This window comes from Variovorax ureilyticus (assembly GCF_037889935.1).
Taxonomy (GTDB): Bacteria; Pseudomonadota; Gammaproteobacteria; order Burkholderiales; family Burkholderiaceae_C; genus Variovorax; species Variovorax ureilyticus.
In genome coordinates this window covers 1-43,593 of the sequence record NZ_JBBKZU010000029.1, presented here as the reverse complement: position 1 = coordinate 43,593, position 43,593 = coordinate 1, and the positions used below count along the sequence as shown (strand labels likewise).

The following is a 43,593-nucleotide window of genomic DNA, read 5'->3' as shown; positions in this document are numbered from 1 at the left end:
GCCGCCGCCTTTGCTTCGTATTGCGATCCATAGATGTCCAGCTACCGTTAGCTGGACATCATCGATCGATCGTTGCTCTGATAACAGGGTGGGATCGGCAGCCGCTTACGTTCAAGCGCCCAAAGGGCGTGTTGAATTCAAGACGGCACTAGCTCGCGACGCCGTCTTGAATCGCGACCTTGTGAAAGCCATCGGTGTGCAACTGGACTAATCTTTTATTCGGCCGATAGAGCGCCGATGTGTTCCGCAGAGAGAATCCACGGTCCTCCGTCCGAATGGCTGCTCAGGACCCTTCATCCGACCAACGCGCCTGAGGTCGGAAGTACCGCTTCTGGCCCGGTTGCTCCAGTTCAACAAGCGCAGGCAGATGTCTGCAACGGGGCACTGACCCGTAGTTCCGCCCTTCCATCCTGAAGGGCGCTTCACGCTGCGCAGCGGATATTCAGGTGGAGAGGGCTGCGCCACAGAATCTCGGAATAGCGGATGCACGCGGCGCGTACGACGATTTGATTCGGGAGTGCAGCGAGCACTGATGGGTTGGTCGCGGCAGCGAATATCACCCGCTCCGCGGTTTGGTCGCGTGGCTCGCCTTGATAATGGCGGCTGTGTGTCAGCAACCGATGGCCCGCGAACGAATTCACGATAGCGTTGTCGCCTGCAGTCGCAGGAGGTTCATTTGCGCGGCGGCGGCTGCTGCGGTCGTCGCACCAGCGCTGGGCCTTGCGCAGCTGCCGAAGAAGGTCTTCAGGATCGGCTACCTTAACCTGCGTTCTGGCCCGAACTCCTCCGACGAAGCCTTTATCCAGCGATTGCGCGAACTGGGCTACGAGGTCGACCGCAACATCATCATGGAATACCGCTGGGCGGATAACGACCTGGCTCGCCTGGAGCAACAGGCCGATGAACTCGTTCGCCTCAACGTCGATGTGATCGTGACGGCCGTGACGCCCGCTGTACAAGCGGCGAAGAAGGCCACCTCGACGATCCCAATCGTCATGGCTGCAGCCGCCGATCCAGTGAGCGCGGGTCTGATCACGAGCCTTGCCCATCCGGGCGGCAACCTCACCGGCTTTTCCTTCCTGACCAACGACCTGGCAGCAAAACGCCTTCAACTCCTGCGCGAAATCGTGCCTGGCGCCGCAAGGGTGGCAGTGCTCACATGGGGCGCTGTGCAGGGTTCAGGCTCACCCAGCGAGCAACTTGTCGCTCAAACAGTGGCAGCCGGTCAGCAACTGGGCTTCGAAATATCCCACGTGAGCATCGGAGATTCGGCTGACGTTTCGATCGCCCTTGAAGCAATGGCGCGCACCCGTCCGCAGGCACTGATCGTGCAGGTGAGTTCGCTGACCTACGAGCATCGCGGAGCAATCGTCGATGCCGCGAGGCGCATGCATCTGCCCGACATGTATGAGACACGGCTGATGGTAGAAGCGGGTGGGCTCGTATCCTATGGCCCGGACGTGGACGAGCTCTATCGCGGCGCCGCGACGTACGTGGGCAAGATCTTGCGCGGCGCGCGGCCCGACGACCTTCCGGTCGAGCAGCCAACCAAGTTTGAGCTCGTCTTGAACCTGGAGGCCGCCAAATCGCGCGGGATTGCAATCCCGCCGACATTGTTGCGGCGCGCTGATAAGGTCATTCGGTAAGGGCAAGGCCCCCCAAGAGCGAATTGCTCAGCAGGGGTCGTGTGGCAAAGTTCGGCCAGTTCCGGGCATTCTCGAAAGGCGGCTTTGTGGCCCCCCCCGTTGACCTGTCGCACCCTGCTTAGAGGGGGTCATCAAATCCAGAGGGCTGCGCGCCGGCCACCTCCGTCGACCTTCAAACCACGCGTGTAGATCATCGTGGTGGGGACGTTGGCGTGGCCCAGCAGATCTTGCACCGCGCGGATGTCGTATCCGGCCTGCAGAGGATGCGTCGCGAACGCGTGGCGCAAGCGGCCTAAAGGCGTCACAGTATGTGGCCTAGCTCGAGAACCCGGCCGCGCGGTTGACCTAGGCTTCGAATCAAGGAGGGGAACAATGAGCGTAGAGTTTAGTGATGCCTTTTCGGGAGATGCGCGATGGCACCCTCTTACAGCCAATTCCTTCTGGCTCGGGAAGCCAGGGAAGCTCATGACGAATTGAAGGACGCCTACCTGAAATGGGCCCGCGCGGAGATGTTGCTCAAAACGGTTGAGAAGGAGTTCGGTGCAGCCGCGAAATCGGATGTCCGGCCGTCCTCCGAGTTGGTCAAGGAGGTGGTCCAGCGGCGAGCGGACGCTCGACAACTCCTCTCAACCTTCCTGGTGCTTCAGGCGAACTGCGGATCGCGCGTTCGACGTCTGATACAGGAGGCCACGCAACTTGAGGGCGAACGTTAGCCCCTCCCCGGATTCCTGGCGCCTTGCCCGTCTGGACTGCGACAGGAACCCTCCAACCATTCACTTTATTGGCGAGTTCGCCACCTTCTGCCCCGCCCCCAGAAGCGAGTGCAGGATTGGTCGCGTCGTCGTCCTACCCAGGGCGCAACAGTAAGTTGCTCGAATGGGGTCCGAGAGGTTGGCATTGCTGAAGTGCGAATTCGAGCAAGCCTGCGTCGGCTACTTTCAGGCAGAGCGCCGGTTGCTGCGTCAATTCGATGCTGCGCTGCAGGGCTTGCGGCCGTGGTCGTCTCCAAGGAAGCCGCAGAAGTCCTGGGAAGGAAACCATCTTGCCGACGAGCGGCGCTGAGTCCTACCTGCTGCAGCAGACTGCCGAGGTACTGTTGATTTGATCCTGATACGGCGCGACTTCATGCTTCCGCGCCCGAGAGCCAATCCCTCCCCAGGCCGGAAAGATGCATTGGAGGGTGACCTGAAGGCTCTATCGGTGAAGAAATCTCATACACGGATGTCTCAGGCTAGCGCGTGCTACAAGCTGCTTGAAGCTCTCTCGCGCCTTCCTTTTCCGGCTGTCATTTCCGCTGCCGAAGACATCCACAAGGTCCTCGCCCTACGCAGCGCCGGGTTGATCGAGGCGGAAACCTCGATGCCCATATGCCGGAGCGGCGAGCGCAAGATTGAAAGTGCGCAGGTGACCGCCATCACGTCCGAAGGACGTGCCACCTTGCAGCGCGCGTGGGGGCGGTGCCTTGGTGGCGCTGAACATGCCGCGGGAGCGCGCCATGCTGCCTGACGATCTTCGACGTAAGTCCGACTTCGCCAGCAGCGAGTATGTTCGCGCGCAAGTCATCCTCCTAGGGAAGCTCGAAGCTGCATTCAATGGATCGACCGCCTGGCCATCCGCAGAAGACTATGCGGAGGTCAAAGCTTTGGGAGCAGCCGCCCACCAGGCACTTCGTCGCTATTTGGATTCCGTCGATGTGGCAAGATGGCCGGCAAGGTCGGCGGATGAACGAGTGCGCTAGAAAGAGTGTTGGCCGGCGCCCGGATTCTCAAGCTCGCAATGGACTATTTGGCACGCCTTACGGTGGTGCGCCTGAGTTGATCTCCGCCGTGATTTCCATGAGAGTCTGAAGCCCAACCGCAGGATTCAGGCATCGCTGGCCAACCAAAGCGTCAGCATCTCGGAGAAGGTAGTGCAGCGTTTGACGAAGCAGGAGTGCCTCGTGGCTACGATGTCCAAGCGCCGCTGGCTCCCGCAGCTCGTTCTCCAAATCGACGCACTTCTTCAGGATCGCCTTGCGGCTGGCGAGCAGCCCTCGCACGTGATGGCGCTGCATGCTCTTGATGTGCGCCCGGCTGTACCGAAGCTCCCGAAGGAGCTTCTTTGATGACGCTGCAAGGCGCTCAGTATCCGCCGCGGCCCCCGCCATTGCGGTCACCGCCGCCATATCCGCGACCGCCGCCACCATACCCACCGCTGCGACCACCGCCACCGCCATAGCCGCCGCCTCCGGAACGCGGCTCCATCGGGCGAGCCTCATTGACGGTCAGGCTGCGCCCCCCCAACGAACGGCCATTCAGACCTTCGATGGCCGCCAACGCTTCCGCGTCGGTGCCCATTTCGACAAAGCCGAAGCCTTTGGAGCGGTCCGTATCACGCTCGATCATGACCTTGGCACTGGCTACCGCCCCGTACTGGCCGAAAGCCTGTTCAAGGTCGTTGTCGCGCACAGAGTAGGCGAGGTTGCCCACATAAAGTTTCTTGCCCATTGGGGACTCCAAATTCAAACCACCGAACATGAAGCGGTGGAGTTAAGAGTCACAACAGCAAAGCGCTGTGGCGCGAAGACGATCACCGGATCACGAACCTGACAGTGGAACGGCCAGGAACGCCTGAGCATTGTCCTCCAGTGGGGAGGATTTGGGAAATCGGACTCGGCGAACCGCCGCTCCGGCAGCCCGTCCATGACGGAATCAGGAGCGCGGCAGGAAGTTCATGGGCACGCGGCCGGCGCTTCCGGCCTGCACCACGCGGTGGATGAAGTCGAGCTTCTCGATCACCGGCGGGACCACGATGAACGGATAGCTGTCATGCGCGCCGAGACTGCGGTCCATCGCGTTGATGAACTGCGAGACCGGCAGCCATTGCACGACGATGGGCTCGCGGATGGATTCGGCGTTCAGGTCGAGCGGGCGCACCTTCAGGGCGGGACCGGACGGCGACGCCAGCTCCAGGTGCGTGCCCCAGGAGGCGGCGGTTTCCAGACCGTCCACCATGTGCAGGTAGTGCGCCCAGGTCTCGGCCCAGTCCTCCCACGGATGCGAGCTCGCGTACGCGCTGATGAAGCGCTGGGGCCAATCCGAGATCGGCCACGCATAGTGCGTCTTCAAGGCCGAGTCGTAGTCCGCGCGCTCGTCGCCGAAGAGCGACCGGAACTCTTCGATCCATGGCGTGCCGCGCACCAGCCGGTCCCAGTAGTAGTGGCCGATCTCGTGGCGGAAGTGCCCCAGCAGCGTGCGGCTGGGCTCGTGCATCGACAGCCGGATGTACTCGCGGCGCGCATCGTCCGCCTCGGCGATGTTGAGCGTGATGACGCCTTCGTCGTGCCCGGTGAGCACATGCTCCTGCGGGCTCACCTGCTCGAGAAACTCGAACGACAGGCCGTTGACGGGGTCCTCGAGCTTGTTCGGCGTCGGCAGCACGAGTTCGATGAGCGTGTAGAAAAGACGGCGCTTGGCCTGTTCGAGCGCCGCCCAATAGCCGTGGTTCTCAGGTTTGGCCAGCTCGGGGATCGTGTGGGTTGTCCGGCACGACAGGCAAAGGTGGCGGTAGATCGACGAAGGCACCATCCAGTTGCACACATCCGCCTTGCGATTGGCGCACGGCCTGTATGCGGGGCCTTCCGGGCCCATGCGGCGCCATGAATCGTCGCCCGATTCTTCGAAGGCCAGCATGCGCTGCTCATCCGGCGCGTAGCCGAGGGTCGAACCGCAGACTTCGCAGCGCAGGTTCTCGAAGAAGACGCGATTGCCGCACTTCGAGCAGGTCATCTGCTTCATGGCGACCCTTCAGTCTTGATACGCCGGACGCGCTTCAACGACGCTTCCTGGCGCGCGTGGTGCGGGTCGGCTTGGGCGGTGTGGTCCACAGCTTGATCCATTCCGAGCTTGCCGAGGAGGCCGCCGAGCTGGCCGCGCGTCTTGCTTGCGCGGTCATTCGGCCCCGCGCAGAGCCGGCGGCGGAGTTGGCCGCACTGAGCCACATGCTCATGAAGAGGTTCTTCTTCAACCAGGGGGTGGACATGTCGATCTCCGATGTTTACAGCGCGCCATCCTGAGTGGCCTACCCCGACAAGAGCCGGAGGGATTGACCCGTGATGTTGTGGGATGGGACGCCGTGCGCATCTGGATCGCGAGCAACTCACATTTGTCCCCCTTACTCAATGACAATCGGGTTCAATAGCACTCGTGCCCGGATGGCCGATGCGCCAGATCGCTGAGACGCAAGCTCGCGCGTAGTTGAATTTCAGAGAACGGAGCCAACAATGGAACAGATCGAGAATCTTGTTCAGGTGGAAACCGGACCACGCCATGTCATTCAGGGCACCTATCAAGGCGTCCGCATCGAAGTCATCGCCGGCTACAGCATCGATTCCGACGAGTGGCTTTTTCATGTGTACCTTCATGATAACCAGGGACGCGCCGATCGCTTGACGGACCGCCCAACAAGTCATCGGGCGCATAGCTTGCAGGACGCCTTCGATCAGGGCCTGGAACTCGGTGTGTCGCACCTGAAAGCCACGTGAATCGAGAACGAGACGCGCGTATCGGCGCTGCCCCGCTTTTGAAGGCTACAGAGCTGTGGACGCTCAAGCGGGTGGGCGCTGTCATCCGAAAGCATGCACGGCGTGCGCTTTAGCCAGACGCAGGTCTGGCCGATTCTGGGTAGCCTGGGCTCCAGTGTTGGGAAAAGCCCGAGAAGCGCGCCGTGTTCGCGGCATACAAGTGCCAAGCCGGCACCCGGCGCTTCACCCTCGAGATAGCCATCAGCCGAAATTCCCAGCGAGTTGTTCACCCATGCAGAATTCGCAGCCGCAGCGCCCTCTCCTCGCCGTCAAAGGCGGTCGGATTTTTGCGCCGCAAAGTAGCTAGACGGGCCTCGCTCGGGTAGTCCCACATAGCATCTCTCGGTTCAAGTGGTTGATGACACTTCCACTTTGGCACACGTTGATGCCGGTACGGGTGGGGGCGTCCATCCCATTGCAAGACACCGCTGCCCGCAGCAGACCTGCTCAACGATCGGGTCGTGCCGTTCTTCGACCAGCATGGCATCCGGCTGCTGCGCGTGCTCACCGACCGCGGCACCGAGTACTGCGGCAACCCGCAGCACCACGAGTACGAGCTGTACCTCGCGCTGGAGGACATCGACCACACCCGCACGCGAGCGAAATCGCCTCAGACCAACGGTATCGTCGAGCGCTTGCACAAGACCATGCTCAACGAGTTCTATCGCATCGTGTTCCGCAAGAAGATCTACGACACCATCGATGCCCTGCAGACCGACTCCCTCAACCTTATCTCAGGCCGATGCGTGTTCAAACGACCAGAGCCGGCTCTTTGCTCGGGCGGGACGCGTCTGAACACCGCGCTGCCGGCGCCTAGCTTCTCCCCGACCGTGGCAAGATCTAAGCATCTTGCGCGATCTTGCCGCATGCAGCCGGGCGCACCGGCCTGGTGAGTACCGCGCAGCCGGGCTTGACCGAAAGCCCCCGCCTACCGGCGGCAACGTGGTCCCATCAGCTTTAGGGTTGACCACTGTCATACGAAAGCGCCCAATCAATCTTTGCCGGACTTGGGGGCGACATGAAGACATCCTCGGTCGCGGCAGTTGCCGCGGGTTGCACACTGGTCTTGAGCTGCTACATGGAGCCGGAAGTCCTATTCGTGACGGATGGAAATCCGTTTCACTCTCTGCAGTTGACCGATACCCAAGGCGTATGCGTCGCACCGTATCGTGTTTCCTACCTCACTTCGCTCGATGGCGCAGCTTCCAATGGGTGTTGGGTTCGGGAAGGGCCGAACATCCACACCCAATTTCCGAAATTGGCTGACAAGCTCATCCCGCTGGGTAAGTTCCGCCGTACGGCCTTGGGTGAGTACCGGAACAGCTCGTTGGACTAGACATCATGGTCGCCGTCCCCGGATAGACGGCCGGTCTCCGACATCGTAGGTTGCACGCCGAGGCGTGCAGAGCTACATGCTGTGACTTGCGTCGTCAGCAACAAGGAGATGCTATGGATGCCTCCCTCCCGAAGGGGAACCGAAGAACTGGAGCGGAGATGACGCCGAAGGCGGCAAGGAGGGTCGTTGGTCGCAGAGGTCAAGCCCGGCGCAAGCGGGGTGGACCCTCTGCTGGATACGGCATCAGAGTGCCCAAGGCGTGATAGACCAAGGTCTTCACAAACACCGCAGAGGGTCCAGTCATGAATCGTAGTGCAGGCATGAATGCAGGACAAATCATCGGCACCATGAATGGTCGGCAGGTCGTCGGGCTGGACATTGCCAAGCACGTCTTTCAGCTGCACACGGTGGACATGGGCACGGGCGAGGTCATCAACGTGCAGCTCAAGCGCGCCAAGGTCATGGAGCACTTTGCCCGTCGCCAACCCTGCCTGATCGCCATGGAAGCCTGTGGCGGTGCGCACCACTGGGCGCGCGAATTGACGGCTCTGGGCCACAGCGTGCGTTTGCTGCACGCCAAGATCGTTCGTCCCTTCGTATCGGGCAACAAGACCGATGCCACCGATGCGCGTGCGATCTGGCTGGCCGTGCAACAGCCTGGCGTGAAGTTCGTGGGCATCAAGACAGCGGCCCAGCAAGCCACGCTCACGCTGCATCGCCAGCGCGAGCTCCTGATGAAGATGCGCACCATGCAAACCAACGCCTTGCGTGGGCTGCTGTATGAATTCGGCGCCACCTTCGCCAGGGGCCGCAATGCCCTGTTTGAGGAAGTCGAGCAGGCTCTGGAAGAACTCTCGCCACAGTTGCCCCAGATGGTCAGGGACAGCCTGCACGAGCAAGTCGCACGCATCAAGGCGGCGATCCAAGACATCCAGACGATAGAAAAGCGCCTCGGCTTGCAACTCAAGGCCGATCCGCAAATGCGGCGTATTGCGCAAATTCCGGGCGTGGGCTTGCTCACGGCGACGGCGGCGATTGCGATCATGGGTGATGCCAGCGCCTTCAAGTCGGGACGAGAGTTCTGCGCCTGGCTGGGCTTGGTGCCTTCGCAAACCGGAACGGGCGGCAAGGTGCGCGCCTCGGCGGCATCTCCAAACGAGGTGACACGTACATGCGCACCTTGCTCATTCACGGGGCCAGAAGCGTGCTGTCGCACGCCAAGGAGCCTGGGACGTGGCTCAAAGGGCTCAAGAGCCGCCGGCCACGTGGTGATCGTGGCGCAGGCGGCCAAGATGGCCCGAACGATATGGGCCGTGACGGCCAAACAGCAGGATTACCAACGGGGCTTTCAAAGCCTCAGGCCGCAAGCAGCCTGAGGTCAAGACAGCCAAATGATCAACCAACGCTAGAAAGGATATGGATCAGTCTTCGCAAGGGCAGTAAGGCAGCAACGAGTGAAGTGATGTGAAACAGGTCAGACCGGGACGAGCTAAACCTGCATGGTCGGTCGGACATTAAAAGTCCGCAACAGGAGATGAGGCGCTTGTCAGCGGATATGCATGGGGGCCAGCGGGCGGGCCAGGGTAACCGGGCAGGCCACGCAATCAAGGCCGGATATAAGGACGCAGCCGACTTCTTCGCAGCACGCCACGAATTCTTCTTGCTATCCGGGAGGCATCCATATAAGACCGACCATGGAAGAGCGTACCAAGTTTCACGTGGGCCTGGATGTCCACAAGGACAGCATCAGTGTTGCAGCGGCCGAGTTGCGTCAGACCGCGCGCGCGTCCTGAATGTTGGCGAGCAACTCGGAAAGGCTCACGGGCTTCACCATGTGGGCCGCGAAGCCGCTCGCGGCGGAACGTTTGCGATCGCGCTCCTGGCCGTAGCCCGAGAGCGCGAGCATGACCGGGGCGCCTGACCCTAGTCGCTTGCGCAACTCGTCAGCGAGTTCGTAGCCATCCATGACCGGCAAGCCGATGTCCAGCACTGCGACCTCCGGCGCGAAGTCTATTGCCGAGACGAGCGCCTCGACCGGCCCGTAGGCAACCAGCACTTCGTGACCGACGCCCCTTAGCAACTCGCCGGTCGAGTCCGCGGCGTCCCTGTTGTCATCGACCAGCAGGATTCGGCGCCGGATGCGCCGCGCGCCCGCCTGCGCCGGCTCGTGCGTCTCCGAAGCTGCCGGCGCAATCTCCGGCGCGCCGGCGGGCAAAAGCGGCAACGTGACCCGAAACACGCTGCCGAGGCCTTCGCCGCCGCTCGACGCCGAAATAGTGCCGCTGTGCAGCTTGACGAGCGCACGAGAAACTCCCAGTCCCAAGCCCAGACCGCCGGGCGCCGCTTCTTTGCTACGACCACCCTGTACAAACAGCTCGAAGATGCGGCCAAGAAGTTCGGGGGCGATGCCGATGCCCTCATCCCGCACTTCGATAAGGGCGTGGTCGACGTCGCTGCGAAGCAGGAGGTCGACGTGTGCACCCTTGGGGCTGTAGGCCGATGCGTTGTTGAGGAGGTTGCAGGCAACCTGGGTCAAGCGCGCCTCGTCGCCATCGACCATCACAGCGAGCTCTGGCATCTCCATCGTCAAATCCTGGCCCTTGCCCGACATCCGAGGCCGAGCCATCTCCGCTGCCTTCGCAGCCACGTCGCGCAGGTCAACCGCCGAACGGCGCAAGTTGATCTTGCCGGAGGTAACGCGAGACACATCGAGCAAGTCGCTGACGAGTCGGTCAAGATGGCGCGCTTGCCGCTCGACGATCTCGACGCGCGCGAGCGTCGGGCCCAACGGATCGCGACGCACCAGTTCGACGGCAGCAAGGATCGGCGCCAAAGGGTTGCGCAGCTCGTGCCCCAGCATGGCCAGGAAGGTGTCCTTCGCGTCATTGGCAGCCCGCGCCTCATCGAACGCCGCCCGATCCCGGTCGGCAGCGAGCGCGCGGACCGAAGCCAAACGATCGGACTGCTCGATGCGCACGAGGGCCGCTCCCAGGCCCGAGCACACGTGATGCAGGAAGCGCAGATCGCGATTGGAATAGGCGCTCGAACCTTCGATGCACAGTGCGCCCAGTGGTTGCGCCACATTCCCCAGGGGATAGGCAAGCGCAAACATGGGCTGGCCGGATGCGGCAGGGGAACCCAACGCCATGACCCTTTCAGCGAGGGGCCGCAGTGATGCGGCGTGACCATCCGGCGTGACAGCCAGTGCCTCGTCGCCGGAACGCATGGAAAGCCACCGAACCGCGCCGCCAACCCGGAGGGCGAGCAGGCAGACGTCGAAGTCGAACAGCCAACGCATTCGCTCGCCCACGACGCGTGCAACAGCGTCGGCGTCGACGAACCCCGCGCATTCGGAGACCACCTCGAGCGCAAGATTCAGCCGGGTAATCTCGCGCAGCTTGTCCACGGGCCTACAGCCGGCCAAACATCTCGTCAGGCGGCACCGCGGTAGCGTCGGCGACGATATTCGCGTAGACGGCCAGGGCCGACATGGAGATGAGTTCCATGATCTCCGACTCCCGCAAGTCGTGGGAGCGAAGATGATCAAAGTCAAGCTTGGTCAGGGCCTGCGGGTCGCGCGCGCACTTGATGCCAAACTTGATGATGTCACGTGCTTTGACAGGATCGACGTCCTCGACGTTGGTTGATAGCTTCTCGAGCGTCTCATCGTCGACTCCGAGCATCCGGCAGCACGCAAGATGGGCGGCTTCGCAGTATTGGCACCTGCGATCCGCGGAGATGGCAGCGAAGACCATCTCCTTCAGCGTACGTGGAAGCGACCCGCCTACAAGCGTGTTCTGAACGAGCCCCCAGGTTCCGCTCGCAGCGGCCAGAGAGTGGCCCTGGACCATGATGAAGTTCGGCGCGGACGGAAAACCCATGCGACGTTGGAAGTCCATGTAGAGCGCGCAAACTTCCTCACTAGCCTCTTCGGGTTCGAGAATCTCGAGGTGGGACATGATCGAAGTGGTGCGAGTTGTTGGGAGGACCCTGCGCGCGGCGTATGGCACTCTTGCTATCATTCTTCCCGCCTTGACCGAAGCGCCTTGTCTCACGAGGCGACTTCATGCTGTAGGCCACGGCTCGCAGATCGATACCCCCTCCGACAGCAAGACCGCGTGTCCGGTCTGGTTCATTGTGACCGGACGCTACCCTACAGACACGGCATATGGCGCTCGCATGGTGGCAAGTCCTGCTATATACGCTCTTCAACACGCATCACGCAGACGTCGCGATCTACCTGCGCAGGACGCACACGCACCGGGCGCGACAAGATGGTGCCCATGCTCGAGGATTTGCGTGAGCTGTGGCTCAACACCTCTCATTCGCGCGAACAACTCCTCGTTGATCTTCGCGGCTGGTGCGTTCGTTGCGCGAGTTCTCTGCTCGTCTGCGCGCAGCTGACTTGCCCGACGGCCGTATGTTCAACAGTTCACGGAAAGCGCGCAGAAAGCGCATGATGTGAACTCATTGCTGGGACCTCGTAGTCGCGGGGGGCCACTTGTCTACGGAGCGCTTCCGCGAATCCGGCGCTGCTATGGAGGACCTATGCATCGATTCCTCTCCAACCATCGCGACGAACTCATCGAACGGTGCAAGGCCAAGGTTGCTCGGCGGCCCCGGCGGGCGGCCACGGCCGAGCAGCTGGCCAATGGCGTTCCGATTTTCCTGGACCAGTTGATGAGAACGCTGGAAGCGCAGGAGAACGGCGAGGTCGACGAGAGCTTCAGGATTTCAGGTGCCGCTGGCGGTGACGTTGCCGCATTGTCCGAAATGGGCCTGAGCGCAGCAGCGCACGGCAAGCAGCTGATGGAGCTCGGCTTTTCCGTCGACCAGGTCGTGCACGACTACGGCGACCTTTGCCAGGCCATCACAGACCTCGCGGTTGAACTCGATGCCCCGTTCTCCGTCGATGAGTTCCGCACCTTGAACCGTTGCCTCGACAACGCCATTGCCGATGCGGTCACGGAATTCAGCGTCTGGCGGGACGCCAGCGTCGCACTTCAGCAGACCGCCGAAGAGAACGAGCGTCTGGGTGTGCTGGTGCATGAGCTTCGGAACTACCTGCACACCGCAACGCTTGCTTTCACCGCGCTGGAGTCCGGAAGGGTTCCACTTGGGGGCGCCACCGGCGCCGTGCTGAAAAGGAGCCTGACGTCGTTGGCGGCCCTGCTGAGTCTGTCACTGTCTCAGGTCAGGGGCACAGCCGAAGGTCCCCAGGAGGCGCCCTTTTCGGTAGCGTCGTTGCTCGCGGAGGCCAGAGATGTCGCCTCGCTCGCCGCGAGCTCTAGGAACTGCACGCTCTTGGTCCCAGACGTCGATGCCACGCTCGGCATCTCGGGAAACCGCGAGCGGCTCCTGGCGGCCCTGGTGAACTTGCTGCAGAACGCCATCAAGTTCACTCACGCCCATACCGAAGTCACCCTGAGCGCCCATGCCGAAGGGGACTATGTCCTGATCGACGTCATGGACCACTGCGGTGGACTTCCTCCAGGAGCCACGGCGCGAATCTTCCAGCCCTTTGTCCAGGTCGGTGAGAACAAGAGCGGCTTGGGACTCGGCCTTTCCATCGCGCGACGAAGCGTGGAGACCGAAGGAGGCGTATTGACCGTTCGGGACCTCCCCGGCACGGGATGCGTCTTCACCATCAAGCTTCCGCGAAAGACGCTTGACTAGAGCCCGATCCCATCGAGCGCACGCCGCTGGACACGCCGCTACCTCGGCTGCGGACCATCCCCTGGCAGGCTTTCTGCCAGCACAGGCGCTTTCCGCCCCTTCGTGATACGCTGCGAAATGCCCCCCAATCCACCAGACCCTGCCTCCCCACCCGTCTCCTCGGAAGATGTCGTCGTGGAAATGCGAGATGTGATGTTCGGGTGGGTCGTGCTCGTTGGACTTTGCGTGACCGTGCTCGCGGTCCTTTGGATCATCGACGCCGGCTTCTGACCGAGGCGGGGGGCCCTGATCCTTCGCTCCTTGCCGCAGAACGGTTCAGACACTCGGACTGCAACAGCACCCCCTCTTTGCCTACACAGCTCCGAAATGCCCATCGCTTACGGCTCATTTGCCAAGTCCGGCTGCGAGAATGCCGCGTGCACCCCTCCAGAGAGGTGGCGGTTCTCCTCTGAATCCATCCCGAGCGCTTGGCACTACTGCAAACAGTGCCGCGAAGACTCCCATGTGAATCGAGCGGCAAAGCGCGCAAGATGTGAGATCGAGGTCGAGGTCCTTGACACCGAGTTCGTCCCGAACTCCTTCAAGATAGGTCCTGAACAGACTGAAATTCTCACGACTGAAAGTTTCCAGCTTCTCGAGCTTGCCCACGCGCGGAATCTGTTCAGCGAGGACGCGAGTCCTGGTGGCGTTCGATCGCGGCGGCGACGAGTGTCTCCTTGCTGGGGAAATCCTCGTATGGATTTCGCGTTCACTGACAGCGCATTGGGGCGTATGTCGCGCGAGGAGATGCTCATGCATGTTGTCACGCATGGAGCAGGGTGGACAAATCAGCGCAGTGATGTTGCTCAATTCAGTTACGCCGGCCAAGGATGGTTTCACGACGTACCTGCACGAAGCGGAAGCGTCGACGAGGAGGCGGGTTGCCTCTTGAACGCTGTTGAGCGGCGCAGAGCCTGGCGCCGGGTCTGAGGCACTCTTAGCCCGGACATTTCACCAGTAGTCAGACAGGACGCTGAGCGAGTCTGCGCGCGTGTGTAGAATTGTGTAGAGCGCGGTCTCGGGGCCGAAGTGAGGTACTGGATGGAGTCGTGGCTGTTTTTGGACACACGACCCCCAAACCCCCGTTGTTTGTCAACGTGCCGGGGACAGCACTGGATGGGCTCTCGAGCTCGCTGCCCTTGAGCACCATCTCCCGCAGTCGCTGCATCAGCGTGTAGGCCAGCGCTGCCAGCAGCAAGCGAAGCTGGTTGGCCGCGAAGCGGTGGCAACTCGCTCGGGTGCCGAACAGATCGAGCTGGGCCTCCTTAATGCGGTTCTCCGCCTCGCCACGGGCGCAGTAAAGACGCTCATACAGCTGTGCAGCATCGCCCTTCAGATCGGTCACCACGAAGCGCGGGTTGTTGCCCTTGTCCGCGCCGGTTGAATACTCCCCACTTGGCCGTTTTGAAATTTCCCGAGTTCGATCGACGTTGAAGCGCTGTCGGGCCGAGGCCCGACAGCGCTTCGCGCACCTGACCCCACCATGGCGCTTCCAACGCGTCGGGAGGTCCGGTGGTCAATCTGAAGGAACTGATGATGATTCCGGAATTGCACAGGCAAGGCCTGTCGGTCTCGGCGATCTCCGAGCGCACTGGCCACGACCGCAAGACCGTGCGCAAGTACATCCGCCAGGGGCTGACCGTGCCGAAGTACAAACCGCGCGAGCCGAGGCAGACGCGGGTCCAGCCGTTTGAGAGCTATCTGCGTGAGCGGCTGGCCGCGTGGCCTGAGCGCTCACCGGTTCGCGCCTGCTGCGCGAGATCCGGGAGATGGGCTATCGCGGCGGCAAGACCGTGTTGAACGACTTCCTGCGCGAGGTGCGGCCGCCGCCGGCGCCATCCTTCGAAGTGCGATTTGAGAGGCCCGCTACCCGCCTACAAGAGCCTGCGGGCTTGCCTGTGCGGTAGCGGACAATGTTGGTTATCCTCGAAACCAGCATCCGGAGGAAGCAATGGCCCTTCAACTCGAACCCAGAAGGAACCGCCTGCTCGCCGCGTTGCCCGATGCCGAATGGCAGCGCTGGCTACCTCAGCTCGAAGCGGTCGAGATGCCGCTGGGCCAGGTGCTGTATGAGTCGGGCAGCACGTTGAGCCACGTCTACTTTCCCACCACCGCCATCGTCTCATTGTTGTACGTCATGGAAAACGGCGCCTCGGCGGAGATCGCCGTGGTGGGCAACGAGGGTACCGTGGGAATCTCGCTGTTCATGGGGGGTGAGTCCACGCCCAGTCGTGCCGTGGTGCAAAGCGCAGGCCACGGCTTCAGGCTCAAAGCACAGGTAATCAAGGACGAGTTCAACCGGGCCCCTGTCCTTCACCTCCTGCTGCGCTACACCCAGGCGCTGATCACGCAGATGGCGCAAACGGCGGCCTGCAACAGGCACCACTCGCTGGATCAGCAACTGTGCCGCTGGCTCCTCCTGAGCTTGGACCGGCTGCAGGGCAATGAACTCGTGATGACGCAGGAACTGATCGCCAACATGCTCGGTGTGCGCCGCGAAGGCGTCACGGAAGGCGCGCTCAAGCTGCAAAGGGCCGGCCTCATCAGTTATGCGCGCGGTCACATCTCGGTGCTGGACCGGCAAGGGCTGGAGCGGCGGTCTTGCGAGTGCTATGCGGTGGTCAAGAAGGAATACGACAGACTCCTTCCGGACAAGGTCGCCATCTAGAAGGACAGAACGGCATGGTCGGGCGCGTCGGGCGCGGTGTGCGCTCCCGCACAGACGGCGCATCGGCGTCCGCCTTACAAAGGGGTATGAGAATTTCATGCAAACCTCAACCCTTGCCGCCTCGAGCCCGGCTGGGCTGATCTGAACAGCGCGGCACGAGATTCGCCATGACGTTCACCCTGGTGAGCTCCCCCTTCCATGCGTGGGGCAGCCCTCTATCCATCGACGCCTTCGCGGGTTTCGCCAGCATGTTGAGGATGTGGTTCCAGAGCGACCAGCCTGTGGCGGTTTGCAGACTCTGTCGTACCGTCAATCGTGACGAGGCCAGGTTCTGCGCTGGCTGTGGTGGCAAGCTCCCGGCGTTCCATGCGGCCGCCTCGCATTCGACGCATGACCAACCGATCCGGGCATCACAATGGACTGAATGCTCCGCGAATTCGAGGGCGTTCCCGAGTCCGGGCGACGCCAACCCCGAGGTCGGGCCGGATCGAGGCCTCCATGCGAACAGGGACAACGCTGCGGCACAGCTGGTTCGGCGAGCGGAGCAATGGATTCGCCACGCTGATGCCCACGAGTTGCTGCATGTCCTCCTGGCCGGCGGGCTGAGCGCCAATATCGTGGAAGACACCGGTCACTTCCGCAGCAGCGTCGACCTGAGCGAGCGTCGAGACGCGCTCTCGAGCCTGGGAATCATCTGGGCCGATCTTCCTGCAGACGAAACCCTGTCGATCTTCGCTCAGGTCTGGGGTGCCTCGGCGCCACCTTTGCCCGACGACGCGCGGGAGGCATGGTTTGCTGCCGACGCCAAGGCGCAGCAAGGCGCCAGGCAATGGCTGCGAGCGGAAGTCGCGGAGAACATTACCCTCTTCGATAGGTGTGTAACGGAATGGTGCCGACTTTCATGAGACGAACGAGTCCAACCCGGAAGGAAGCGGACCGATTTTCGGGACGCGTCAAATTCTATATGTCTGGACTACCGACACATGCTTGATCTCTATTCAACCGTGCTGGGCGCGGCCATCGATTGGCTCGGACACGGCCTATGGCATCTCGCGTGGTGGCAAATCTTGCTATACACGCTCGCCACGACGCACATCACCATTGCGGCCGTCACGATCTTCCTGCACAGGACGCAGACGCACCGGGCTATGGATCTTGGCCCGATCCCATCCCATCTCTTCCGGTTCTGGCTGTGGCTAGGCACCGGCATGGTGACGAAGGAGTGGGTGTCCATCCACCGCAAGCACCACGCCAAGTGCGAAACAGAAGAAGACCCACACAGTCCTCAGATCAAGGGCATCGACGAAGTGCTGTGGCGTGGCGCCGAACTGTATCGTGCCGAGTCGAAGAACAAGGAAACGCTAGAGCGCTTTGGTCACGGCACTCCGGACGACTGGCTTGAGCGCAATCTCTACTCTCGCTATGCCTGGCAGGGCGTCGGCTTGATGCTCGTGATCAACCTTGCGCTTTTCGGGGCCATCGGCATGGCTGTGTGGGCAGTCCAGATGCTCTGGATCCCGATCACGGCCGCTGGCATAGTCAATGGCATTGGTCACTACTGGGGTTACCGCAATTTCGAGGCGCCGGACGCCAGCCGCAATGTGTCGCCCTGGGGCATCATCATCGGTGGCGAAGAGTTGCACAACAACCACCACACGTATCCGACTTCGGCGAAGTTTTCTGTCAAGAAGTACGAATTTGACATCGGATGGATCTACATCTGCATGATGCAGAAGATCGGCTGGGCCAAGGTCAAGAAGGTACCGCCGAAGCTGCAGATCGGCGACATGCAGCCTGTGGCTGATGCACAGACGCTCCAGGCCTTGATTTCCAATCGCTATGAGGTAATGGCCGCCTACGCGCGCGAGATGCGTCACACGACGAAGGACGAACTAGCACGACTGAAAGCCAGGGGCGCCGACCTGTCGGTGCTCAACGCCGCGAAGCGGTGGCTGCATCGCGATGACGACAAGGTGCCTGCGGGCGCCCGTTCGGGTTTGATGCAAGCGCGCGCCGAGCATCCCATACTCGACAAGATGGTGACCATGCGCGAGGAATTGCGCGAACTGTGGCTCAACACCTCGAATTCGCGCGAACAGCTCGTCGTTGATCTTCGTGGCTGGTGCGTTCGAGCGGAAGCCAGTGGCATCGCAAGGCTGCGCGCGTTCTCTGCCCGCCTGCGCGCAGCGCGTGACTGACTGCCAATTGAGTCCTTGCGCATGATTCGACGCGCTCGACCCGCCGTTCCGAAGGGGCAAGCAGAAATCACTCTCGAACAATGGCGATTTCCGCCCTGACAGACAGGCTCCTCGACGCTCTACGTTGGACAATTCACAGAAAGCGCAAGATGTGGACTTGGACCTCGCCAACGCGCAGGGGTCTCAGAACTTCTGAGCGTTTCGACTTCGTCGAAACCCGGGCTGCTGATGGAGGGGACCCTATGTATCGATCCTCTATAGCCATCGCGACGAGCTCATCGAACGATGCAAAGCCAAAGTTGCTCAGCGGCCCAGGCGAGCGGCTACTGCTGCGCAGCTCGCCAACGGCGTTCCGATTTTTCTGGGCCAGTTGATGAGAACGCTGGAAGCGCAGGAGAACGGTGAGCTCGACGAGAGCTTCAGGATCTCAGGTGCCGCTGGCGGTGACGCAGCTGCCTTGTCCGAAATGGGCCTGAGCGCCGCTGCGCACGGCAAGGAGCTGTTGGAGCTTGGCTTTTCCGTCGACCAGGTGGTGCACGACTAAGGCGACCTCTGCCAGGCCATCACAGACCTCGCCGTTGAACTCGATGCCCCGTTCTCCGTCGATGAATTTCGCACGCTGAACCGTTGCCTCGACAATGCCATTGCCGACGCAGTCACCGAGTTCGGCATCTGGCGGGACGCCAGCGTCGCACTTCAGCAGACCGCCGACGAGAACGAGCGCCTGGGTGTGCTGGTGCACGAGCTACGGAACTATTTGCACACCGCAACCCTTGCATTCACGGCCCTGGAATCGGGAAGGGTTCCAATCGGCGGCGCAACCGGCGCTGTGTTGAAAAGGAGCCTGACTTCGTTGGCGGCCCTGCTCAACGTGTCGCTATCTCAGGTCAAGGGCACGCGCACGAAAGAGCGCCTGCACGGCCAGCCGGAGCGGGTGGCGCAGAGCATGCCAAAGCGTTCGCGGATCGAACACGAGCCCCGTCATCACTTCATGAGTTCTTCGAGGGAACGAATGAACTTGAGAAATGCCATGAGCGACGGGCCCCTTGTCGGCATTCCTCGCTGGCGCGTTAGTCAGCATGGCTTGATTGGGGCCACTCCCGAAACGCGAAGACTCCGGTCGCGCGGCAGCGTTCACCGCGACGGGGCTTTCCCATCCCTTCGTGGTACTGTCCGGAGATGACCCCCACTCCACCAGACCCTGTGACCCCGACCGTTACTCCAGAACAGGTCGCCGTGGACATGCGAGACGTGGCATTCGGATGGGTCGTGCTCGTTGGGCTTTTCGTGGCCGTGCTCACGGTCCTTTGGATGATTACCGCCGCCTTCTGATCGAGACGCGGGCTCTCCTACCGACCACGACAGCCGCCTCCGACCGGCTTTTCCTCATGTCAGTTCGGCCACGGGGAACGCCCTCATCGCGCCACGCTGCGACTTGGTGCGAGAACTTCGCGACGCAATTGCATGACCGAGTTTCCAAATGCACGCCGGATGGACAGCGGAAGTCCCAGTCGGCGTAAGGTCTCGGGCCCCGACTCGACTGATCGAGAAGAGCAAGAAGACCTCGGCGCCGCAACGGGCGACAAGCATCAGCTCGAACCTCCGGGCTTCATCATCTTCGAGGCCTCCGCCACCTGCCGAGTCATCTGGGTCTGTGCTTCGGCAGCCATTCCCATGAGGCTCTCGGCATGTTCTCGCGCAAAGGTCGAATAGTTGTCGGTGAGACTGCGGATCAGGTCGGCCTGGGCTTCGGATGCCGGCGCTCCTCCAAAGGTCTTCTGCGCCAGTTCGAGGTACTTCTGGGCACTGGTGTGGACCAGGTCGACCATTTCCTGCGACTGCGCAAAGCGGGTGACGAGTTCCGCATTCGCGGTGGAAAGCTTGACGAAGGGTTGGGTCAGATCTTGCATGGTGGCCTTTCTCGGTGAGTGTGCCGTTCAGTCACCACTTATAGGACGCCGTCGCCATCGAGTCTGTGCGCTGGCAGACAGTCGCACCGGGCAATTGCGCGCAGAGTGGCTCGCACCACAAACACGGAGCAACCCTTGGCCGCGATCGAGAACCACCTCATCGAACTGCTCCCCCGCAACGACCGCCGGCGCCTGCTGGAAGTCTGCGAGCCGATCCAGCTGATCCTGGCCGAAGTGATCCACGAACCTGGCGCAGCAACCCGGCATGTCTACTTTCCTGTCGACGGCTTCATTTCATTGGTGGCGCGGATCGACGAGCATCCCGGAATCGAAGTCGGCATGGTGGGGCGCGAAGGGATGCTGGGCTCGAACCTCGTTCTCGGCGTGGAGATCGCGCCCTTGCGCGCACTGGTGCAAGGCGCGGGCGCGGCTTGGCGCGTCACCGCGGTCGACTTCCGACGCGAACTGGCACGCAACGCGCCGCTGCAGCGAGTGCTGGACCGCTACATCCACGTCTCGATGTCGCAGCTGGCGGCGTCGGCCGCCTGCCTGCGCTTTCACCAGATCGGCCCGCGCCTCGCGCGTTGGCTCCTGATGAGCCAGGACCGCGCCCATGCCGACAGCTTCAGCGTCACGCACGAGTTTCTCGCCTACATGCTGGGCGTGCGCCGTGTCGGTATCACCGTGGCCGCCGGTTCGCTGCAGCGCAGCGGGTTGATCCAGTACCACCGCGGCACCCTCAGCGTGCTCGATCGTCCGGGACTCGAGGCGACAGCTTGCGGCTGCTATGCCGCGGACAGGAAAAGCTACGCGAGATTGCTTTGACCCCAAGCCAGCACCCTGCGGCCGATGCCTTGCGTCTGTGCGCTGCCGGACCGACAACCGCGGGTGCCCGGTGTAGAAGTGAAACATCGGGCTCCGCCCTTCTCGAGCAAGACATCATGGAATACGACCGAGACTCCAAGCGCATCTCCTACCACGGCTGCGAAATACAAAGCCACCTCACCAGCGTTTCCTTCGACGGCACCGTGGCGGCGGGGGCGATGCTGTACTTCGAAGAAGCCTGTCGTTGCCACATCATCTCGTGCAAGCAATTCGCCAAAGGCGACGATGCCATTCGTGCCATTGAGACCAAGGCATCGCTCTGGATCGATGAACGCGAAACCCATCCAAGGACCTCCCATGTCGAACCCTCCCTTCTTTCATGAGGCCTCAGGCACCGTCCATTTCTGGGTGTCCATCGATGGTCAGCTCGTCGGAGCGAGCATCGGCAAGGAAACGCTGCACTACTGCTATCGGTCGACTGCCCTCGACGACCAGCCGCTGGACACCTACCAGCTTCACGCTCAGGAGATCGATGAGGCCGTGCGCAGGCGAGTCGCGGGCGGGTCCGTCGAACCCGTGATGCTGCGTGACTACGACCTGCACCAGGCGGTGCGCAAGGGCGTCGAATAGGCCACCCCGTCGCTGGCGCGCGGCGACGACATTGCCAGAGCGGCCACAGAAGCGCGGCACGAGGATTGCGCCAACATCCGATAAGGAGCCCAATCGCATTCGCAGTGCTCAGGTTGCGGCGAGCCGCCGTTCCGCCCGCGGCACCGGCTCGTGCAAGTGCCCCAAAAGGAGCATCCAATGACTTCCCTTCAGGCCGCGGATCGCCGGCGGGTCGGGCCGCTCCGTTTGACGTGTCTCGCATCGCTCGTGAAGTCGAGGACAGTGCTCCGGCTCCCGGCGTGGTGGTCCACAACGACGACTCGCGCAAAGTGGGTAACCAACTGCGCAGGATCGCCATGACCAATGATGGAACTGACAGCGATCGAGACGCCTGGGGCATGGACCGCTTCCACTATCTTCCCGAACATCCCGCCGAGGCTCGAATCTTTGATGCCTTCATGGCGAACTTTCCAGACCGCCGGCATCGGACGCGTGCGGTCAGCTACGACTTCTCCGGAGCGAAGCTGATCGTCGACATCGGTGGTGGCGATGCGGAGGCGCTGCGTCAAGCGCAAAGCACGCGGGGTGGTTTTCGATCGCGACGACATCGCAGCTGCCATACCGCCGGAAGCACGATTGGGCGGAAGGATCGAAGTCCAAGGCGGCAGTTTGTTTGATCTCGCCCCTGAAGGTGCGGACATCTACCTTGTGATTCGCGTCTCGCACAACTGGACCGACGATGACTGCATTCGAATCCTGCGCAGTTGCCGTGCTGCAATGACTCCCGGCGCGCGATTGCTGATCGTGGAGCAGATCCTCGAGCCCGACCCGGCGCTCGGACGGCCATCGGGTTATCGGGTCGATACTCACATGATGGCCATGTTCGGTGCTGCGCGCGAACGCACCGAATCTGATTTCGGCGAACGGCTACGAAGCTCGGTGTTTGTTCTTGAACGCGCCATCCAAGCCGCATCACCGACTGGATCATGGAGGCAACTCCGGTCTGAGCAGCGAGCCTGCGCGGCCCAATGCAGGCGCCCGCCGTGGTGCTCTTAGACTCAAGGGCAGATGATCCCGACACTTTCCGCCGTCACGCGCGAGCGACTGCGGCGCTTCATGCGCATCATTCGCATGGCCGGGGTCATCGTTGCGGGCGTCGGTGCACTCTACGCCGGCGCGATTGCCGACCGGGGCGCTCGCTCGCTGCTCGGTTCCCTGCTGATCTCCATACCGATTGGTGTCGTCGACGCCCTGCTCACGGCTTCATGGATCGCCGGCATCGAGATCTTCCTGCTAACTCGCGCTTCGATGCGATGGCTCGACGCGCTGCCGTTCGCTGCGGTGTTTATCCTGAAGACGCTTGTCTACGGCGCGATCGCAGGGGTGGTCCTCGCCGGCCAGCCGGGAGAGCGCTTGTTGGGCGTTGTCACCGTCTATGACGCGCGGACCTGGCTGATTGCGGTTTGCCTCTCGCTCGTGCCCGTTGCCGTTGTGGTGATGATGTTCCAGGCCGCGGGCCTCGTCGGCTACCGCACATTCGTTGCTCTTCTGCTTGGGAAGTATTGCCGGCCCTACGCCGAGCGACGCTTCTTCCACTTCGTCGACGTGGTGGGTTCGACCGCGATCGCCGAGCGGCTCGGGGCGCTGGAGGCACATCGCTTCCTCGCCGCGGTGTTTTCGGCAGTCGCCGAACCGATCGAGCTGTGCCGCGGCGAAATCTACCAGTACGTCGGTGACGAGATCGTCATCACCTGGGTCGAGGCCGACGGCGTTGCCGATGCGCGGGCGTTGCGCTGTTTCTCCGCGATTCGCGCGGCGCTCGCCGCGGACGCGGACCGGCAGGGCCGGTAGCAGTATGGGCGGCAGACGCTCTCGAAGTCGCCGCCAGCGCGCCGGCTCGGCGTGGAGCAAATCCTAGGCGAACGGATCGCGCTGCATCTCCTCAACTGGAAAGACCCGCCTGCGCGAGGCAGCGGCAAAGAGCGGAACCCAACAACCCCATCTCCGGCACGATTTCCGCTCCCTTCGAGTCCTTTCGTCGATGCTGAGATCTTCTTGGCATCAGGATGACTTGAGTCGGCCTCGCAGCGTGAGTTCGCCGAGGGGCAGAGAAGGACTGCAACCGCTGGCTGCCAGGCGGCCAGCGGTACCAGACTGACACAGAAGGTCGCTGCGTTCTTTTTCAATCATTGAACCTGGTCGCACCAGACCTCGAATCCGTCCAACTCGTTGGGGCCGAAGGTGCTGGACAAGGCCACGTCGCTGGCGTCTCGCCCCTGCGCAATCAGCACCCGGCCGATGCGGGGCACGTTGTTGCGCGCATCGAAGGTGTACCAGCGGTCACCCAGGAAAGCCTCGAACCAAGCGGCAAAGTCCATCGTGCCGTACGGCGGCAGAGTCCCAACATCGCCGAGGTAGCCGGTGCAATAACGGGCCGGAATGTTCAGGCAGCGGCATAGGGTGATCGCCAGGTGCGCATAGTCACGGCACACGCCTTGCTCTTCCTTGAAGGCTTCAAGGGCCGAACGGGTGCGCCGGGCGTGCTGGTAGCCGAACTCGATGTGCTGGTGCACGAAATCGCAGACGGCCTGCACGCGGCCCCAGCCGGTCGGTCCGGCCCCAAAGCGCTGCCAAGCAAAATCGGACAGCAGGTCGGTTTCGCAGTAGCGGCTACCCAGTAGGTAGACCAAGGTGGACTCGGGCAGGTACTCCACTGGCGTCTGCGGCGCCGAGGGCACGACGACGTCCGGCGCGCCGCTGTCGCGGATCACGGTATCCGTACTCAGTACAAAGCGGCCCGCGGGTGCGACCAGGCGTGTGCACCAGTTGCCAAACAGATCGCGGTACGCGGTGGTGGGGACGGCCGGCTTCGTGAGCAAATGGTCCGGGCGCAGGAGATCCGAGGCGCGCGAGTAATGAATGCTGAGGGTCAGGATCATCGGCGTCGGCTGGGGAAACTGGTAGGCGATTTCAAAACCGAGCTGGATATTCATCTGCCCATGATGCGCCTTGATTCGCGCTTCCGCAGGGACTGCTCGAATTGGTTTCACAAAAAATCCTCGTCCCTGCTCGTGCAGATCAAATCTTGAGCGGAGGTTCGAGTTGACCCGTTTCTGGTCGATCTGAATGACCGAAGCCAAGAGTAGCGTAGAGGAATTCCTCGCAGGAGGTGCAGCTTACCGCTGGCCCGGCCAGTGATCGCCGCCCCGAGGCCTCATTATTCATTCGCCAAGGAGGCGTGATGTCCAAACTTGAATTTTCTTACGGCGATGAGAAATTCATTTTGCGGCGCAGTCGAGGAACGTCCGGGGCGATTTCGAGCGCAGCTGGAGAGGCAGCGGCCGTGGCCGGTACCGGAGCTTGTAGGCAAGCAGGCCTCTCAGCTGTTCCGATCAGAATGGGCGGCCCTCCGATGGGCCGAGCAGATGGCCGTGCGCTGGGTTCAACAACAACGCACCCAGCGGGCCGGTGTTGGACTCCGCGCGACACCGCGTGAGCGGTTAACTCGGTAACGAGCCTCAGAGGATCCGCTGCCCGCCGCGCTCCGCATGCCGCTCTCCGCTGTTGCTCGGCCTTCGCGCCCCGGTCAGTTGTCGGCCGTGAAAACCGTCAAGGCGGCCTCGCGCGGCGATGGATGGCCCTTGGGCACGCGCCTTCGCTTCGCCATAGCGCGCCTGACCTATTGCGAACCGACACCGGCACGCCGTCCGCGTCATTGCCCGCCGCGAGATTGGCCGACGGGTTCGCGCCGCCTGCCAGCCTGGCCCCCAGCGCAACCCATCGTTCCAGCATCGGGCTCACGGTATTGGGCGATCCTCGCCCCATCTTCTGGCGCACGCGCTCTAGCGTGGGCCGCAGCCCCTCGGCGAGCAATGTGTCCGCCGCCCTGAAGCCTTCTAATCGTGCACCTCTAATGTGCTGCAGCGCAGCAATGATCGCTTGCATTGTGAAAAACCGGGAATAGACTGAGCTATGTTGCAGTGCAGCAAACACCCAGCCCTTCCACAAGCCGGAAACCACTCATGATGAAATTCGACCAATTCGCCGCCGCCTCCAGGCCCTCTGTCGACACGCTGTTCCGCCTGAGCGCACAAGCTTTCGAGAGCGCTGAGCAGCTGACCGCGCTGAACCAGCAGACGATCAAGACCTTGCTAGCCGAATCCCAGGAAACGAGCCCGCCCTTCTGCTGGCGAAGAACCCGGCCGACCTGCTGAAGCTCCAGGCCAAGACTCTGCAGGCCGCGCCCCAAAAGGCCATTGCCTATGGTCGCCAGGTGCAGGCCATCTTCGCGCCGATCGCAGCGGCCCAACGCGCCACATTCGATGCGCAAATCGCTGACGTTCAGGCCAAGTTCCTGGACGCTGTCAACGGTGCCATGGAGGACGCGCCCGGCGCCGAGAATTTCCTTGCAATGGCGAAGTCCGCGGTCGCTGCTGCGAACAACGCCTACGGCGACGCGAACAAGGCGACCAAGCAAGTTTCCGACGCCCTGACCGCCAACGTAGCGAAAGTCACCGAGGCCGCGGTGAAGACCTCGCAAGGCGCACTTGCGACGATCGAAGCCTGATCCCCAAGTACCTCGAGTCCGAATCCCGGGGGCCGATCGGACGGTCGGGCCCCTTCTTGTCGGTGCTGAAAGTTGGCCTGGCGCAGCACGTGGACGGCGACCACCAGCAACGCGGCGCCTGCCAGCGACATGAGGAGCGCCGGCAGATGGAAGTGGCCCGCTACGGGCGGCACGAGCCCGCCGCCCAGCAACGCGCCCAAGATGCCGGCGACAGACAGTTGACAAGACGGCTTGTCGATCGCCTGGCCGCTGCACGCGGCTGGCGAGCCAGCCGATGAGTACGCCGCATGCGCTCCAGACCATCACGTCCATGTGCATTTCCCAACCATGCGTTGCGCGAAATTCGAATCGATGCGGCAAATCAGCGCCTCTTACAAAATACATCGTTCAGGTGCGTCGATCTGTGCGCTATCGAACTGACAGGGCCTGACAAAAGGCAGATGCTTAGCCACGCAGGCCGAGGTAGCGGCGCATCAGCGGCTGGGCCGTCAACCCGTGGGCGACGATCGACGCTGCGACGGTCCACAGGGTGAGCGTCACCAGCGTATCGGCGACCGGGCCATCGAGCCCCATGCGCAGCGCGAGCAGGAGATCCGGGGACCTACCGCCGAAGCCCCGTATTGGCCTGCACGAGGTTCAGCATGCGCTCACGGTCTCGGTCGGCCTCTTCGTCCTTGCGCTGCATGCCGGCTTTCGCAGTCTCGAGCGCTTCATTTACCTTGCGGACCGCCTCTTCGTCGACCACGTGATTCCAGGTAGATCGGACACGAAGACACTGTCCATCCGCCTTCACACTGAAACCATCAACATTCACCAAACACAATACGTCGCAGTCGATTGGACTATCGATGTTGAACAACACATCGTGCACGCTATTTGTGCCCTCTTTATTAATGGAAAAGATCTTCATGTCGAGTACTCCATTCGGGATGAAGCAGCTGAGCATCGCTTGTTGGACCCTTGACGCTGCGCTTCTTCTTGCGCAATCGCCTCTTTGATCGCCATGACGGCTGCGGGCATTGCCGTCGGCTCGATGATGCCCTTGGCCGCCGACTTGCCGATCACGCGCAGTACCTGATCGCCGCTGAGCCTCAGCATGATCAGGTCGCACGCCGCCTTGGGCTTCAACTTGTACCTCATGTCGAGTCCTGCCGTCGCGCGGATAAGGTCGCGTAGTTCACGGCATCTGCAAGTCGGCCATAGCGGAAGCCCTCGAATCGGTAGGTGCCCTCTTCGAAGCGGATGGCCAGCGATGTCATGAGTTCGCGGTCGGCGTCGGTCGGCGTGTCGAGCTTCTCGCGCTGCGTGAACGGGCCGCCCGGGTCCCGCATCGACGGCCGCGAGCGCATCAGCTTCGAGTAGGCGACGGCATCCGCCAAGCGGTCGTAGCGGTAACCGTTATAGGCGTAGCGAAGGCCGTCGTAGCCGATGGCGAATTCCGCCATCAGCATGCGCTCGTCGTTCGCATCGTCGTGCGCAGGTGGGTCTGTCGTTGTGCCATGCATCTTCATGTCGGAGTCCTTGGGAGCCACCTGCAAATCTAGCGCTCCCACACGGGCTTGTCTGTGCGCAAGGCCACACCGCGATCAACCGAGCCGCTCGTAGGCGTGTCGATCCGATGCGTAGCAGCCGCAGGCGGCCGCCTCCAGGCCGGGCCGATCGAGCAAGGTGATTTCGCCCCGGTGATAGCGGATGAGGCCGCGATGCTGCAGATCGCTGGAGGCGCCGATGATGCCGACGCGGCGCACACCCAGCATGTAGGCCAGGGACTCGTGCGGCAGGTGGAAGCTTTCGGAATGCGCCCGATCCTCGCTCATCAGCAACCAGCGAGCGAGCCGCGGGCCGACGCTGTGGAAACGCGTGCACGCGGCCAACGTTGCCAACTGTGCCATGCGCACGTAGAGGTAGCGGTTGAGGACTCGTTGGAACGGCTTGCTGGCGCCAAACTCGCGCCGGAACGGCGCCGCTGCGTACAGGCGGGCCTCGATCTCTGCGTCCGAGAGGATCTGGGCAACGCCCCAGTTCACGCCGGCGGCGCGCGCCAGCAGCATGAACTTGCCGACGGTTCCCTTGCCAATACCGACGGCGCGGGCGACCTGGGCGTAGCTCAGGTCGGCTTCAAGGTGCAGGCGCAAGACCTGTCGTATCTGTCGCATCGTGATCCTGGTGGTAGGCATGGCAGGCCGAAAAATCGGCCAGCATGCCAACGGTCAAGATCACTCGCACGCTCCGCAATCGTCCACGATCACGCTGAAACCTCGTCCACGAACAGCCTGAAACAGCGTCCACGTTCATCTGAAATGACGTCCACGATCGGCTGAAACAGGCGTCCACGATGACGCACAGCTCGATGCTTCCGCGAGACCCATCGCTTGATGGATGAGAGCGGAGAGAGAGTTACGCAATCACGCGTCTATAAATTCGAAGGCGAATTTCTGCGGATTTGTGATGACTCAACAAATGGCGCCCGTCTATCACTCGAAACGGCTTTGATTTGAGAGTATGCCGAACGCTCGGCCGAGTAGTCGTCATCGGCGCCACGCAGTCATCCAGTGGTTTCATTGCGCAATCGCGGGGTTATTCCAGTCTCGGCGCGCAGGCATATCGAGCCGTCGGAACGCGTCGTTGATCACTGAGGCTGAAGCCCCCGCTACTACCGGGTCAACAACTACCTGCTGGGCAACAAGCCGCCGGCCACCTCAGGAACATTACACACCGAGCACCGAGCTAGCCCCACTCCGGTAGGTTCTGCAAGGCATCGTCGGGTCGGTCAACAATGTCGACGCCAGTGATGTCGCTTCCGCCCGGCAACCCCTTGACGTCGCAAACGACCTCCCAGGTATGGCTTACAGTGCGCCGCACAACGCAAACCTCCTCACCGACAGCAATGAGATTGGCACTTTCGCCGACGCTGATGCGCCGCGCCGTGCCAAGCGCTAATTCTGTTGAACCAATCTCCTTTTCGACAACCTCATGAACGGCGACGAGATCAATCTCTTCGCCCACGCGGTGAACAGCGGAAATTGCATGCTGAGCCATCTGCGATCTCCCTTGGAGTGTCCCAGTATGACTCCAACACCAGTCTGCCTACTGCGGCCGTGGGTACAAGTCCAGGCGAGTTGAGCGCGACGCCGGGTAATCAGATTGACCCGCCTTGACCATGCCGATGCACTTGGAGCGCAAAAAACCCGGAGTGCTTGCGCGGCTGGAAAACTACGCTGGCTGGACCAGGTCAATCCGGACTGCGCACATGACCTCAATCTCGTCGCGCGCCTCCCAAAGCGTCTGGTACGCGCGAATCAGCGCCACTCGAAGGACGTCCTGGTGAGGTTGCGCATCAAAGCTCCGATCGCTGCTCAGCGAATTGGCGAATACGGCTGCGACAACAAGTTGCACGGCTTGCGCAAAGCGTGCTTCGTCGATTGCGGATCTTTCGCTCATGGGCACCCTCCGGTGAAGAGGATTGGTGCATACCGCGCTGGGTGGAGGTAACGCCGCCATCAGTCGCCGGGTGCGCACCGAATCGACATGCTGATGCGCGACTGTACGCCTGCGCGGCGCGTTTCCCGGCCACGACACACCGCGCGCCAACGCTGGCGTAGCCTTTCGATTGCCTTGGATGTAGACGACCCCTTCAATCCGGCGCATTGCGGGGGCTTCGAGTACGTTACCTGCATTCCGACAGACGCCCCTGGGCCTCAAACCCCAGCCCCCACCGACGGCGGAACGGTCCGGAACTTCCTGTGCGGGGACCGATCAAACGCTGACGGTGCAACGGTGGACTCAGTGGCTCATCACGCCACGGGAGCTTTGCTCCAAGGGGCTCGCCCCTTCTTCCCGCATCGCCTTGAAACCCGCTCGTAGTGGCGGGTTTCTTCGTAAGTCACCATTCGATCGTCGTCGTTCTCGCGCGGGGATCGCAGCCCGATCCGTCGTCGAGCCCGGGGGCACCCGCGGGGCAATGCTTGCCCCGCGACCTCCGCGCTCATCGCGTCACCCGCGGTCTGCACGACGCTTCAACTCGTCTTCCTCTCGCACACCATAGGGCGCCAGCGAGGTAAGTCGGCTGTCCTCCACGGGGCCGCCGATTGTGAAGTGATAGAGCGACTGGAACTCCAGGTCGCCGAAGCCGAACACGCGGTGCACCGGGTCGTCGAAGAAACAGCCGATGCCCGTGGCTCCTATGCCCGCCGCTTCGGCCTCCAAATACAACACCTGCCCGATCACCCCGGTTTCCCAAAAGAGCTGGCGATAGAACCAGGGCCCGTGCGTGAACAAGGCTTCTCGATACTCGGCGATCATGCCGAGCGAAAAGACCCCATCGCCCGCGATGTTCTGAAAGCAGCTCACTTGCGTAGCAAGCTGCCTCGCATCGCCGCTTTCCAGCCTGCGAAGGGGAAGGTCTGCCGGGCAATCGGCGGGCTTGAACCAGTCGAAGTGCTGATGCATGGCGCGCTTCAGCTTGTCCAGCTTGGCCTCGTCGCGGACGAGTACGTACAGCCCCGAGTCGAGTCCGTCCACCCGATGAACGAACAAGGCGAGGTGGATGCGCGGCTCCCAGGCAATGGCATCCCAGGGTAATGGCCGCCGGTTCGCTTCCAGTTCCACGCGTGGCATCACGCGCGCGAGCATGCCGTAAAAGCGCTCGGCCGTGATCGAGGTCCGGCCATCGCAGGCCAGGAGGCTGCGTCGCTGGCGGATGATCCGCCCGGCCGACGGCCCGTCTTGGAACACTGCGGTTCGATGCGTTGGGGCAGGTGCGTCGAACAGGTCCAAGGCGTATCGCTGCCCCATCGGTTTGCGTGAGGCGAGCACCACCTCGTCGATGACGGTCCAGGCGACGGGGTCGTCGCGGCTGAGCCGGTTCGCAGTTCCGCTCCAGACTTGCTTCGTGAGCCGGCCCACCACCAGCGGATCCAGGCCGAGCGGTATCGCGCGCTGCGCGCCTGCACACCATGGCCCAGCCGAGTCGTTAGGCCAGACGAGCATGACGAGTTCCGGTTGTTCGCGCTCGGCGACTGCGAAGTCCTCTGCGCGGTTCAACCCCAGCAAGGCTTCGATGGTTTCATCGGCCAGGTCGTGCAACACGACAGCGCTCCATCCCAGGGTCGCGGCGGCGATGCGAAGCGTGCCGATGGCGTGGCCCGCGTCGTGCTGACAATAGCGGAACGCGCGTTCGCCGTACTTCCACGCTTCGCGCCAGTGGATGGACGAGAGACCGACCAGAAACGCCTGTGGGGGAAACTTCCGCATCCACTGTGCGAACCCCTCGGCAGAGCCATTCGCGCGCCGTTCAAGGCCGTGTTCTCTCGGCGCGTAGTGGTACAGCCCTGGCGCGAGCGCCAGCCCGCGAAGCGCGCCGATCAGCAGGTAGCCCTCGGTGGGATGCAGGTTGCCGCTCGAAGGGTTGCTGCGCAGTGCCCAGCGCGTGCCACCCGCCTGCTTCCAGGCCGACAGCGCCAGCGAGTACTCGAACAGCCGCGACAGCGAGCGGACCGTGAGCGGGGCGCTCTGCACCGCGCCCCGCCGAAAGATGTCCTCGTAGCGAGGCGACAGCGGCTCTTCGTCCGCGCCAAGGATGGGCAACTGCGTGAGCGGCGCCCCCTCGTAACGGCGGAACGGGTTGGGTTGGTTCACCCAATCCAGGGTGCCGGCGGAGCGCGCATAGCGGTGGAACTGGTGCTTGGTGCGCTCGTGATAGCGCAGGACCGCTTCGAGCTTGTCGGCAGCGTCCATCTGGGTCTCCGGTTGGTGTCACCAGTGCGGTTTGCTCAATTGCTGCGTGGACGAATAGAACATCAGGTTGAACCTGACGCCGATTCGTTCTTCCTCGCTCATGTTGGCATCGACCGAGTGCTTCGGCAAGGCCGGAAACATCAGAAACGCTCCGTGGCGCGCCTTGACCTTGACCACCACTTCGGTGCCAGCCCGGCCCCCCGCGGGGGACGTTCAACGGTCGGGCATCGGCCGACGGAGCCCTTGGGCCAACAGGTGGACGCCGCCTCGACCCGTCGTGCCACCGACGCGCGCACGCGGCAAGGGTCGCCATGCCCCGTCGAGCGCGAGTGCATAGAACTGAAGCTCGTCGCGCCAGAACTTGCTTTCAACGCGCGCAGCCAGATCCACGGCCGCGTCGTTCCATCGGGCCGTACCGGCTTCGTCTCCACGCTCGCGCGCCAGGTCGGCCATGCCGCAAAACGCTGCGTATGCATAGCCTTGGACTTCCACCAACGCGATCGGACCGACGGGCGAACTGCCGTCCGCATGGAACACGGAATCGTGGCCGTCTTTCCAGCCCTGATTGTTAAGGCCCGGTGGTCTCGCCGCGAGCGTAGCTGACGAAGCCGCCGTGTCGTCGCGCGTTGTCCTCGATCCACGCGGGGGCGCCAGCAACGCACGCCAGATACTGTCGATGAAGGCCAAGTCGCCCGTGCGCCGCGCATACTCGGCGGCCAGCATCACGAAGAGGGGCGTCGTGTCCACGCCGCCGTAGTACTTGCCGAAGGGCAGTTCATTGACGGCTGCCATCTCGCCCTAGCGGGTCTCGTGCATGATCTTTCCCGGCTCCGCATCGCGGAAGGCGGAGGTCTCGCGGGACTGGTGCGCGGCCAGGAACGCCAGCACACCGCGCGCAAGCGCCGGGTCGATCCACAGCGTGTGCGTCGCGGTGATGACCGCCTCACGACCGAACGGCTTCTGGATCGGGATCGACCCGTAGCCAGATGCGCGCTGGTGCGGTCGGGCAGAGCATGCCGATGTCAGTCAGCACCGGCACAGCCTGCCTGCTCCGCCGCCATTTACGCAGCAGTGCGGCGGCTTCCTTCGCGTAGTCACCGCCTTTCACGATCTTGTCGGCCAGCCATTCGACATCCTCGCGAGTCGGGTTCGCGTAGCACTTCGAGATGATTTCGGAGAAGTCAGGCGCGATGGCATCTTCGGCTACTCGTTCCGGCCGGTCTGCGCATCGCACTCGCTGCAACAGATTTGCATGAACTCCACCTCTGCATGGCTGAAAAGGCTCTCGTCCATGAACGTGAATCGGCTTGCGTTGCTAACGCAGAACGGGGACGCCAATAGCTCGCGCTCCATCTCTGCCGGCACGGAGGGGTGGGGGATGGCGAGGGGGTCATACTTCGGCTTTGAAGAACGAGGATGTGAGATGTCCACGCTTCGAGGCGAGCACATGCAGCCGAGCACGCATAAGGTTGTCAACTTCAAAGTCGAGATTGCGCATGGTCCGACCGAGACCGTTTACAAAGTCTGGGTGCTTCTGCTCGGCGCGAAATGGCACGAAATCGAAGGAGGCACGGTGCTGGGTGCCACGACTCCCCAGACAACACCGGTCATCACGGCGCGGGTGATCGATCAACTCGATCAACTCGACATAGCAAAGTTGAACGGTGAATAGGCGAGGCAACACATGGCCGACACGAGCTTCGAACACCACGGGCACCAGGTCAAAATCAAGGTCTGGCAGGACGGAATACGTTGGGCGTGGTCGTTCCAGATCGATGATGAGTTGCCAGTCGAGAACGTTCAAACGGCGCGCGCACTGAGCAAACGGCGCTCATCGAGGCAAGGCATGAAGCCCTCGCAGCGATCAAGTCGCTGGACGCAGTAGCCTTGAAAGGAGGATGGGGCGTTCCTTCATACTGTGACCCTCGCTCTGACGGCGTGGAGTACAGAAAGATGACGATGACCCTGTACAAAGCCCCCAATGGCAACGCCCAAATCTTCGACCTAACCGACGACGAGTCTTGCGGCTCTCGGCGTCGCAGGGCAGTGCCCTGCACTTAGCCTAATCTAACAAATTGAACCCAATGGGCGGCGCCCAAAACGCCTTGCTGCGATGAGGACAGGCCATTGCCCTGCGCCCCTCATTTGCATCGGCCTGCTAGTCTCTAAATGCGTTTTTGACCACTGAAAACTTCAACGCTTCCCTACACCGGCGACGCGAGCAGAGGCTAAAAGCGGCCTGCCGGCTATTTGAGTTCCCAAAAGGCTTGTTGCGCCGGAGATTCATGAGGCGTAAAACTGCCTCATGAATCTCACGAAGGCGCCATGAACACTGCAGCCAAGGAATCGTCGAACGATGCCATGCAGGCACTCGTGACGCGCATCGACAGCATGCGGGAGGCCAGTCGCCTCGTCATCGACCGTGTGGCCCTGCTCCTGGGCGGAAGCGAGGACAAGGTGCTCACCCTGCAAGTTCGGGAGGCAATCAGCGATCTGGAGCGGCAATCGATGCAGGCGCTGGTCGACGGCGTTGAGCCCAAGCGAGCGCCAGCCACTCGGATCGAGCTCGAGAAGCGTGCCATCGACGCCGTGCTTCAAAGCACGGAGTGGAGCTCGGCCGCCGAAATCGGTCAGCGCCTGCACGCCAAGGCGGCGAATCCGCATGCGGCCGTCAGCCGCTGGAGTCAGAGCGGGCGGATCTTCGGGATTGACCACCGCGGCAAGAAGATCTACCCGGCGTACATTTTCGACACCACTTGGCAGCCGCTGCCGGCAGTCAAGCGGGTGCTGGAGATCCTGGATGACTATTCACCGTTTCGGGTGGCGGCGTGGTTCGAGTCCACCAATTCGTTCCTGGGCGGGAAGCGCCCACGCGAGGTGATTTCGAGCAAGCCCTCTGCCGTCATTGCCGCCGCAGAGGATCACAAGGTGGGTGCGGTGCATGGCTAGTCCGGCGCCGCTTCTTCCTCCTCCTCCCAAAGCCCTCCGGATCCTGCCGCACAAGGCGGCGACTTGGTTTCGGGTGCATCCGTTCGATGCTGCGACCGGGAAGTACGCGCCGGCCGCCTTCAACGGCTCCGGACTCGGAAACGCACGATTCAGCCCCCTCTTCGATCCCGTCACGGGGAAGCCGATCCCGACGATCTACGCGGCAAAGAGCGAGCGCGGTGCTATCGCGGAGATCGTTTTGCATGACGTTCCCAACCCGTCAGCCGGCTACCAGCACGACCTGGAGCGCGACTACCGCGCCAATCTCCATCTAAGCCGCATTCGGGCGCCGGCGGCCAGGCTCGTCAACATGACCACGATGGGCCTCCAGGCCGCCGGCTTGGCGCCAGCCCACCTCTTCGAGGGCGACAAGGACGACTACGCCAGGACCAGTGAATGGGCCCAGTGTCGACACGCGCGATTGGCTTATCCACGGCGGAGGAGACATTGCGAGCTGGTCTGTGTTCAAGGACAAGACTCCGCCGGACCGCCTGCACCTCGGCGCGATGCTCGGCTGAGGCTGGGCGGACAGCGAGGCGACGGCTGCCGGCAATCCGGCCACCGCAAGCGGAAAGACCGAAGGCTGGAACCTCGGCGCATATGGCACCTGGTACCAGAACGATGAGAGCAAGCTGGGCTGGTATGCCGATCTCTGGGGCACCTGCGGCTGGTACAAGAACCGGGTGCAAGGCAGCCTGCTACCGGAAGTGCGCTACAACTCGCGCGCGCTCACGCTCTCGGCGGAGACGGGCTACGCCACGCGGGTGCATGAAGACAGCGACTGGCTGGTCGAGCCGCAGGCGCAGCTCATCTACGTGCGCTACCGCGAGAACGACATCTCCGAGCCCAACGGCACGCGCATTGACGGCAACGATGGCAGCGGATGGATCTCGCGGCTGGGCCTTCGCACGCACCGCACGTGGATCGGCGAGGACGGGCGCCGCACGCAGCCCTATCTCACCGTGAACTGGTGGCACGACAGCGTCGACAACGCATTGGCATTCAACCAGATCGCCCTGAAGAACCTCTACCCCGACAACCGCTACGAGGTGAAGCTGGGCGTGAACTCGCTGCGTGACAAGGGCTGGAGCTACTGGGGCAACCTGGGCTACTAGTGGGGAAGTCAGGGCTATCGCTCGCTCACCCTGCGCGTGCGCGGAGAGCGCAATTGGTAGCGCGTATCGGTTGAAGTTGCGCGAGCGGTAGGAGCGCGTTGGCACGGACGCCTATCTCGCTACCTTGCCTCTGCGCACATGCCCTCGCTCACCGCTCGGCCTACCGACGGGCCGGTTGATCTCCCTGAGCAGGAGATCGACCGGGCAGTCCGGGCTTCGGATTCGTCCAGCCTCACGGGTCTCTCCGAGAAAGCGATGCTCACGGTCCGCAGGACCTTGTCCAGCCCTTCGTAGCTGAGCTGCGCAGCGCGCTCTTCCACCACGGTTGGCTGCGCCACGCCGCGCTGGGAGCGTTGCTTGCCGCGCACCTCGAACATGTCGCGGAAGTCCGCGCCGAAGTGGATGGTCAGTGGCGCCTTCACCGGTGCGCGCCCGTAGTTGAAAAGGCTGATCCGCTCGAAGATCCGACCGCACCACAGCAGTCGCTCACGCTCTACATGCACCACGCCCTCCGGCGTCGCGGCATCGCCCAGTGGGGGCAACGGTTGGTTGGTCATATGGGCGGTGAAGAAGACGTTGTCCTGGCTCACGCCGCCCGACAGCAGCGAAGGCCTGCGGCCGCCGTAGCGAAGACGGAACGTCGAGACCACTCGCGTGTCGTTCACGAACAAGCCGTCGGCTGCGCCCATCACATCGCCGTAGATGTCGGCAACCAGGAAGGTGTCTCCCACCTTCAGCACGAACAGACGCTGCAGGCCGCGTTCGATGAGTTCCTGCGTGTCGAGTCCCTGAAGCGCTGGCTCCTGCGCCATTCCCTGGCCTTGGCTCATTGCAGCACCTTTCCTCAAGCGGCGGCAGGCAGCCTCATGGCAAGCAGCCGGTGGTAGAGCTCGACATAGCCCGCTGCCATCACCTTGGCGGAGAACCGGCGCTCGAACGCCGCCCGGATGCGCGCGCGATCGAGTTGCCCCACGTGCTTCACAGCGGCCGTGGCTTCTTCCTCGTTGTCGACGATGAACCCGCTCAGGCCGTGCTCCAGGACCTCCGGCACGGATCCGCAGCGCCATGCAATCACCGGTGTGCCGCAAGCCATCGCCTCGATCATCACGAGCCCGAAGGGCTCGGGCCAGTCGATCGGAAACAGCAGCGCCCGCGCGTTCCCGAGGAACCCGGGCTTCTCGGCATCGCTCACTTCACCCATGTATTCGATCAGCGGATGCTGCAGCAGCGGGCGTATGCAGTTCTCGAAGTAGGCGCGGTCGACGGCATCCACCTTGGCTGCAATCCTGAGGGGCAGGCCCGCGCGAATCGCGATGTCGATCGCGCGGTCCGGACGCTTTTCGGGCGCAATGCGACCGAGAAAGGCGAGATATGCGCCCGTCGGCTTGGTCGCCGGCCGGAAATGCGTTTCGTCGATTCCGTTGTGCACCGTGCCGATCCAGTTTGCCAAGGGCATCGGCTTGCGCTGGTGATGGGAGAGCGAGACAAGGGGGAAGTCACTCCACCTCCCGTACGCCTCGGCCAAGTCCGTCAGGTCCAGCCGGCCATGGATCGTGGTGAGCGTGCGATCGGCTATGTCCTCGAAAAAGGGGAAATGCAACAGGTCCATGTGAAAGTGCAGTACATCGAACTCGTCGGCGCGTCGCCTCACTTCGCTCATGAGGAGCAGATGGGCGGCCAGCTCCGACTTGAGCGGTGCCGGATCGAGCCGCAGCGCCTGCCGTCGGACGGGCACCAGAGTCGCGCGCGTGTGCGACCCTCCTGCCGCGAAGAGGGTGACTTCATGGCCCTGGTCGACCAAGGCATTGCTGAGATTGGCGACTACGCGCTCCGTGCCCCCGTAGAACGTCGGTGGGACGGCTTCCCACAGTGGCGAGATTTGGGCGATCTTCATTTTTTCTCCGATGATCAATAAGAAGTCATCGTTTCAATAGGAACGCTCTTCACGGGGAAAGCAAGAGGCGAAGACGCCGTCGCAGTAAATACTTGGCCGCGTTGCGAACTGCCGGCCACGGCAATCGGCAAGCGCTACGGAATGGCCGTCGTCGTATAGCGGCCCAACTGCATGGCACGGCCTTCTGGCGTTCCATTCAAACTAGGCTTCAAGGCCAAAAAACATCCCGGGACCATCCACAGGGATGGTGTTAGGATGGCCGCATGCCTTCAAACACTACTACCCGGCTTCCTGCGACGAAGACGCCCGAGTCCGAAAAGATCACGATCAATGTCGGCTTCGTCGATCTCGGTCATATCGATCTGTTGGTGGCCGAGAGCTTCTATGCGAATCGAACGGATTTCATCCGCACCGCCATTCGCAACCAGCTGGCCACGCATGCCGACGCGCTCAAGCAAGCGGTCGCTCGAAAGCTGCTGGTGCTGGGCCTCCAGCACTTCTCTGCTGCGGACCTCGAGGCCGCACGTGCTGCGGGACAGAAGTTGCAAATACGCGTACTCGGTCTTGCGAGCTTCAGCGCCGACGTAACGCCCGAGCTGGCCCTGGCCACCATCGAATCCATCACCGTGCTGGGAGCGCTGCAGGCAAGCAGCGCTGTGAAGACAGCGCTGGCCGGACGAATTCACTAGACCCACACGAAAGAAACCCATGAACGAACTGCTTCAAAAACTGATGGTCGAGGCGACTGCATTGACCCGCAACGGACAGCTTCACGAGGCCACGCAAGCGATCCAGCGCGCCCTGCGGGGAGGCGCTTCCGAAGTGTTCGGCGTCAGCGACCCTGCGACGCCTCCGCCCGCTTCCCACGCGCCGCGGCCCGCGGGTGAAGCCTTGATACTCGATGGCCTGACGCGAGTGATTGACTCGCCTCCCGAGTTCGCTGAAGCGACCCGGAACGAGAGCCAGCCCGAAGTGGTGGAGAGATCCGTCGACGCACCTTCCGACAACGTTGACGGCGCTACTGAAGAACGGTGGATCGACGGCCGCTTGACTCACCAAGGACGCACCCTCGCTTACAAGCTCTACCTTCCGCCTCACCCGGCCGGCAGCGAGATCACGCCGCGCCCCATGGTGATGATGTTGCACGGGTGCACGCAAGGGGCATCCGACTTCGCCGCAGGTACGCAGTTGAACGCGCTGGCTCGCGATCTCGGGGTGGTGGTGCTCTATCCCGAGCAGACTCAGCACGCCAACTCACAGAAATGCTGGAACTGGTTCAAGCCGCAGCACCAGCAGCGCGGACGGGGAGAACCAGCAGTGCTGACCGCGCTGGCGCAGTCGATCACGGCCGAGCATCACGTTGACGCGGCTCGCGTGTTCGTGGCGGGCCTGTCTGCGGGCGGCGCCATGGCGGACATCCTTGGACGCTGCTATCCAGACGTATTCGCGGCAGTCGGCGTTCACTCGGGATTGCCGAGCGGCTCGGCGACGGACCTGATGTCCGCGATGTCCGCTATGCGCGGCGGCGGGGCCTCGGCATGCACCACGCGCGGACGCCCAATGCCGCCTACCATCGTCTTTCATGGCGATGCGGATGCGACAGTGCACGTGAGCAACGGCGCCGCGATCATCGAGGCCGCGCGTATGTCGGCCGAACAGGCGACGGGAAGCCTGCTGAGCGCACGCACCGCCGGGGGACATTCGGGCAAAGGGCAGCGTCATACCCGCACGGTCTACACGGACCACGAGGGGCGCAGCACCGCCGAGTATTGGCAATTGCACGGAGCGGGCCATGCCTGGTCGGGCGGCAGCTCACATGGAAGCTACACCAACCCTTCAGGCGCCGACGCAAGCGCCGAGATGCTGCGGTTCTTTCTGGCTCATCCTCCTCGCGCTTGAACAAGGAGCCCCAGTTGGCGCATCGGCCCTTTCGCCTCAATCCCAGTCGGCTTTTTCGCAGCGCGACTCGTACTCGGTCATCCAGCGCTTGAGGCGACGTTCGAGTTCGATCTCGGCTGCTGCCTGGTTGGCAAAACCACCTGACAGCGCAATGCGGCAGATGAAAACGCCGTTTTCGAAGACATCGGCGCGATAGCGCAGTTCGCCATCCCTGGGCTCGGCCTCGACTGACATGGTCCATAGTGGCCGATCACGCACGGATCCCCCGACGCCGCCAGTGGACTGCATTTCGTTCAAGGACCTTGCCGTTGCACTCATGCCTCCACGTTAGGCCCTGGTTGCGCCAACCTCTGTGCGGCAGCGAACATAGTCACAAAGAGACACAAGCGCTCCGGTCCTGCGCCTATGCGACCACTCCCAGAACCTCGGTGTACTCACGCCGGTCCGAGGCATAGCAACTACACGCCATTTTCTCCAGGCCACTGCGGTGAATGACCGAAAGGTCACCCCGCGCATATCGGATGAGCCCCTCGCGCTGCAACACCCGTGCGGCGGCGGTGATGCTGACACGGCGCACGCCGAGCATGTAGGCGAGGAACTCCTGAGTCATTTGAAAGCGATCGGCCCGTGCCCGGTCCTGCGTCATCAGAAGCCAGCGAGCTAGTCGCTGCTCGATTTGATGGTGGCGCAGGCACGCGGCGGAGGTCGCAAGCTGTGCCATGAGGACATACACGTAGCGATTCAGCACACGCCGTAGATCCGGACTGTCCGCCAGCTGAGAGTCCAACTGGTCGACGCCGATGCGCAGCGCAACGCCCGGGCCTTGCACCACCGCAAGCAAAGGCGTACTCGCAACGCCAAGGACGGCTTGCACGCCGAGCATTCCTTCGCGGCCCACCATCCCGACCTCCAGACCGGGCCTGCTGTCAACCGTCCTCAACAGGGAGATGAACCCGTCGGTCGGAAAGTACGCATAGCGCGTCGCGTCGCCTGCCTGGCAGATCACATCATTCAGAACGAGTTCGAAACTATCGCTGGCGGAGATCAGTTTCAGACGTGCGACGCGAGGCAGCAGCTTGATGAGCTGATTGTCGAAATTGACCAAACGGGGCTCCGATCGCGATTGCGCCGCCGATTGACGGGAAACCGGAGAGCCGCGCTGATGAAGTCTGCCGTGTCGAGGGGTGCAGTCAGTATGCGCGCTTATGCCGCGATCAGATCGCCCGCCTGTCTGGAAGAAGTCGGTCGTACTCATTCTTCACCACGACATAGCACTCGCACGACCGCGCCTCGAGGGCTATGCGAAGGAGCTCTTGTACATGGTGGGCCAGGTAGGCGCCGACCACGTGGGTATTGGGACGGACATCGAGGGAGTCGGCCCCGATTGGGCCGTCAACGACTACTGGTCGAGCATCTCGAGCGCCTGAAGACGCCTGCGGATCTCATAGAGAAGCTTGCTTATGCCAACTTCGCGCGCGTGCTGAAGGCCAAGCTGGAAGTGGCCTGAAGGGCGAGCCCGCGCACTGGCCAGGCTGAAAGAACTGCTGCAGTTCTTCTTGTCTGCAAAGGGCACGTTGCAGTCCTAGGTCCTGCGCGTCAGTGCGACTGGTCTCTGGGCATAGAGCGGTCATTCATGCTGCCCGAGTTCCTACCTGCTCTCGCCGCACTGTGCTATTCGACAGTTCACTCATTGAGGCTGATCGGTGCCATTCGCGGCTTTCCCAGCTGCACATGAACGACGGTCAAGAAGCGTTATCCGGCACCAGTCCCTCGGCAACCTCGCTTGGGCCGCAGCAGCGCTCGGCGGGACTTGGAGGATTTAATTGCGAAAGTTCGATTGAGAGCCGGGGTCACGCGAGACGCTGCTGCAGGAGCTCCAGTGCCCTAGCCAAGCCTCGATCACGCTCGGAATAGGGAGGTTCGAATTGAGCGACCCACAGCCATTGCCCTTCCTGACCCGGATGAACATAGGCCTCGTAGTCGTCGAGGAGTAGAGCCTGCTGCGCCTGGATGCCGGGAATGAAGGCCAAGTCCTTGGTTGGGCCGCGCCAATTGACGTACTCGATACACGCAAACCAATTCGGTGCGACGCCTTCTTCCACAAGGAGCTGCGCGATCTGCCTAAAGAGTGGCTCCCGCACCGTCGTAAATGCTACGACGCGCTCGAACAATGTCTCGCAGCGGGTGAGAAACGCTTTCAGCCCAGGACGCGGAATTTGCGACATTGCGTTTGAGATAAGTGTTCCCTCCAAGTCAAGGGCGAGAACTGTGGGCCGTTGTGGCCGAGGGCCAGTCATGAAGGTTCCTCTGCGTGAATGCCCAGCTCTTCCAGGACGAGCTTCGCCAGCGATCCGGCCGCTTGCTCCGTCTGCTTCGCGACGTCGACAGGCGAACGCCCTTCCAACGACCCTGAGGGAGTGCACAGGGCTTGGTAGATCGTCCACGCGTGCAACCCAGGCGGGGCGGCATCGAGCACGAACCGCGTCAGGTCGCGCGGGCGCGCCTCAAGCTGCCAGTCAGGCACGCGCTGCCCCCCTTTCCCGGCGCTCAAAGCCAGCAGCTTCGGCGGAGTGGTGCTCAGGTCCCTGTAAACCTGCCGAGGCGAGACGCCGGCAAGCTTCGCGTACTCGCGTACGCTCAGGTTGTGTGGCCTCTGGGCCTCTTCCAAGAGCGCTGCCTGGCCCCGTTGCAGGTCAGCCTCACCGGGTGCCCAGCGCCTAGCGGCCATGAATTCGGCTGCGCGTTCCCTGGCGGATTTCACTGGAGCCGATTCCATAGCATCTCGACGGTCAACGTACCTTTGTGATTTCGACGATGAAACTGCCCGAGATTCCGAACTCGCTGCCCCAGCGCAGTCCGGAGTCGTACTCGACGCCACTGTCCCGCTCAAACGTCCACTCGTCCCCGCCTGGTGTGGCGCAGTAGACGAACCTTTCATTCGCCCTTGTCACTTTCAATTGCATTGGGATGGTGCCGCCCAGCATGCGGGTGAGGGTGTCCCCAACTTGCACCTCGGTCAACTCAACTGCCTTCACTATTCGCTTCGTCATCGTTGCTCCTGGTGGCGCATTGGGAATCGAGACTCCGCTACTCGACAACGCAAGGCGTCAGGGTCACTCCATCGGGCGCATCGCCGGGATTCGCTGGTACGAAAGCGCTTGCTGGCGCGCCACACCCAAAGCAGCGGAGGTACAACTCCATGGATGCAGGCGGGTCGCCGGGCTGCAATCGTTGGTTTGCGCTTGTCACCGCGCTTTCTGCATCTACGCGGGAGATGCGCATATGCACTCGGGCGCACCGCGGGCACCGATACTCACCGAGAGTCATGAATCTTCCGAAATTGAATCCGGCGAGTCGTAGAACGCCGGGATGTGCTCATGCAACTTGTGCATGTGCCAGGGCTCAGGGTAGTGCCGCGCAAGAGCTTTGGCTCGGCGACGCAAGGTGTCCGGCAACTGCGGCCACTTCTGAATCGACTGCAACTCCTCCAGAAATTCTCGGGTGTAGAGGAGAGCACGCGTTCTTTCGTACGGGGTGGTCATGTCAAGCGCTCCAATCCCACACGACCCGCCTTGGCGTCCGTGGAAGATCGCGAGGACTTCTTGTCCAAGAAGATTCGTTGCACACAAGTCGGTGTCCTTCGAGAATCTGAAGTGCAGCCGGCCACGGAGCTTGACCTGAGGACGCTCTTCAATGGTCAATCGCCCAACCGGCACGTGACGTCCCTGTTGTCTGTGCTTGCTCGACACATCGCGGGGTCAGAGAGCAAGCACCCTGCGTCTCGCATCGAGCGCGCGTTCGCTGCGCCATGGGATCCCCGAACGACACCCAAACTCCCCCAGCTATCGACACGTAAATTCCCCCGCCGCGGCCATCGGGCCGTGACGGCGTAGGCGGCGCCAGCGCCCGCTGGCAGTCCCCTTCCG

50 protein-coding genes and 9 pseudogenes are annotated in these 43,593 nt (G+C 62.5%); 29 read left to right on the top strand and 30 right to left on the bottom strand.

Translation table 11 applies throughout. The features are described from left to right. The first annotated feature begins 620 nt into the window (after positions 1–620). Positions 621–1,646, top strand: coding sequence for an ABC transporter substrate-binding protein (locus WKW77_RS33905; protein ID WP_340361283.1), 1,026 nt, complete (start codon positions 621–623; stop codon positions 1,644–1,646). Positions 1,647–1,801: 155 nt separating this feature from the next. Here WKW77_RS33905 and WKW77_RS33900 read toward each other — a convergent pair. After that, positions 1,802–1,933, bottom strand: a pseudogene (locus WKW77_RS33900) (tyrosine-type recombinase/integrase); the annotation flags it as partial. Positions 1,934–2,059: 126 nt separating this feature from the next. Between WKW77_RS33900 and WKW77_RS33895 the strand changes: the two are divergent. The 4 genes and pseudogenes from WKW77_RS33895 to WKW77_RS33885 all read left to right on the top strand — a co-directional run bounded on the left by WKW77_RS33895 (position 2,060) and on the right by WKW77_RS33885 (position 3,750). After that, on the top strand, positions 2,060–2,359 hold the full coding sequence (locus WKW77_RS33895) for a hypothetical protein (RefSeq protein ID WP_340361282.1): 300 nt from the start codon (positions 2,060–2,062) through the stop codon (positions 2,357–2,359). A 460-nt stretch (positions 2,360–2,819) separates the two neighbouring features. Then, a complete protein-coding gene (locus WKW77_RS33890) occupies positions 2,820–3,152 on the top strand; it encodes a hypothetical protein (protein ID WP_340361281.1) in 333 nt (110 codons plus the stop codon). A 349-nt stretch (positions 3,153–3,501) separates the two neighbouring features. Further along, positions 3,502–3,609, top strand: a pseudogene (locus WKW77_RS35125) (IS3 family transposase); the annotation flags it as partial. After that, a complete protein-coding gene (locus WKW77_RS33885; protein ID WP_340361280.1) occupies positions 3,595–3,750 on the top strand; it encodes a hypothetical protein in 156 nt (51 codons plus the stop codon). The pseudogene WKW77_RS35125 and the gene WKW77_RS33885, both read left to right, overlap by 15 nt. A gap of 16 nt (positions 3,751–3,766) precedes the next feature. Here the strand turns inward: WKW77_RS33885 and WKW77_RS33880 are convergent, their stop codons facing one another. From WKW77_RS33880 to WKW77_RS33870, 3 genes are all read right to left on the bottom strand, one after another. Beyond that, positions 3,767–4,132, bottom strand: a complete 366-nt coding sequence (locus tag WKW77_RS33880; RefSeq protein WP_340361279.1) for an RNA recognition motif domain-containing protein — start codon at positions 4,130–4,132, stop codon at positions 3,767–3,769. 204 nt (positions 4,133–4,336) lie between these two features. Next, complete coding sequence (locus tag WKW77_RS33875) at positions 4,337–5,422, bottom strand: zinc-binding metallopeptidase family protein (protein WP_340361278.1); 1,086 nt, start codon at positions 5,420–5,422, stop codon at positions 4,337–4,339. A 34-nt stretch (positions 5,423–5,456) separates the two neighbouring features. Beyond that, positions 5,457–5,666: a hypothetical protein gene (locus WKW77_RS33870; RefSeq protein WP_340361277.1), complete on the bottom strand. Its 210-nt coding sequence runs from the start codon at positions 5,664–5,666 to the stop codon at positions 5,457–5,459. 241 nt (positions 5,667–5,907) lie between these two features. Here WKW77_RS33870 and WKW77_RS33865 point away from each other — a divergent pair, with 241 nt between their 5' ends. From WKW77_RS33865 to WKW77_RS33850, 4 genes and pseudogenes are all read left to right on the top strand, one after another. Further along, positions 5,908–6,168 (top strand): hypothetical protein, encoded by a 261-nt coding sequence (locus WKW77_RS33865; RefSeq protein ID WP_340361276.1) that lies wholly within the window; start codon positions 5,908–5,910, stop codon positions 6,166–6,168. Positions 6,169–6,215: 47 nt separating this feature from the next. Continuing rightward, positions 6,216–6,353: pseudogene (locus WKW77_RS33860) on the top strand (winged helix-turn-helix domain-containing protein); the annotation flags it as partial. Between the two features lie 270 nt (positions 6,354–6,623). After that, a pseudogene (locus WKW77_RS33855) lies at positions 6,624–6,927 on the top strand (IS481 family transposase); the annotation flags it as partial. A 963-nt stretch (positions 6,928–7,890) separates the two neighbouring features. Next, a pseudogene (locus tag WKW77_RS33850) lies at positions 7,891–8,919 on the top strand (IS110 family RNA-guided transposase). 395 nt (positions 8,920–9,314) lie between these two features. Here the strand turns inward: WKW77_RS33850 and WKW77_RS33845 are convergent. Together WKW77_RS33845 and WKW77_RS33840 are read right to left on the bottom strand one after the other, a co-directional pair. Beyond that, a complete protein-coding gene (locus WKW77_RS33845) occupies positions 9,315–10,949 on the bottom strand; it encodes a hybrid sensor histidine kinase/response regulator (protein ID WP_340361274.1) in 1,635 nt (544 codons plus the stop codon). 4 nt (positions 10,950–10,953) lie between these two features. Beyond that, complete coding sequence (locus WKW77_RS33840) at positions 10,954–11,502, bottom strand: carboxymuconolactone decarboxylase family protein (protein ID WP_340361273.1); 549 nt, start codon at positions 11,500–11,502, stop codon at positions 10,954–10,956. Between the two features lie 589 nt (positions 11,503–12,091). On the opposite strand from WKW77_RS33840, the gene WKW77_RS33835 reads away from it, so the two are divergent. Then, entirely contained in the window at positions 12,092–13,219 is a 1,128-nt protein-coding gene (locus WKW77_RS33835; protein WP_340361272.1) for a sensor histidine kinase, read from the top strand. 1,147 nt (positions 13,220–14,366) lie between these two features. Here the strand turns inward: WKW77_RS33835 and WKW77_RS33830 are convergent. Further along, a pseudogene (locus tag WKW77_RS33830) lies at positions 14,367–14,663 on the bottom strand (transposase); the annotation flags it as partial. 107 nt (positions 14,664–14,770) lie between these two features. Here WKW77_RS33830 and WKW77_RS33825 point away from each other — a divergent pair. The 4 genes and pseudogenes from WKW77_RS33825 to WKW77_RS33810 form a co-directional block, all read left to right on the top strand. After that, positions 14,771–15,126, top strand: a pseudogene (locus WKW77_RS33825) (IS21 family transposase); the annotation flags it as partial. Positions 15,127–15,209: 83 nt separating this feature from the next. After that, positions 15,210–15,926, top strand: a complete 717-nt coding sequence (locus WKW77_RS33820; RefSeq protein ID WP_340361271.1) for a Crp/Fnr family transcriptional regulator — start codon at positions 15,210–15,212, stop codon at positions 15,924–15,926. A gap of 167 nt (positions 15,927–16,093) precedes the next feature. Next, positions 16,094–16,831: a hypothetical protein gene (locus WKW77_RS33815; protein ID WP_340361270.1), complete on the top strand. Its 738-nt coding sequence runs from the start codon at positions 16,094–16,096 to the stop codon at positions 16,829–16,831. Positions 16,832–16,909: 78 nt separating this feature from the next. Then, complete coding sequence (locus WKW77_RS33810) at positions 16,910–18,124, top strand: DesA family fatty acid desaturase (RefSeq protein WP_340361269.1); 1,215 nt, start codon at positions 16,910–16,912, stop codon at positions 18,122–18,124. 427 nt (positions 18,125–18,551) lie between these two features. Here WKW77_RS33810 and WKW77_RS33805 read toward each other — a convergent pair whose 3' ends face one another. After that, the gene (locus WKW77_RS33805; RefSeq protein ID WP_340361268.1) at positions 18,552–18,866 is read right to left on the bottom strand and encodes a hypothetical protein; all 315 of its coding nucleotides are present in this window, start codon (positions 18,864–18,866) and stop codon (positions 18,552–18,554) included. Between the two features lie 847 nt (positions 18,867–19,713). Then, on the bottom strand, positions 19,714–20,034 hold the full coding sequence (locus WKW77_RS33800) for a hypothetical protein (protein ID WP_340361267.1): 321 nt from the start codon (positions 20,032–20,034) through the stop codon (positions 19,714–19,716). Between the two features lie 135 nt (positions 20,035–20,169). Between WKW77_RS33800 and WKW77_RS33795 the strand changes: the two genes are divergently transcribed. The 6 genes from WKW77_RS33795 to WKW77_RS33775 all read left to right on the top strand — a co-directional run bounded on the left by WKW77_RS33795 (position 20,170) and on the right by WKW77_RS33775 (position 23,319). Continuing rightward, positions 20,170–20,859, top strand: a complete 690-nt coding sequence (locus WKW77_RS33795) for a Crp/Fnr family transcriptional regulator (protein ID WP_340361266.1) — start codon at positions 20,170–20,172, stop codon at positions 20,857–20,859. A gap of 116 nt (positions 20,860–20,975) precedes the next feature. Next, positions 20,976–21,242, top strand: coding sequence for a hypothetical protein (locus WKW77_RS33790; RefSeq protein ID WP_340361265.1), 267 nt, complete (start codon positions 20,976–20,978; stop codon positions 21,240–21,242). Continuing rightward, on the top strand, positions 21,217–21,489 hold the full coding sequence (locus WKW77_RS33785; RefSeq protein WP_340361264.1) for a DUF1488 family protein: 273 nt from the start codon (positions 21,217–21,219) through the stop codon (positions 21,487–21,489). The genes WKW77_RS33790 and WKW77_RS33785 overlap by 26 nt, the downstream gene beginning before the upstream one ends. A gap of 230 nt (positions 21,490–21,719) precedes the next feature. Continuing rightward, positions 21,720–22,145, top strand: coding sequence for a hypothetical protein (locus WKW77_RS33780; protein WP_340361263.1), 426 nt, complete (start codon positions 21,720–21,722; stop codon positions 22,143–22,145). Beyond that, complete coding sequence (locus WKW77_RS35120; protein WP_422823319.1) at positions 22,054–22,524, top strand: methyltransferase; 471 nt, start codon at positions 22,054–22,056, stop codon at positions 22,522–22,524. The genes WKW77_RS33780 and WKW77_RS35120 overlap by 92 nt, the downstream gene beginning before the upstream one ends. A 12-nt stretch (positions 22,525–22,536) precedes the next feature. Beyond that, entirely contained in the window at positions 22,537–23,319 is a 783-nt protein-coding gene (locus WKW77_RS33775; RefSeq protein WP_340361262.1) for a hypothetical protein, read from the top strand. Between the two features lie 335 nt (positions 23,320–23,654). Here the strand turns inward: WKW77_RS33775 and WKW77_RS33770 are convergent, their stop codons facing one another. Then, positions 23,655–24,461: a transglutaminase-like domain-containing protein gene (locus WKW77_RS33770; RefSeq protein WP_340361261.1), complete on the bottom strand. Its 807-nt coding sequence runs from the start codon at positions 24,459–24,461 to the stop codon at positions 23,655–23,657. A gap of 664 nt (positions 24,462–25,125) precedes the next feature. Continuing rightward, positions 25,126–25,413, bottom strand: a pseudogene (locus WKW77_RS33765) (DNA-binding protein); the annotation flags it as partial. Between the two features lie 77 nt (positions 25,414–25,490). Here WKW77_RS33765 and WKW77_RS33760 point away from each other — a divergent pair. Together WKW77_RS33760 and WKW77_RS33755 are read left to right on the top strand one after the other, a co-directional pair. Beyond that, positions 25,491–25,682, top strand: coding sequence for a phasin family protein (locus tag WKW77_RS33760; RefSeq protein ID WP_340361259.1), 192 nt, complete (start codon positions 25,491–25,493; stop codon positions 25,680–25,682). Between the two features lie 59 nt (positions 25,683–25,741). Continuing rightward, entirely contained in the window at positions 25,742–26,035 is a 294-nt protein-coding gene (locus tag WKW77_RS33755; protein WP_340361258.1) for a hypothetical protein, read from the top strand. A gap of 444 nt (positions 26,036–26,479) precedes the next feature. On the opposite strand, the gene WKW77_RS33750 is transcribed toward WKW77_RS33755, so the two are convergent. The 11 genes from WKW77_RS33750 to WKW77_RS33700 form a co-directional block, all read right to left on the bottom strand. Beyond that, a complete protein-coding gene (locus WKW77_RS33750; protein ID WP_340361257.1) occupies positions 26,480–26,608 on the bottom strand; it encodes a hypothetical protein in 129 nt (42 codons plus the stop codon). A gap of 28 nt (positions 26,609–26,636) precedes the next feature. Continuing rightward, complete coding sequence (locus WKW77_RS33745) at positions 26,637–26,945, bottom strand: hypothetical protein (RefSeq protein ID WP_340361256.1); 309 nt, start codon at positions 26,943–26,945, stop codon at positions 26,637–26,639. Then, positions 26,942–27,175 carry a DUF1840 family protein gene (locus WKW77_RS33740; RefSeq protein WP_340361255.1) on the bottom strand — a complete coding sequence of 78 codons (234 nt, stop codon included), beginning with the start codon at positions 27,173–27,175 and terminating at the stop codon, positions 26,942–26,944. The genes WKW77_RS33745 and WKW77_RS33740 overlap by 4 nt, the downstream gene beginning before the upstream one ends. Then, positions 27,172–27,546, bottom strand: coding sequence for a hypothetical protein (locus WKW77_RS33735; RefSeq protein ID WP_340361254.1), 375 nt, complete (start codon positions 27,544–27,546; stop codon positions 27,172–27,174). The genes WKW77_RS33740 and WKW77_RS33735 overlap by 4 nt, the downstream gene beginning before the upstream one ends. A 75-nt stretch (positions 27,547–27,621) precedes the next feature. After that, complete coding sequence (locus tag WKW77_RS33730) at positions 27,622–28,191, bottom strand: Crp/Fnr family transcriptional regulator (protein ID WP_340361253.1); 570 nt, start codon at positions 28,189–28,191, stop codon at positions 27,622–27,624. Positions 28,192–28,762: 571 nt separating this feature from the next. Then, positions 28,763–29,074 carry a hypothetical protein gene (locus tag WKW77_RS33725; RefSeq protein WP_340361252.1) on the bottom strand — a complete coding sequence of 104 codons (312 nt, stop codon included), beginning with the start codon at positions 29,072–29,074 and terminating at the stop codon, positions 28,763–28,765. 174 nt (positions 29,075–29,248) lie between these two features. After that, complete coding sequence (locus tag WKW77_RS33720) at positions 29,249–29,476, bottom strand: hypothetical protein (protein ID WP_340361251.1); 228 nt, start codon at positions 29,474–29,476, stop codon at positions 29,249–29,251. A 552-nt stretch (positions 29,477–30,028) separates the two neighbouring features. Then, a complete protein-coding gene (locus WKW77_RS33715) occupies positions 30,029–31,771 on the bottom strand; it encodes a SagB/ThcOx family dehydrogenase (RefSeq protein ID WP_340361250.1) in 1,743 nt (580 codons plus the stop codon). Positions 31,772–31,789: 18 nt separating this feature from the next. Further along, a complete protein-coding gene (locus tag WKW77_RS33710; RefSeq protein WP_422823318.1) occupies positions 31,790–31,912 on the bottom strand; it encodes a hypothetical protein in 123 nt (40 codons plus the stop codon). 72 nt (positions 31,913–31,984) lie between these two features. Then, positions 31,985–32,563: a glucosidase family protein gene (locus WKW77_RS33705; RefSeq protein ID WP_422823317.1), complete on the bottom strand. Its 579-nt coding sequence runs from the start codon at positions 32,561–32,563 to the stop codon at positions 31,985–31,987. Between the two features lie 151 nt (positions 32,564–32,714). After that, a complete protein-coding gene (locus WKW77_RS33700) occupies positions 32,715–33,014 on the bottom strand; it encodes a hypothetical protein (protein ID WP_340361248.1) in 300 nt (99 codons plus the stop codon). Positions 33,015–33,023: 9 nt separating this feature from the next. Between WKW77_RS33700 and WKW77_RS33695 the strand changes: the two genes are divergently transcribed. The 5 genes and pseudogenes from WKW77_RS33695 to WKW77_RS33680 all read left to right on the top strand — a co-directional run. After that, the gene (locus tag WKW77_RS33695; protein ID WP_340361247.1) at positions 33,024–33,443 is read left to right on the top strand and encodes a hypothetical protein; all 420 of its coding nucleotides are present in this window, start codon (positions 33,024–33,026) and stop codon (positions 33,441–33,443) included. Positions 33,444–33,455: 12 nt separating this feature from the next. Further along, on the top strand, positions 33,456–33,656 hold the full coding sequence (locus tag WKW77_RS33690) for a hypothetical protein (RefSeq protein ID WP_340361246.1): 201 nt from the start codon (positions 33,456–33,458) through the stop codon (positions 33,654–33,656). A 440-nt stretch (positions 33,657–34,096) separates the two neighbouring features. Then, a complete protein-coding gene (locus tag WKW77_RS33685) occupies positions 34,097–34,720 on the top strand; it encodes a hypothetical protein (RefSeq protein ID WP_340361245.1) in 624 nt (207 codons plus the stop codon). Further along, a complete protein-coding gene (locus tag WKW77_RS35115) occupies positions 34,713–35,384 on the top strand; it encodes an RES family NAD+ phosphorylase (RefSeq protein WP_422823316.1) in 672 nt (223 codons plus the stop codon). Before WKW77_RS33685 ends, WKW77_RS35115 begins: the two co-directional genes overlap by 8 nt. Beyond that, positions 35,311–35,874 (top strand): annotated as a pseudogene (locus WKW77_RS33680) (autotransporter outer membrane beta-barrel domain-containing protein); the annotation flags it as partial. The gene WKW77_RS35115 and the pseudogene WKW77_RS33680, both read left to right, overlap by 74 nt. A 119-nt stretch (positions 35,875–35,993) precedes the next feature. On the opposite strand, the gene WKW77_RS33675 reads toward WKW77_RS33680, so the two are convergent. Then, positions 35,994–36,704, bottom strand: a complete 711-nt coding sequence (locus WKW77_RS33675) for a glycogen debranching N-terminal domain-containing protein (RefSeq protein ID WP_340361244.1) — start codon at positions 36,702–36,704, stop codon at positions 35,994–35,996. A 14-nt stretch (positions 36,705–36,718) separates the two neighbouring features. Then, positions 36,719–37,768 (bottom strand): glycosyltransferase family 4 protein, encoded by a 1,050-nt coding sequence (locus tag WKW77_RS33670; RefSeq protein WP_340361243.1) that lies wholly within the window; start codon positions 37,766–37,768, stop codon positions 36,719–36,721. A 263-nt stretch (positions 37,769–38,031) separates the two neighbouring features. On the opposite strand from WKW77_RS33670, the gene WKW77_RS33665 reads away from it, so the two are divergent. Together WKW77_RS33665 and WKW77_RS33660 are read left to right on the top strand one after the other, a co-directional pair. After that, positions 38,032–38,457 (top strand): CopG family transcriptional regulator, encoded by a 426-nt coding sequence (locus WKW77_RS33665; protein ID WP_340361242.1) that lies wholly within the window; start codon positions 38,032–38,034, stop codon positions 38,455–38,457. 19 nt (positions 38,458–38,476) lie between these two features. Beyond that, complete coding sequence (locus tag WKW77_RS33660) at positions 38,477–39,667, top strand: extracellular catalytic domain type 1 short-chain-length polyhydroxyalkanoate depolymerase (RefSeq protein ID WP_340361241.1); 1,191 nt, start codon at positions 38,477–38,479, stop codon at positions 39,665–39,667. A 36-nt stretch (positions 39,668–39,703) separates the two neighbouring features. Here the strand turns inward: WKW77_RS33660 and WKW77_RS33655 are convergent, their stop codons facing one another. From WKW77_RS33655 to WKW77_RS33630, 6 genes are all read right to left on the bottom strand, one after another. Beyond that, the gene (locus tag WKW77_RS33655) at positions 39,704–39,964 is read right to left on the bottom strand and encodes a hypothetical protein (protein ID WP_340361240.1); all 261 of its coding nucleotides are present in this window, start codon (positions 39,962–39,964) and stop codon (positions 39,704–39,706) included. 106 nt (positions 39,965–40,070) lie between these two features. Beyond that, positions 40,071–40,772, bottom strand: a complete 702-nt coding sequence (locus tag WKW77_RS33650) for a Crp/Fnr family transcriptional regulator (RefSeq protein WP_340361239.1) — start codon at positions 40,770–40,772, stop codon at positions 40,071–40,073. Between the two features lie 745 nt (positions 40,773–41,517). Continuing rightward, positions 41,518–41,964 carry an NIF family HAD-type phosphatase gene (locus WKW77_RS33645; RefSeq protein ID WP_340361238.1) on the bottom strand — a complete coding sequence of 149 codons (447 nt, stop codon included), beginning with the start codon at positions 41,962–41,964 and terminating at the stop codon, positions 41,518–41,520. Continuing rightward, entirely contained in the window at positions 41,961–42,428 is a 468-nt protein-coding gene (locus WKW77_RS33640) for a hypothetical protein (protein WP_340361237.1), read from the bottom strand. Before WKW77_RS33640 ends, WKW77_RS33645 begins: the two co-directional genes overlap by 4 nt. A 28-nt stretch (positions 42,429–42,456) precedes the next feature. After that, positions 42,457–42,717: a hypothetical protein gene (locus tag WKW77_RS33635; RefSeq protein ID WP_340361236.1), complete on the bottom strand. Its 261-nt coding sequence runs from the start codon at positions 42,715–42,717 to the stop codon at positions 42,457–42,459. A gap of 273 nt (positions 42,718–42,990) precedes the next feature. Further along, the gene (locus WKW77_RS33630) at positions 42,991–43,209 is read right to left on the bottom strand and encodes a BPSL0761 family protein (protein ID WP_340361235.1); all 219 of its coding nucleotides are present in this window, start codon (positions 43,207–43,209) and stop codon (positions 42,991–42,993) included. Positions 43,210–43,593 lie beyond the last annotated feature (384 nt).

Excerpts from the sequence above, each read along its gene's own strand:
- WKW77_RS33905 (WP_340361283.1), top strand. The coding sequence starts at position 621 with ATGGCCCGCGAACGAATTCACGATAGCGTTGTCGCCTGCAGTCGCAGG.
- WKW77_RS33895 (WP_340361282.1), top strand. The coding sequence starts at position 2,060 with ATGGCACCCTCTTACAGCCAATTCCTTCTGGCTCGGGAAGCCAGGGAA.
- WKW77_RS33885 (WP_340361280.1), top strand. The coding sequence starts at position 3,595 with ATGTCCAAGCGCCGCTGGCTCCCGCAGCTCGTTCTCCAAATCGACGCA.
- WKW77_RS33880 (WP_340361279.1), bottom strand. The coding sequence starts at position 4,132 with ATGGGCAAGAAACTTTATGTGGGCAACCTCGCCTACTCTGTGCGCGAC.
- WKW77_RS33875 (WP_340361278.1), bottom strand. The coding sequence starts at position 5,422 with ATGAAGCAGATGACCTGCTCGAAGTGCGGCAATCGCGTCTTCTTCGAG.
- WKW77_RS33870 (WP_340361277.1), bottom strand. The coding sequence starts at position 5,666 with ATGTCCACCCCCTGGTTGAAGAAGAACCTCTTCATGAGCATGTGGCTC.
- WKW77_RS33865 (WP_340361276.1), top strand. The coding sequence starts at position 5,908 with ATGGAACAGATCGAGAATCTTGTTCAGGTGGAAACCGGACCACGCCAT.
- WKW77_RS33840 (WP_340361273.1), bottom strand. The coding sequence starts at position 11,502 with ATGTCCCACCTCGAGATTCTCGAACCCGAAGAGGCTAGTGAGGAAGTT.
- WKW77_RS33835 (WP_340361272.1), top strand. The coding sequence starts at position 12,092 with ATGCATCGATTCCTCTCCAACCATCGCGACGAACTCATCGAACGGTGC.
- WKW77_RS33820 (WP_340361271.1), top strand. The coding sequence starts at position 15,210 with ATGGCCCTTCAACTCGAACCCAGAAGGAACCGCCTGCTCGCCGCGTTG.
- WKW77_RS33815 (WP_340361270.1), top strand. The coding sequence starts at position 16,094 with ATGACGTTCACCCTGGTGAGCTCCCCCTTCCATGCGTGGGGCAGCCCT.
- WKW77_RS33810 (WP_340361269.1), top strand. The coding sequence starts at position 16,910 with ATGCTTGATCTCTATTCAACCGTGCTGGGCGCGGCCATCGATTGGCTC.
- WKW77_RS33800 (WP_340361267.1), bottom strand. The coding sequence starts at position 20,034 with ATGCAAGATCTGACCCAACCCTTCGTCAAGCTTTCCACCGCGAATGCG.
- WKW77_RS33790 (WP_340361265.1), top strand. The coding sequence starts at position 20,976 with ATGGAATACGACCGAGACTCCAAGCGCATCTCCTACCACGGCTGCGAA.
- WKW77_RS33785 (WP_340361264.1), top strand. The coding sequence starts at position 21,217 with ATGTCGAACCCTCCCTTCTTTCATGAGGCCTCAGGCACCGTCCATTTC.
- WKW77_RS33775 (WP_340361262.1), top strand. The coding sequence starts at position 22,537 with ATGATCCCGACACTTTCCGCCGTCACGCGCGAGCGACTGCGGCGCTTC.
- WKW77_RS33770 (WP_340361261.1), bottom strand. The coding sequence starts at position 24,461 with ATGAATATCCAGCTCGGTTTTGAAATCGCCTACCAGTTTCCCCAGCCG.
- WKW77_RS33760 (WP_340361259.1), top strand. The coding sequence starts at position 25,491 with ATGATGAAATTCGACCAATTCGCCGCCGCCTCCAGGCCCTCTGTCGAC.
- WKW77_RS33750 (WP_340361257.1), bottom strand. The coding sequence starts at position 26,608 with ATGGGGCTCGATGGCCCGGTCGCCGATACGCTGGTGACGCTCACCCTG.
- WKW77_RS33745 (WP_340361256.1), bottom strand. The coding sequence starts at position 26,945 with ATGAAGATCTTTTCCATTAATAAAGAGGGCACAAATAGCGTGCACGAT.
- WKW77_RS33740 (WP_340361255.1), bottom strand. The coding sequence starts at position 27,175 with ATGAGGTACAAGTTGAAGCCCAAGGCGGCGTGCGACCTGATCATGCTG.
- WKW77_RS33735 (WP_340361254.1), bottom strand. The coding sequence starts at position 27,546 with ATGAAGATGCATGGCACAACGACAGACCCACCTGCGCACGACGATGCG.
- WKW77_RS33730 (WP_340361253.1), bottom strand. The coding sequence starts at position 28,191 with ATGCGACAGATACGACAGGTCTTGCGCCTGCACCTTGAAGCCGACCTG.
- WKW77_RS33725 (WP_340361252.1), bottom strand. The coding sequence starts at position 29,074 with ATGGCTCAGCATGCAATTTCCGCTGTTCACCGCGTGGGCGAAGAGATT.
- WKW77_RS33720 (WP_340361251.1), bottom strand. The coding sequence starts at position 29,476 with ATGAGCGAAAGATCCGCAATCGACGAAGCACGCTTTGCGCAAGCCGTG.
- WKW77_RS33715 (WP_340361250.1), bottom strand. The coding sequence starts at position 31,771 with ATGGACGCTGCCGACAAGCTCGAAGCGGTCCTGCGCTATCACGAGCGC.
- WKW77_RS33710 (WP_422823318.1), bottom strand. The coding sequence starts at position 31,912 with ATGTTTCCGGCCTTGCCGAAGCACTCGGTCGATGCCAACATGAGCGAG.
- WKW77_RS33705 (WP_422823317.1), bottom strand. The coding sequence starts at position 32,563 with ATGGCAGCCGTCAATGAACTGCCCTTCGGCAAGTACTACGGCGGCGTG.
- WKW77_RS33695 (WP_340361247.1), top strand. The coding sequence starts at position 33,024 with ATGAACTCCACCTCTGCATGGCTGAAAAGGCTCTCGTCCATGAACGTG.
- WKW77_RS33690 (WP_340361246.1), top strand. The coding sequence starts at position 33,456 with ATGGCCGACACGAGCTTCGAACACCACGGGCACCAGGTCAAAATCAAG.
- WKW77_RS33685 (WP_340361245.1), top strand. The coding sequence starts at position 34,097 with ATGAACACTGCAGCCAAGGAATCGTCGAACGATGCCATGCAGGCACTC.
- WKW77_RS35115 (WP_422823316.1), top strand. The coding sequence starts at position 34,713 with ATGGCTAGTCCGGCGCCGCTTCTTCCTCCTCCTCCCAAAGCCCTCCGG.
- WKW77_RS33675 (WP_340361244.1), bottom strand. The coding sequence starts at position 36,704 with ATGAGCCAAGGCCAGGGAATGGCGCAGGAGCCAGCGCTTCAGGGACTC.
- WKW77_RS33670 (WP_340361243.1), bottom strand. The coding sequence starts at position 37,768 with ATGAAGATCGCCCAAATCTCGCCACTGTGGGAAGCCGTCCCACCGACG.
- WKW77_RS33665 (WP_340361242.1), top strand. The coding sequence starts at position 38,032 with ATGCCTTCAAACACTACTACCCGGCTTCCTGCGACGAAGACGCCCGAG.
- WKW77_RS33660 (WP_340361241.1), top strand. The coding sequence starts at position 38,477 with ATGAACGAACTGCTTCAAAAACTGATGGTCGAGGCGACTGCATTGACC.
- WKW77_RS33645 (WP_340361238.1), bottom strand. The coding sequence starts at position 41,964 with ATGACTGGCCCTCGGCCACAACGGCCCACAGTTCTCGCCCTTGACTTG.
- WKW77_RS33635 (WP_340361236.1), bottom strand. The coding sequence starts at position 42,717 with ATGACGAAGCGAATAGTGAAGGCAGTTGAGTTGACCGAGGTGCAAGTT.
- WKW77_RS33630 (WP_340361235.1), bottom strand. The coding sequence starts at position 43,209 with ATGACCACCCCGTACGAAAGAACGCGTGCTCTCCTCTACACCCGAGAA.